Source organism: Roseibium porphyridii (assembly GCF_026191725.2).
Classification (GTDB): Bacteria; Pseudomonadota; Alphaproteobacteria; order Rhizobiales; family Stappiaceae; genus Roseibium; species Roseibium porphyridii.
In genome coordinates this window covers 5,681,065-5,738,564 of record NZ_CP120863.1, presented here as the reverse complement: position 1 = coordinate 5,738,564, position 57,500 = coordinate 5,681,065, and the positions used below count along the sequence as shown (strand labels likewise).

Here is a 57,500-nt window from a genome sequence, read left to right as displayed (position 1 = left end):
CAGGTGAGAGCATAACGCCGACAACCGACGATCTCGACAGCCTGGACTTTCCGATCAATCCCGAGCGGGTTGGACCGGTATTGCGCCGTCTGATTTCGCCGACAAAAACGCGGGCGAGGATCTATGACCCTGAAGGCATCTTGATCCTCGATTCCCGGCATCTTTATTCCAGTGCCCAGATCCTGCGCTTTGATCTGCCGCCGCCTACGGCAGAAGAAGAGGGATTTTGGAATTCGCTCTGGCAATGGACCAAGCGCTGGCTTCAGCAGGGTGACTTGCCACTTTATCAGGAAGTCGGTGGAGGCGATGGCCGGGCTTATCCGGAAGTCGAAGCTGCGCTTGCCGGGTCCCCGGCGAGCGTGACGCGAATTTCCCAAAGGGGTGAATTGATTGTCTCGGTTTCCGTTCCGATCCAGCGGTTCCGGGCGGTTTTGGGAGCGCTGCTACTCTCCACGCAGGGTGGGGATATTGATGCCATCGTCCGCGCGGAGCGAATAGCGATCATCAGGGTCTTTCTATTTGCTGCGACCGTCACGATCCTTTTGTCAATCCTGTTGGCGGGAACGATCGCAGGACCGGTGCGCCGTCTTGCTGCCGCTGCCGACCGGGTAAGGCGTGGATCTTCGGCCTCGCGTGAGGAGATCCCGGATTTTTCAGATCGTCAGGATGAAATCGGCCATCTGGCCCGCTCCTTCCGCGAGATGACAAATGCGCTCTACGACAAGATCGATGCGATTGAGCGGTTCGCGGCGGATGTTGCGCATGAACTGAAGAACCCGCTGACCTCTTTGCGGAGTGCCGTTGAGACGTTGCCGCTGGCCAAGTCGAAGAACTCGCAGGATCGATTGATGGAAGTCATCCAGCACGATGTGCGCCGTCTCGATCGGTTGATCAGCGATATTTCCGATGCTTCGCGTCTCGATGCGGAGCTTGCCAGGATCCAGGCTGAAACCATCGATATTGCGGAATTGCTGCGCAACATGGCGGACGCGGCCAATCAGACGGCCGGTGCTGACGATGCCAGCGTCAAGTTGGCAGTCGCTGATGCTCAAGGCGCCAAGCCCTACGAAATGCAAGGTCATGACATTCGCCTGGGTCAGGTCATGAGCAACCTTCTCGACAATGCCCGTTCCTTTTCTCCGTCAAGCGGAACTGTTCGGGTTGATCTCAGCCGGGAGGGGCGTGGGTTCAAGATCATGGTCGATGATGATGGCCCGGGCATCCGTGCGGAAAACACCGACCGGATCTTTGAGCGCTTTTATACCGACCGGCCAGACGGCGAAGGGTTCGGAAACAATTCAGGTCTCGGCCTGTCGATTTCACGGCAGATCATCGAGGCGCATGGCGGCACGCTGACGGCGACGAACCGTATTGAGCAGGGCGCGGATGGCAGCCAGAAAATCGCCGGGGCAAGGTTTGTAATCTATCTGCCGCTTGGACCGGGTAAGTGACAGCTGAAGCCGTCCATGCGAATTGTGCCATTGTCGGCACGATCGGATTGTTGATCCGGGGAAGCGCCGGAAGCGGCAAGACCTCACTGTGTGACCTTCTGATAGAAGCGGCCTCGTCTCGAGGAAACTTCGGGCGGCTCGTTTCGGACGACTATGTTTATTTGAGTGGCAAGGGGACACGGCTTCTCGCTGAAGCGCCGGAGGCGATCCGTGGACGAATGGAAGTGCGTGGTTTCGGTCTGGTTGAACAGGCAGTTGACCACCGGGCGCAGGTGCATCTTGTCATTGACCTTCAGCCGTTGAGTGATTTGGAACGGCTACCTGAAAACCGATTGGATCATGTGATGCTCGAGGGCATTCAGGTCCCGGCTCTGAAGTGTCCTGAAGACCGGCCAGTCAATAGCATGCGTATGATCCGTTGGGCGCTTCGCGCGCTGTTTCCAGGGAACCTGGATTATATTTAAGGGATCGAGGATCTTTTTTGCTTGCATGTCTGCAAACGGTTGAAGAGAGTGCATCAGACTGATAAACGCCCGGCGCGTTCCGGGTTCTGACCGGAACCCTGAGCAGATAACACACGATAGTCAGGCCGAACGACACATGATTGGACTAGTACTTGTGACCCACGGGCGTCTCGCCGAGGAATTCAAGGCGGCGCTGGAGCATGTTGTCGGGCCTCAGGAACAGGTCGAAACCATTTCCATAGGTCCGGATGACGATATGGAGCAGCGTCGGCAGGACATTCTAACGGCCGTCGAAGCAGCCAATTCCGGCAAGGGTGTGGTTTTGCTGACCGATATGTTCGGTGGAACACCGTCGAACCTGGCAATCTCGGTTATGGACAGCAAGTCCGTCGAGGTGGTTGCCGGCGTCAATCTGCCCATGCTCATCAAACTGGCCAGTGTCAGGGCAGATCGCGAATTGGCAGAAGCTGTCGACGAGGCTCGCCAGGCTGGGCAAAAATACATTTCCGTTGCTAGTCAGGTGCTGTCGGGACAGAACTAATAAAAAACATGACAGCAGACACACCGTTGGAAAGAGATCTCACCATTGTGAACCGGCGCGGCCTTCATGCGCGGGCATCGGCTAAACTTGTGAAACTGGTCGAAACCTTCGAGGCAGAAGTCAACGTGTCCAAAGACGGTCAGACAGTTGGTGGCACGTCGATCATGGGATTGATGATGTTGGCTGCCAGCCCGGGGTGCTGCATCAAGGTCTGTGTTGCAGGTGTTGACGCTGAAGAGGCTTTGACAGCGATTTCAGAACTGGTTGAAAGCGGTTTCGGCGAGACTGACTGACTCTTATTGCCCGTTCCGCAACCTTCGGGCCATTCCCGTCAGCTTTATTGAGGAGAACGATGGCAGGAAACTCCGAAGACCGGTTGATTTCATCCGCAACAGCCGTTTTGACCCATATTCATGAAGCGCTCGAGCTTGAGTTCGGATTTGAACTCTGGGACGGAAGCCGGGTGCCTCCCGAATTGCCGGAAAATGGAATGCGGATCGCGCTCGGTCAAACGGCGCTGACGCAATTGTTGCGCCGTCCGGGCATCAAGACGGTCGTCGACCTTTACTCCGAAGGCAGGATCGACCCACGCGGCGGCACAATTTTTGATTTTGCGGACAAAAGACCCAAGGTCAAAGGCCGCGAAATTCGGAAGCGCTTGAAAAAGACTTTGCTTCTGAAAAACGCATTGCCGCTTCTGTTGGGCAGCAATGCCGTTAAAGGGCAGACCGACGGGCTGGACGCCGGACGTGCAGCAGACCGCAGCTCTGGCAGTCGAAAGGACGACATTGCCTTTCATTATGATGTCTCCAATGACTTCTATCGTCTCTTTCTGGATCCGGAGATGGTCTACACCTGTGCCTATTTCACGGACTGGTCGAACGATCTGGCGACAGCTCAAAAAGACAAGCTGGACATGATTTGCCGGAAACTGCGACTGAAGCCCGGCGAGCGCATGCTCGATATCGGTTGCGGCTGGGGCGCGCTCATCTGTCACGCTGCCGAACACTATGGCGTAAACGCTGTCGGTGTCACGCTGGCCGAAGAGCAGCTGAAACTCGCTGAAGAACGGATCAAAGAGCGTGGACTGGAAGACAAGGTCTCGGTCAAGCTGATCGATTATCGCGAGATGGATGGCAAGTTCGACAAGATCTCTTCCATCGGAATGTTCGAAGCTGTCGGTCTCGACAACTATGACAATTATTTCCAGAGCGTGCACCGCCTGTTAAAGCCGCGCGGGCTTTACCTCCACCATGCGATCACCCGGCGCGGCAAGAAGGATTTGAAAGCCTTCCGCCGTAAGAAGCCGGAATATCAGGCACTTGTGCGCTATATCTTTCCCGGTGGAGAGGTCGACCATATCGGTTGGACATTGACCAATCTCGAAGCTCATGGCTTCGAAGTGCACGACGTGGAAGCCTGGCGCGAGCATTACGCCAGAACCACACGGTTGTGGGCCGAGAACCTGATGGCGGTCAAGGATGCGGCCATCGCCGAAATCGGCGAAGAGAAATACCGTCTTTGGTTGGCCTATCTGATCGGCGTCTCGCTGGGTTTTGAACGTGGTTCGATTGGTATTTTTCAGACGGTGACCTCTCGGCGGACCAAGGGCCTGTCCGGCATGCCGCCAACACGTGAAGACCTCTACAGAAAGTAAGGTCAGTTCGTGATGCGCAGCCTGTCTTGCCTCGCATGTCTTTTCTCGATCCTAATTGTTGCAATTGTGCTGCCGCTGCATGCGCAAACAACTAACGATCTGGAAGAGCTCCTTCAGGACATTCATGGGTCGGATTGCTCGCCGCACGGACCGGCTCGGGTTCTCTATGTCCAGGCACCTGACGCGAAGGCTTGGCTGACCTGTGGCGTGGAACGGCCATCTGGTCATCCAACTGCGCGTAACAGTCGTTTTCTGACTGCTTCGCTCGGCAAGCTGTTTTTGTCCGTTGCCTTGCTGCAGCTTCATGAAAAGAGCGTGCTGAACATTGATGACAAGGTGTCAAAGTGGTTGCCGAGTAACGTCATTGACGGGCTCGGCGGCGCGGATCATCTGACCATTGCTCATCTGCTTACCATGACAAGCGGGCTGCCGGACTATCTGGACGAAGCGTATTATCTGGAAAGCCTGTCCAGGGTCGCGGCGGGCGAGACCGCTAGGGAAATTCTTCACTGGGCTGTTGGGACGATTGCGGATGAGGGCCGTCTCTTTGCTCCTGGAAACGCTTATGACTATTCCAACAGCAACTACCTGCTGGCACAGATCATTCTTGAAGAGGCAACCGGCTCTTCGATGAACAGGATGTTCTCGGAAAATATTTTCCTACCGACCGGTATCAAAGAGGTGCAGGTCCTCGGGTTTGGTGTGGGGCCGGATGACTTCGTGCAGGGAAATGAGGACTTTGGCAGCGGCCTCCAGCCTGTTGACGCCTTTCTCATCGGTTTCGGGTTTGGCGATGGTGGACTGGTGGCAAACGCCGAAGACATCGCGTCGTTCTATCGTGCTCTCTTCAACGAGGGCGACGTCTTGAGCCGGAACAGCATCGTGCGTCTGCTGCAAGACCCGATTGGTGAGGGCTACGGTATGGGAGTTGAAATCGAAACCGATCCGGATCTGGGACAAGTGGTTGGTCACTCAGGTGGCGATGTCGGATTTTCCGCTGATGTGCGACATGTCCCGGAGCATGGCGTGACAGTCGTGTATCTTTCTGCGGAAGCCAATGACGATGTTTCCGTCACTTTCGACGTTCTTGTTGAACTGCTGAATTGAGGCCTGGCAAGGAATTTTAAATGATATAAAGAATTCTTTATATCTTTATTGCGTCATGTTCGTTGGGCAGGTATAAACCGCCGCAGGATTTCCGGGAAGCATTTCGGAAATCAGCCTGGGGCTGCCGCCATACTTGTCTCGTTTCAAGTCACCGGCTGGCTCAATGCCCTTCTCAAGGCCTGGCCTTTAACGCTGGCTCAAACAGCAGGACACATTAATGACCGACTACATTGTCAAGGACATCGGGCTCGCCGACTGGGGCCGTACCGAGATTGAAATTGCCGAACACGAAATGCCGGGCCTGATGGCTTGCCGTGCTGAATTCGGTGAAAGCAAACCGCTTAAGGGCGCTCGCATCGCCGGGTCATTGCATATGACCATCCAGACCGCGGTATTGATTGAAACGCTAGTTGCACTCGGTGCTGAAGTTCGCTGGGCGTCCTGCAACATCTATTCGACACAGGATCAGGCAGCAGCAGCCATCGCCGCATCGGGCGTTCCGGTTTTCGCCATCAAGGGTGAAACGCTGGAAGAATACTGGGATTATGCCGACAAGATCTTCGACTTCCCCGAAGGTGCGAACATGATCCTCGATGATGGCGGCGACGCAACGCTGTACATCCTGCTTGGCGCACGGGTCGAGGCCGGAGAAACCGGTCTCATTGAAAATCCGACGTCTGAAGAAGAGGAATGTCTCTTTGCGCAGATCAAAAAGCGCATGGCTGCAAACCCGGGCTGGTTCACGAAACAGAAGAGCCTGATCCAGGGTGTTTCGGAAGAAACCACAACGGGCGTTCTGCGTCTTTACGAGATGCAGAAAAACGGCTCGTTGCCGTTCCCGGCAATCAACGTCAATGACAGTGTCACCAAGTCCAAGTTCGACAACCGCTACGGTTGCCGCGAATCTCTGGTCGACGGTATCCGTCGCGGCACCGATGTCATGATGTCTGGTAAGGTTGCGGTGGTTTGCGGTTACGGCGATGTCGGCAAGGGTTCTGCACAGTCACTCGCCGGAGCAGGTGCCCGCGTGATCGTCACTGAAATCGATCCGATTTGTGCCTTGCAGGCGTCCATGGACGGCTTTGAAGTCAAGACCATGGAGCAGGCACTGCCGGAGGGCGACATTTATGTCACCGCAACCGGTAACAAGGACATCATCACCTTTGACCACATGCGTGGCATGAAGGACATGGCGATCGTCTGTAACATTGGCCACTTCGACAACGAGATCCAGGTTGCCGCTTTGAAGAACACAAAGCTGCGCCCGGTCAAGGATCAGGTGGACATGTATGAATTTCCGGATGGAAAGCGCATGATCCTGCTGTCGCAGGGACGTCTGGTGAACCTCGGCAACGCAACAGGCCATCCGAGCTTCGTGATGTCTGCAAGCTTTACCAACCAGGTTCTGGCGCAGATCGAACTCTACACCAAAGGCAACGAGTACAAGAACGAAGTTTATGTGCTGCCAAAGCACCTGGACGAGAAGGTCGCTCGTCTGCACCTGGAAAAACTCGGTGTCACGTTAACTGAATTGTCCGACGAGCAATCCCAATATCTGGGGATTAATAAGGCTGGTCCGTTCAAGTCGGAACACTACAAGTACTGATTTGCGATTGGTGATCCACTAGATGTAGTGATCGCCTCGATTCGGTGCTGTGAACAAAAAAATGCAGGACCCTTCAATTTGACGGGTCCTGTTAACTTTTCAGCAACGGACTCTTCTGCGTGATTCTCAAAAAGGTTATGGTTTAAGCGAATCAAAGGCCAGGAGGCAGATGTCTTTGATTTGCTCCCAGAATCCGGGAGCTGCAGCCCGCAAAAAACGGGTCAAGGCGGCACTAAGGGGATCATAAGATGCCGAAAGGCAGCAGGGACGGCGCGCGATCACGCGCGACGTGGCGAGATTGGAGTCCGAAAACGGTTGCGCTTGGTGGTACGGCGTTGACGGCCTTTGGCTTGTCCAGCGTTCCGGCCTATGCCGACATGCTCGCCGACACCGCTGCAGCAATCAATCCCGGTGCGATGATCTTGTTTGGTGCTTTTGGCGGCATTTGCGCGTTTGCTGTAACTGCTGCCGTCGCACTTGTCCGTCATCGCAAGCAGTCCGCCCAGCTAACCAGCGCGTTGGAAAAGGAAAAGAGTGACCTCAAGTTCCGGGTGGACCGGCTTGAAGCCATGCTTAACACCGACGAGCAGCGGGTGATTGTCTGGACTGGCAATGGCGCAATGCCCCAGATCTGGGGCGTCCTTCCCGAAACATCCGGTGTTCCGCGTCCTCCGGCACAATTGCTTGCCTTCGGCAGCTGGCTGACCGCCAAATGCGCGGGAGATCTGGAACGGCATCTGGACCTGTTGTTCCGGACGGGTGAGGCCTTCACCACAACACTGAAGACCCGAACCGGCAGCTATGTCGAGGCACTTGGCCGCACGACGGGCGGAGCCGTCGTGCTTCGGCTGCGCGACCTGACGGGCGAGCGTCAGATGCAAGCCGAGCTTGCCGCACGCAACGCCAAGATATCAGGCGAGCTGCATATGCTGCACGCATTGCTTGACGCCATGCCCGCACCTGCCTGGCAAAGAGATGCCGAAGGCAATCTGATCTGGGCGAACGCGGCCTATGCGGAGGCGGTCGAAATGCCGACGGCAGATGCCGCCGTGAAGGAAGGGGCCACTTTCCTCGACGCAGCAGCTCGCACGGCCATGGCCGTGAAGCGAACTGAAGATGGTTGCTTCTCAGCCCGAATTCCAATTGTGGCTTCAGGTGAACGCCGCGTCTTTGAAGTCACTGATGTCAATGCGAATGTCGGCGGAGCCGGTATTGCCGTGGACATCAGTGAGCTGGAACAGTCCCGCAAGGAAATGGGACGCGCTGAGGAATTTCACGGCCGGACGCTGGACCAGCTGGCTGCCGCCGTCGCGATCTTCAGCAGCGACCGCAAACTGCAATTCTACAATGCCGCCTTCCGTCAGCTATGGGATCTGGACCCGTCCTTCCTGGAAGGCCAGCCTGAAGACGGCGCCGTGCTCGACGCACTCCGGGCTGCACGCAAGTTGCCTGAACAGGCAGACTATCGGGTCTGGCGCAACAAGATGCTGGAGAGCTACCAGTCTCTTGAAGCCCGGGAAAGCTGGTGGCACCTGCCCGATGGGCGCACCTTGCGCGTGATCGCCAATCCGCATCCGCAAGGCGGCGTTACTTATATCTATGAAAACGTGACTGAGCAGTTGGATCTGGAAAGTCGGTACAATGCCCTCACAAGGGTCCAGGGCGAAACGCTCGACAATCTGTCGGAAGCTGTTGCCGTGTTTGGCTCTGACGGGCGCCTTCGTCTTTGGAACCCTGCATTCGGCCGCATCTGGAGCCTCGGAGAAGATCGGCTGGCAGAACTTCCGCACGTAAAGGAAGTTGTGTCAGCCTGTGTTCTGAGCGACACGGAGCAAGAGGCTTGGGATCTGCTTGCCAGCAACGTTACCGGCCTTCTGGACAACCGTACTCAAAATGTCAGTCGCCTTGAGCGGCACAACGGCGACGTTTTGGACTATGCCACGGTTCCTCTGCCGGACGGCGGCACGCTTGTCACATTCGTTGACGTGACCGACAGCGTGAATGTCGAGCGGGCGCTGCTTGAAAAGAACGAGGCTCTGCAGCAGGCTGATCAGATCAAGAACGCCTTCATCCAGCATGTGTCTTATGAGCTGCGTTCGCCGTTGACGAACATCATTGGATTTGCCCAACTTCTGGCCGATCCGAAATTTGGCGAACTCTCAGAAAAGCAGGGCGAATACGCCGAATACATCCAATCGTCGTCCTCGGCGCTGCTCGCCATCATCAACGACATTCTCGATCTGGCAACGCTCGATGCCGGCATCATGGAATTGGACCTCGGCGAGGTTGACGTCGCCTCCACGGTCTCTGCGGCGGTTGAAGGGTTGAAGGACCGGATTGCCGAAGCAAAGATTAATTTGCGGACGCAGGTACCTGCCGATATCGGCATGATGATTGCCGACGAAAAACGGTTGCGTCAGGTCCTGTTCAATCTGATTGCCAATGCGGTGCGCTACTCCGAAGAAAACGGTGTCGTCGATGTCAGCTGTAGCCGTGAAGACGATACGGTAAAATTCATCGTCAAGGATCATGGTTACGGCATTCCGGCAGAGATCCTGACGCAGGTCTTCAACCGGTTTGTCGGTCACGACACGGGTGCACGGCGACAGGGCGCTGGCTTGGGTCTTGCCATCGTCAAGAGCTTCGTTGAGCTCCATGGTGGTTCGGTTGAGATCGATTCCGATGAGGGCAATGGCACAACGGTCACATGCGCTTTCCCGGCTCGGCCTGAACAGGCGGACCAGGCCGCTGCCGAATAGACCGCTGGCCAGAGAGCAAACATGGCAGATCACCAGCTGCGGTCCATACCCGACTTTTTCCTCGAACTGACGATTGCCGACGAAGCTGATACGCGGCGCTTGGCAAATGATCTGGCCGTCATGTTGAGAGCCGGCGATGTTGTCTGCCTCTCGGGAGATCTGGGCGCTGGTAAATCCACCTTAACCCGTGCACTTGTGCGGTCCCTCGCCAAGGACCCTGAGCTGGAAGTACCAAGTCCGACCTTTACGCTCGTTCAGACATACGAGTTCGATCGGTTCGATCTGTCACATCTTGATCTTTACCGCCTTGAGGACCCCGAAGAACTGGAAGAGTTGGGTCTTGAAGATCTTTTGGAAACCGGGGCGGCATTGATTGAGTGGCCGGAGAAGGCAGAGGAGCTGCTGCCCGAAAAGGCCCTTTGGATCCAGATCACGCAGCCCGATGAAGCCGAGGACAAGCGTCTGTTTCGATTTCATGCAGCGGACATATCCTGGCAAGCTCGAACTTTGGAAACGCACGAGATCAGAACCTTTCTGGAACGTTCTTCGTTTCCGGATGCTGAACGGCGGTTTCTGGCCGGTGACGCCTCGCTGCGGACCTTCGAAACGGTTACCGCGAATGACAGGTCGGCCGTGCTGATGCGCTGGCCGTTTCACCAGAACACGCTCGCTCAAGGCGTCTCCGACTATATGTCCAGTGTGCACTTGGCGCAGGATTGCCGCTCGGTTCTGGCGATCGGGGCGGAACTCCGGCAACGTGGATTTCGAGCGCCGAAAGTCTATGAAGCCGAGCCTGACAAGGGGCTTGTTCTGGCCGAAGATCTGGGCCGCGAAACCATCGTCAAGAACGGTGCTCCAGTCTCGGAACGGTATTTCGCCGCCGTTGAAGTGCTGGCAAATATGCATGGTCAAACCTGGCCAAGATCACTTCCAGTTGACGGATACCGAACTTACGAGGTGCCCGGTTATTCGTCGGATGCATTGATAACCGAAGCCTCGCTCTTTCTGGATTGGTATGTGCCTGAAAAAACCGGGCGAGCGGTTGATGTCGCCGCGCGGGTGTCGTTTGAAAACCTGTGGCGCAAGACGTTGCAATCCATAGCCTCTGCGCAATACGGATGGGTTTTACGCGATTTTCATTCACCCAATTTGCTTTGGCAGTACGACGCAACAGGAACCGATCGGATCGGGTTGATCGATTTCCAGGATACGGTCTACGGTCCGGTGGCGTATGATGTTGCATCGCTGTTGCTCGACGCTCGAACGGATATCAGTCAGGATCTGGAATCAGCCCTTTTTGATGCTTATGTCTCTTTAAGGGAAAATCAGTCGCAGGGTTTTGACAAGGTTGGGTTCTCCGCTGCCTATTCGGTGATGGCAGCGCAGCGGATTTCCAAAATCATCGGCATCTTCGTCAGGCTCGCCAGACGGGACGGCAAGCCGGCATATTTGAGCCATTTGCCCCGTATGCTAGGCTATCTCGACCGGGTGCTTGACAGGCCGAATCTGTCGGAACTGAAAGACTGGTACAACGGTTTCCGGCATTGAGCCTGCAAGGGTGCGATGCCGGTCTACTATCAATTGAGCATGATCCATGACCAACACACGGTTCCGTCCATCGAAAGCCATGATCCTGGCAGCAGGTCTCGGCAAACGCATGCGCCCTTTGACGGCGACGACGCCGAAACCACTCATTGAAGTGAATGGTCAGGCACTGATCGATCATGGCATGGATCGGCTATCGGCGGCCGGTGTTAAGACCTGCGTCGTCAACGTCCACTATCTGGCTGATCTTGTCGAGGTGCATGTGCGCCGGCGCCAGGATATGGAAATTCTCATTTCCGATGAACGCGAACAGCTTCTGGAAACGGGAGGCGGTATCACGAAAGCCTTGCCGTTGCTCGGTGACGAACCGTTTTTCCAGTTGAACGCCGACACCTGTTACTGGATTGAAGGGGTAAAACCCAATCTGGAACACATGATCGATGCCTGGGATGAATCCCGCATGGATGCACTTCTGCTTGTCGCTGAAACGGTGAAGTCAGTGGGATATGGCGGCCGCGGTGACTTTGACATGGCAAAGGATGGTGCACTGACCCGCCGTCTTGAAAAGGGTGTGACACCCTTTGCCTATGCTGGCGCCACCATTTTGCACCCGCGTCTCTTTGAAGGCGCGCCGGAAGGCCCTTTCTCCATGAATACGCTCTTTGACCGGGCTATTGAAAATGGTCGCCTGTTTGGTGTGCAGATGGAAGGGCTCTGGCTTCATATTGGAACACCGGAAGCCATCCATGCCGCGGAATATGCAGTGCGCGAAAGCGCGGCCTGACGAATGGGTGAAAGACCGAGCCTCTTCACCGTTCCACCCTCCGTTCCGTTTCTGAAAACGCTGGTAGATACGCTGGTCGACGGGTCACTTTTGCCGGGGTTTCGGCCGCTTGATGACCCATTGCTTTTGCCTAGGGTCACGCTCTATCTGCCGACGCGTCGTGCGGCCCGGCTCTTGCCGGAACTGTTTCAGCAGAAGTTTGGCGGCAAACCTGTTCTTTTGCCTGTCATCCGTCCGGTCGGGGACGCCGATGAGGACGTTCAGGGCCTCAGCGGTGATGCCGATCTGGAGCCGCTTCCGCCTGCCATACCTCTTCTGGAGCGGCATCTGGCTATGACACGGCTGGTGAAGGCGTGGAAGGGAATGCTGCGTCGGGAGGCCTTGAGCCTGCGTTCGGACGAACCGTTGGGTCTGCCGGCATCGACTGCTGATGCGGCTTGGCTCGCCGCAGACCTTCTGACATTGATGGATGAAGTGGAAACGGAAGAGGCGGACTGGTCCGGGCTGGGTGGGCTGGTGCCGGAGGATCATGCGCGTTACTGGCAGATCACGTTGGATTTCCTCCAGATTGTCCAGACGGCTTGGCCGGCTCATTTGGCAGAGCTCGGCAGAATGGACCCAAAAGCGCGCCGTTCGGCACTGATCAGGCGAGAAGCTGAACGCCTTAAGTCAACTGCGCAAAAGGGGCCTGTCATTGTTGCTGGGGTCACTGGCTCCGTACCTGCAACTGCAGAGCTTCTGAAAGTGGTTGCCGAACTGGACCAGGGCCTCATTGTGCTGCCCGGCCTCGATCATCATCTTGATGAAAGGTCATGGGCAGCGCTCGGTGAACGTCAGGCCCCAGCGCCTGGCCAGATCGCGGCTGCAAAGCCGGCATCGATATTACCGTCTCATCCGCAATATTCGCTCAAACAATTGCTGATCCGTCTGAAGGCGTCACGCGCTGATGTTGTTCCGTTGAGCAGCGCCGGAACACCTGAGTTGCAGCTGCGTGAAGAGCTGGTGTCCGAGGCTCTCCGGCCAGCGGATACTTCTGACGGTTGGACACAATATCTTCAGCAGCGCTCCGGGCAGGATCGGGCGAAAGCGTTGCAGGATGTCGCAATTCTGACCGCTCGCAACGAGGCGGACGAAGCCTTGAGCGTCGCCATTGCCTTGCGGGAGGCGATTGAACTTGGTCAGACATCGGCACTGATATCTGCGGACAGGATGCTGACCCGGCGTGTCGCAGCCGAGTTGGCGCGCTGGAACATTCAGGTCGATGACAGTGCGGGCCGCCCCCTGGACCAGACTGCGCCTGCAGTGTTGGCGATCCTTGCCGCAAAACTCGCGCTGGAGGGGTGCGAACCGATCGACCTTTTGGCTCTTCTCAAACACCCCCTTGCACGGCTCGGATTGCAGGCAAAGGATATTCGCTCTGCTGCACGCGCGCTTGAACGTGGTGTCCTGCGAGGACCGAGGGCGCGCCCCGGCACTGCCGGTTTGAAACAAGCCGTTGAGGCCAGTCGGGAAGCTGCCACCAGTGCATCTCATGTGCCGCGCTGGAAGAAGGTTCATGATGAAGACTGGGATGTGATTGCTGGTCTTGTGGACCGTCTCGCCTCAGCTCTTGAGCCGCTGGAGGAGATTGCAAACAGCTCCGAACCTCTGGATGTCACAGAACTTGCCAGAAGACATGTGGACATTTTGCAGTCAGTTGCGGTGGATGAAGCCGGGTCGGTTGACGAGCTGTTCGCCGGAGAAGCAGGGGAAGCGCTCGCCGGCTTCTTGTCGGGTTTGCTGGAAGCCGGCTCGAGCGGTCTGGAAATCGTGCCGCGCGAATGGTCATCCGTCCTGCCTGCGTTGATGTCTGGTGAAGCTGTCCGCCGGCGTGTGCCAGGCGATATGCGCGTTCAGATCTTGGGTCCCATGGAAGCCCGCCTGCAGTCATTCGATTTCGCTGTCCTTGGTGGTTTGAACGAAGGTGTCTGGCCGCAACGGACCAGAAACGATCCCTGGTTGAACCGACCGATGAAAAGAGACATGGGGTTGGAACCTCCCGAGCGCCGGCTCGGCGCTGCGGCCCATGATTTTTCCCAAGGACTTGGTGCCGGACGTGTTCTCCTGACCCGTGCCGCCAGGGCGGATGGAGCACCGACCGTTGCCTCACGGTGGCTCCAGCGGCTGACGACTTTGGCCGGACCCAATATCGCCCGTGTCATGGAGCAGCAAGGCGCTCGCTTTACGTCTCTGGCAGGCCGGCTTGACCGGGCACCGGGGCCAGTTACGCCCGCAACAAGGCCGAGGCCAAGTCCGCCGCTCGCAGCACGGCCAAAGACTCTTTCGATCACCGAGATTGAACGCCTGATCAGAGATCCCTATGCGGTCTATGCCCGTCATGTTTTGGATCTCCAACCTGTTGAGCCGATTGGCGGTGAACCGGGCGCGGCGGACAAGGGCAACCTTGTTCACGATGCCTTGGCAAATTTCCTGTCGAACTGGAAAGGCCCATTCGACAGCAGTGCTGTTGACGCTCTTTTGGAGATTGGGGAAGAGCTCTTTCGACCGTTGGATGCATTCCCGGCGATACGCGCACTGTGGTGGCCGCGGTTCCAGCGCATCGCCGCAGGATTTGTCGGCTACGAAGCAATCCGGTCTCAGACACTGGAAAGACGGTATCTGGAAATTGGCGGAGGTGTTGACCTCAAGCTTCCGGGATTTGAGTTCCGGTTGCGCGGCCGCGCGGACAGGATTGACCTCCTGGAGGGAGGAGGTCTGGCAGTTATCGATTATAAAACCGGTCAGGTGCCGTCTCAGAAACTGGTTGATGCGCTTCTGGCTCCGCAATTGCCACTAGAAGCCGCAATGATCAAACGTTCCGGGTTCAAGGACGTTCCGGCAGACGCGCCATTGACCGAGTTGCTGTACCTGCAGCTGAAGGGGGGTCTGGAACCGGTCATAGACGTCCTGCGCAATCCCAAGGACGTTGAACTGGCGGATCTGGCAGAAGATGCATGGACCCGTCTTGAACAGCTCATTGCACATTATGCTGATGAAAAGACAGGCTATCTGTCGCGCGCAAGGGTGATGCGTGGCCGGCAGATGGACGGCGATTTCGATCACCTGGCACGTTCGCAGGAATGGGCTCTTGGCGGAGACGATCCGGCATGAGCGGCGTTGACATCCCCCAGCTGACGAAAGAACGGCAGGATCGTGCTTCAAGACCCAGGGCCTCGGCTTGGGTGAGTGCCAATGCTGGTTCTGGAAAGACTTTCGTTCTGTCCCGCCGTGTCGTGCGATTGCTGTTGGACGGCACGGATCCAAGCCGCATTCTTGCGCTGACCTTCACCAAGGCGGCGGCTGCCGAAATGGCGACACGTGTCTTCAAGATCCTTGGTGAGTGGGTGACAGTCGAAGACGAAGCGCTTGCACGTGAACTTGAAGAGATCGAGGGCCGAAAGCCCAGTGCCGCGCGACTGGCGCTTGCACGCAGATTGTTTGCCAAAGCGCTGGAAACGCCGGGCGGTTTGAAAATCCAGACCATTCACGGCTTCTGCGAAGCTTTGCTGCATCAGTTTCCGCTTGAAGCCAATGTCGCCGGGCATTTTGCGGTTTTGGACGATCGGATTGCTGGCGAGTTGATGGCCGAAGCCCGCGCGGTTGTATTGCACAAGGCCGAGATGGAACCGGAAAGTGCGTTTGGGACCGCCCTGAATTCCGTTATTGACCTTATGAGCGACGGCGGCGCTCAGAAAGCTCTGGATGAACTCATTCAGAACCGGGACGCTTTTCGTCGTTGGACGGTTGATGCCGGGGACCTGGAAAGGGCGATCGCGGAACTCGCAGATTTGCTGGAGGTGGATCCTACTTCACGGCTTGATCTTTTTGATCTTCGGTTCCAGAACGAGTGCAGTCTCGATCTGGATAGCTGTCTTAGTTATGCCGAAGCTTTGAGAACCGGTGCAAAGACAGACCAGGCACGCGCTGATGAAATAGCAGCTGCAGCAAGGCTCGAAAATGCGTCCGCCTTTCGTGAAGCGTGGCTGCCTGTTTTCCTGACGGCCAAGTTTGAGCCGCGCAAGTCCCTCGCCACGAAGAAGGTCGCCGCTGAGTTCCCGGAGATGGTTGATGCTCTGGTCGCAGAGCAGGCGAGACTACTGTCGCTTCTGGCAGAGCGTCGCAAGGTGGCGACCTATGTCGGAACCATGTCTCTTTTGCGTCTTGCCGACGCGGTGATCCGCCACTACGAACTTGCAAAAACGGCCAGAGGGTATCTCGATTTCGAAGACCTTGTAGTCAAGACGGCAACGCTTTTGAGGAAGTCGGATGCTGCCCAGTGGGTGCAGTACAAGCTGGACCAGGGCCTTGATCACATTCTGGTCGATGAAGCACAGGATACCAGTCCGCGCCAGTGGGAAGTCGTCCAGGAACTCGCATCGGAGTTTTTTGCAGGCAGCGGCGCTCACGAAAGAACGCGGACGCTCTTTGCCGTCGGTGATGAAAAACAGTCCATCTATTCGTTCCAGGGTGCAGTTCCAGCCTATTTCGATGCCATGCGCCGGTCATTTTCGCAAAAGGCGGCTGCGGCAGAGCAAGAGTTTCATTCGGTTAATTTGCAGCTTTCCTTCCGTTCCACACCGGACGTCCTTGGTGCGGTCGACAAGGTGTTCGACGAGGAGACAGCTTACCGGGGCCTGTCACAGATCGCCGAGGCTCCGAAGCATGAGGCCATTCGAAAGGACCCGGGTATTGTCGATTTGTGGCCGCTGGAGGCGGAAACGGAGATTGCAGAACCCGATGATTGGCGACAGCCGATAGACCACGTCGGTTCCGACAACCCGATGCTGAAGGTTGCCAGGCGAATTGCCGGTGAAATTTCCCGATGGATGCGCGACGGGACCGCAGATCCCGGCGATGTCATGATCTTAGTGCGCAAGCGCGGCCCCTTCGTTGAAGCGCTCAACCGAGAACTGAAGCGATTGGGCATTCCGGCAGCCGGTAGCGATCGGTTGGTGCTGACGGATCATATCGCTGTAAAGGATCTTTCGGCTCTCGGGCGTTTCCTGCTTCTGCCGGAAGACGATCTTTCGCTTGCCGCCGTACTCAAAAGCCCACTCTTTGGTCTTGACGACGAGGACCTTCTGGAAATTGCCCGGAAAAGTGCGGCAGATATTCGTCCCGGCACACTTTGGCAGATGCTCGTCAAACGCTCCGACACATCAGAAAAATGGCAAAATGTGCGAGCCCGCCTGGAGGAGTGGCGCTCAAGGGCGGACTTCGTTCCTCCGTTTGAGTTCTATGCCAGGCTTTTGGGCGCAGACGGTGGGCGTCAGGCCTTTCGTGCGCGGCTTGGGGTCGAGGTTGATGACGTCCTTGACGAGTTCCTGGCCCTGACCGTTGCGTATGAACAGGCTGCGGCGCCCGGTCTGGAAGGGTTTTTGGCCTGGACGGCTGCCGCGCCGACCGAAATCAAGCGTGAGCTGACCAACACCAAGGGCATGGTGCGGATCATGACCGTGCACGGTTCAAAGGGACTGGAAGCCAGGATCGTCATTCTGGTCGACCCGGGCGCCGCACCGGTCAGCGCTATTCACGATCCTGCGTTTTTACCGCGCAAACGCCTTGGCAATGATCTGATGCCTCCTGCTCTGGTCTGGTTGCCTTCGAAAGCGGATCGAACTGTGTGGCATGACGAGGCAATCGAAGATCTCCGACTGGCGCAGGAAGAAGAATATCGGCGCCTCCTTTACGTTGCCCTGACACGCGCAGAAGACAGGCTGATCGTATGCGGCTGGGAGCCCAAACGAGGCGCTCACGAAAATTGCTGGTATTCGCTGGTCAGCAGGGCCCTGAAACCTGATGCACGTGAACTAATTGATGCAACGGGTGAGACAAACGGGTGGCGTTGGCAAAAGAGCAGTGCGGAGCCGACAGCCGATGCTAGAGCCGGACAGGAAGAAGCGGACGAGAATGCTGCGACAAGTGAAGCGCTTCCGGGCTGGCTGACGACACATGTTCGCGCGTTGCCAAAGAAGAAACGGCTTCAGCCATCTCGCGCCTTCGAAGCGATGGAAGAAAAGCAGGGAATTGAAGCGATCCCGGCCTTGGCGCGCCTTCAGGCGGGCCGGCAACCGCAGTCCTGGCCACTTGAGCGGGGGCGGCTTATTCACCGACTGCTGGAGTTGCTGCCAGATCTTGAACAGGAAGACCGGTTACCGGCTGCCGATAGCTACCTCAACCAGGCGCTCAAGCCTGAATTTGCGACGTATCGGAAACGGTTGCTCAACGAGATCGATGACATTCTCTCCAACAGGGATTTCGAACCTCTGTTTGCCGGCAATGCACTCGCTGAAGTTCCCCTCGTCGGAACGATTCGCGCAGCCAATGGAACGGAAGTGGAGATATCCGGACAGATCGACCGATTGCTGGTTGAGGATAACAGGGTCGTGATTGTGGATTACAAAACAAACTTCAATCCGCCGGATCGGGCAGAGGAAATTCCACTTGAATATCGCGCACAGCTTTGTGTTTACAGAGAAATGCTGAAACAGATTTACCCGGACACCGTCATTTCCGCGTGTCTGCTCTGGACGGCAAAACCCGAGTTGATGGAGATTCCGGCCCACATACTCGATGAGACATTTGCAGGTTTGCGTCCTGATGGCACATCCGCTTGACGGAGGCCGTGTCGCTTCCTACGTTCTTGCCAACTGATACACCTGCATCGTGTAGGTGTTTTCCTCCGAACCACGAGATCCTGTTATGGCTACCACTCAAGTTACCGATGCATCTTTTGAAACCGAAGTTCTGAATTCCGACGCACCGGTTGTTGTCGACTTTTGGGCCGAATGGTGTGGCCCATGCAAAATGATTGCCCCTGCCCTTGAAGAAATTTCCGAGGAAATGGGCGAACAGGTCAAGATCACCAAGCTCAATATCGACGAAAACCAGGACATGGCGATGAAATACGGTGTCCGTTCGATTCCGATGCTGATCCTGTTCAAAGGCGGTGAGCCGATGGCGACGCAAGTTGGTGCTGCTCCGAAGGGTAAGCTCTCCGATTGGATCAAGAGCGCTCTTTAAAACCACCACTTTGCGGACAGGCCCAGGCCCCTTGGGTGCATTTGGCGGATAAGCTGATGCTTGTCCGCCAATACGCTTTGAAATGGGCGGCAAGTGGCTCTATAAGCATCCGCAAACAGTCAGAGCAAACGGAACATCCATGAGCGACGAAAACAAAACCCCGGAAGAACAGCCGGAAGAGGCGACACCGGGCGCCGAAGCTGCAGAAAAGCAGTCTGAAGCGGTCGAAGAGACTGCCGCAGATCCGGTCGAAGTTCTGAACGCTGAAAATGCCGAGTTGAAAGACCGGGCTCTCAGGACGATGGCCGAGATGGAAAATCTTCGCCGCCGGACCGAAAAAGAGATCAAGGACGCCAGGCAGTATGCTGTATCCGGCTTTGCCCGCGACATGCTGACGGTATCTGATAATTTGCGCCGCGCACTCGAGGCCCTGCCGGAAGAAGATCGCCGCAATGCGGATGCCGGCGTTGCCTCCCTGATCGAGGGCGTTGAGATGATCGAACGGGATCTTCTCAATCAGCTTGAGAAGAACGGCGTCAAGAAGCTGACCCCTGAGGGGCAGAAATTCGATCCGAACTTTCACCAGGCCATGTTCGAGGTTCCAAATACGGAAGTGCCGAACAACACTGTCGTCCAGGTTGTTCAAGCCGGATACGTGATCGGCGAAAGGGTCTTGCGTCCAGCCATGGTCGGCGTTTCCAAAGGCGGTCCCAAGGATGTCGCTCAGGCGACCGGTGCCTCTGAAGAAGCAGGACAAACTGTCGACAAGAGCGCCTGAAGGCAGCATTGATGCAAAAATGATCGAGCCGTTCCTACACCAGGGAGCGGCTTTTTCAGTTCCTGGGCACTACGCGTCGCCTATAACCTCTCCAGCCTGACCGAACCAGGCATCAGGTCTTGACGCCGCAGCGCCAAACCCGGATGAAATGAAAACGAATGCCCGGGGGCGCAGATGCTATTTCAAATTCTTGATTATCTTGGCGTTGCCGTTTTCGCTGTAACCGGTGGAATTGTCGCTTCTCGCAAGCAGTTGGATTTCATTGCGTTTCTCTTTTTCGCGACGTTAACCGGCATCGGAGGCGGCACGCTGCGTGACTTGTTGCTCGGTGTCCCCGTCTTCTGGGTGGTCAACGAAACCTATGTATTGGTTTGCCTGATTGTCAGCGTTTTTGTCTGGTTTTTTGCGCACTGGCTTGAGCGGCTGAGCAAGCCCTTGCGATGGGCAGATGCTGTCGGTGTCGCCGCCTATTCTGTTATGGGTGCAGCAAAGGCCTTGTCCGTTGGCGACACGATCCTTGTCGCGATCCTGATGGGTGTTTCAACGGCAACTTTCGGCGGAATTCTGCGAGACACGATCGCCGGTGAACCACCGTCGATCGTCAAACCTGAGATCTATGTCAGTGCGGCTTTTGCAGGCGCGAGTTGCTTCGTGCTGTTGGTTCAGTTCGACATACCAAACGCTTTGGCTGCCGGTTTTGCGGCACTTCTCGCTCTCGGCCTGCGCGGCGGTGCGATCATTTATGGATGGAAACTGCCTGGATACGGCAGCAATGCCGGCAGACAAGACTGAGAGCGGCTGGCGAGGTCAGTATATTACGTTTGTTGTGTGAAGTATCAGCAACCGGAAAATGAGGGGTCAAAAAGGACAAAAGCCGGTTCCCACGAACCGGCTTTTCGCCTTGTGCCTAATAGACAAGCCCGAATGTCGCGGAAACGTAAAAGATCGTTCCGAGCGCGACGACTGGGAGGCTTGCCGAATATGCAAGTGTCGTCAACATGTCTTGCTCCTTTGCAAAACGACAAATCGAAAGCGTATCCGGTTGTGAGTTTTTTACTCGTTTGAGGACACACGCTCCCAAGGTCTCCCCCTGCTGCGACTAGATTTGGTGTTCAACGGTCGAAGTTCCAGAGGTCACGACCTCAAAAAAATGTGTGTTGCCAATGCATAGTCTGCAATCGCTGTTCGATTGCCATGAAGAAACAGGGTTCTCTGGCCATAATATCGCCGCCCAGCCTTGTTGCCCTGGGTGAGATCCTTCAAGTCCGCAGCCCACTCCAAATGCGTGAAGGGTGGCGATTTCAGGTCTGTCGTGAACAGCCTGCCTTCCTCTTGCAGATCAGTTGGAAGACTGGCATTTGCGTCGACAACGTCAATGTGGCAACCGGCCGGTGGATCCAGATAGGTCAGATGGTGATGGTTCCCCGTGTCCTTGTCGGGTCCCGCGATGCAGATCATGTCTGCGCCTTCCTGGGCGTCGTGGATCTCAGTTGTTGTTCCGATGTGAACTTTATTGAGCGCAGGCAGGCCGGACAGGCGTTTTTGCATCTCCTTCGACGATCCGGAGAGCAGGATCGAGGTAAAATTTCGAACAGCAGCATATGCGCATGCAAGCCGCGGGATGAGCGGACTGTCGCCAATGATCAGGAGGCGCGACGTGTCCTCGCGAGACAGGTAACTGGCTGCCAGGGCATGGAGCCCGGCCGTGCGCCAATCGGCAAGTCGCACACCATCGAGCAATGCGATTGGTTGCCCGGCAGAACCGGAAAAAAGAAGATACAGACCTGATGACTGGCCGTTTTGTTCGGGAAGAGCCAACTCGATCGAGCAACCGACATAGCCGCGACTGACGTCGCCCTGTGCCTCAAAGTCTGTCCAGGCCGGTTGCCAGGAGAAGCTGCCGCTTTGCTGGTTGAGGCGGCCAATCCGTGTGGCACCGATCTCAGGGGCAATTGTGTTGGAACGGAAAGCGCGTCTCAGAGATTCCAGAACCTGCCGGTCTTCAAGACAGGCGTCAATTTCACCGCTCGAGATGATCCTCATCTGAAAAGCCGGCGCTTAAGCCGCTGATCGGTTGCCTGGTCCTGGCAAACCCTTAACGCCGGATGCCGGTTGTGCAGCGGTATTCATTTCGCGCAGTTGGTCGGCTTCCTTGTGCCACTTGTCAGCCTCGCGGCGTTTAACACGCGCTTCCTTGCGCCAACGGCCCTGCTTTGCCCATGCCCCAAGCCCGCCGACAACAATGCCGACGGCGAGGCTGGCAAAAATGACCCAGAACAATGGAACGCCCTCAACGGTCATTGCTGGATCCTGGGGATCGAACGGGTTCAGGGACAGGGAAACCGTGTGCCGGTTTGCAACTGAAAGCGGCACCAGAACCACTGCAATCGCAAACAAAATCACATTCCTGATGAAGCGGGTCACTGGGGTCTCCCGGAATTTTCCAAATCAGAACTTGATGTTAGATGGTCCGGTACCGGCAGCGCAATCAGTCGTCGCCGTGATCCACACCATCGTTCAATCGTATACGCATTTCTTTGCCGGTTTTGAAGAAGGGAACAAATTTCTCGTCAACTTCCACCTTCTGGCCGGTGCGCGGATTGCGGCCGATACGGGCAGGGCGGTTCTTGACGGAGAACGCTCCGAAGCCACGCAGCTCCACACGGTCACCACGCATCAAAGCTTCCGTGACCTCGTCCAAGATGGCATTGACGATGTTTTCGACATCGCGCTGATACAGATGCGGGTTCTGCTCGGCGATATGCTGTACAAGCTCAGATTTGATCATGGAGAGCCCCCTCGCTTAATGATTATTGTCTGCCGCGTCTGAAGCCTGCCAAACGGATACGAGCCCGTCAAGCGTAAGACCTCGAGGAATCAGCCCCTTAGCGTCATTAATGGGATTTAGAAGGGCGGATCCGATGCCTTTTCCGAATTCGCGAGAGATCCGGGACGAGAATGGCAACTCTTCAAGGTTTTCGTTTGCCTTCCAGGTGACAACCGGCAAATCCTTGGCAACACCCTTCTCGTCGACCAGCCAGGAGATGGCCTTGTCCTCGCCACCAATGGCGTCGACCAGCTTCTCTTCCACCGCTGTGTGACCCGTCAGGATGCGGCCGTCGGCAAGTTCCCGTGCTTTGGCAGGAGACAGGTCGCGGCGTTCGGCGACGAGGCCGACAAACCAGTCATAGGAGTCCTTGACCAGGCTCTGCAGCATGGCACGAGCTTCGGGTGTTGTCGGTGAATAGAAATCCGGTTCAGCCTTGAGAGGTGCGCTTTTGACAGCCTCCATCTCGACGCCGACCGTTTCCATCAGCTTTTGAATATTGCCGAACTGAAACAAAACACCGATCGAACCCGTGATCGTGTTGTAACGGGCAACAATATGGTCCGAGGCAAGCGCAACCATATAGCCAGCGGATGTGCCGACCGTTCGAATTTCAGCAACGACAGGTTTCTTTTCCGACAATTCGCGCAGCGCTTGATAAAGCGCTTCGCCACCTGTGGTGCTGCCGCCGGGTGAATTGATTGATATGACAACGCCCTTGACCGCTTCCGCCTTGGCGATCCGCTCGATCATTTTCAGCGTCTTGCGATCTTCAATGATGACACCTTCGATCGGTATGCGGGCGATGTGAGCACTTCGCTTGGACAGTCCAGATATTCCGGACACATAAACCAGCCCGCTGATCAGGGCTACGGCAATTACAACAAAGGTCGCCACCCGCCAGAACGTCACTTTGCGCCGCAAACGACGTCTATCTACCAGCGCGTCAACATCAACTGACATGGAATTGGGGTCTCCGGATAAGATCGTATGAAACCAATAACCTAAATAGAGTGAGCGAACGAGCAATTGCAATTGCTTATCGCGACTTTCGCATCAGATTGCGGCGGTTTCGCGTAACGTGGGCGAATTTTGCAGGGCCTGGAAGCGGTATCGGTTTTAACCGGCAGCGTTTCGCACGAATGCAACCCAAGCATAACAGACGATGAGAGAGAAGGCCGTCACCGGCAGAACGTAGACCGTGAATTGCCAGAACTGAAAGGGCGTCACGCCATGCTTTTCAGCTTGCTGCACAATGATCACGTTGCTGGCCGCGCTGAGGATAAAGAGATTGCCGGCGAGCGTGGATATGCCGGAGAGAAGCATCAAAGTCGCCGTCTCATGACCTTCCAGAAGATTAAGGTAGATTTCCACCAGCGGAACATTTGAAAACACCTGGCTGCCGAAAAACGAAATGGAGGTGACCAGCAAAGGATCGCCCAGTTGGTCGTGCCAGGGGCTCAGCCATTCCTGCAAGGCGCCCGATTTTAGAACAGCGCCGGTCACTATGAACATGGACACGAAGAAAATCAGCGTGTGCCAGTCAACTTCCTTGATCAGTTGCACCCGATGCGAAGAAAATACAAACAACGGAACGGCGGCGATAAGGCTGAGGGCTCCAAGAGGAAGATCGGGCAACCAGTCAGTCTCATGTGCCAGACTGTCGGTAATGACCAGGGCGCACAACAGACCGGTTGCCAGAAGGGCAGGCCATTGACGCATGTTCTGTTCGTCCGGTGTGACGTTGGAAGGGGCGTCTCCCGTTGGAGCTTTGCGAAAGCAATACCAGAACCATAAGAGCGTAAATCCGAGCGATAGCAGTGCCGGCACCGCCAGCCACTCCAGAAACGTGCCGACCGCATTGTTGAAATGCCCATCGGCCACAATCAGCAGGTTCTGGGGATTGCCCACAGGAGAAAACATGCTACCCACCGTGACGGAGACACACAGGGCGATGAGAGGCAACGACGCGGCGATATTGAGGCTCGCAGCGATTGCTATTGCGATCGGTGTTCCAATAGCAGCGGCCGCATCGTTGGTGAGCACTGCAGACACAGCGGTGACGAACAAAATGAAAAAGAGCAGGATCTGGGGAATTGAACGGCTATCTGCACAAATCCAATTGCTGACTTTCTCCGAAATACCCGACGCAAACAAAGCATGAGAAATGGCAAACACGCCGAAAAGATACGCAATCACGTTCCAGTCGATGGCCTTCAAGGCTTCTGAGGGGGAAATAGTCCCGGTAATCAATAGAAATATTGCGCCAAAGGTCATGATCATCCAGATCTTCAGCCAGTCTGGAAGCCATTGTCGTACTGCAATCAAGAAAAATACAAATATAGATACAATTAAACTCAAAGGCATCTAATCCATCCGAATTTGTCGAACTGCCTACACTATTATGCTATTTCGAGATGTATTCAATTGCTTTACTAATTTCTGCTTGTGATGAATCCTGACTACGTTAGGCTCCTCTCATTTCAAAGGCTGGTAGCATGCAGTTGAACAGACCGTTGCTTGGAGTGAATTTTTTTGCGGGCGACGTTGTCGGCGGGATTGGGCCTTATTTGGCGATCTATCTGCTTTCCTTGCAGCACTGGTCTCCCGGTTCAATCGGGTTTGCCCTGGCAGCCGGCAGCATTGCGACTGTCGTGATGCAGTCCCCGGCCGGTGCGATCGTCGACAGCGTAACGTGGAAGCGAACGCTTTTGATCGGCTGCGCGATTGCCATTGCAATCAGCACTCTTGGAATCCTGGCTTTCAATGATGCTTTCGCGGTCTACACCGCACAGATCCTGATCGGATCGGCGTCGGCATTCCTGGGGCCACTGATTGCTGCGGTCACTCTGGGTCTGGTCGGGCATGCCTATTTTACCAGGCAGACGAGTGCAAACCAGGCATGGAACCACGCCGGCAACATGCTCGCGGCGGTTCTGGCAGCCATACTCGCGCTGACATGGTCGCCGCTCGGCGTATTCTGGCTCGTGGCAGCCATGGCCTGCGGCATGATCATTTGTGCCCTGCTGATCAATAGAAACGCAATCGATCACGAATTGGCCCGCGGCGGAGTGGCGGAAGAAAACACCGGTTCGGGCAATCCGGAAGGCATTCTGAGCCTGTTCGAAGACAGGCGGCTGCTTGTTTTTGCCATCTGCATTTTTCTGTTCCATTCGGCCAATGCTTCCATGCTGCCGCTCGTCAGCCAGAAACTGTCGTCCAACAGCGACGCACAACACGGCATCGCCTTCACGGCGGCCTGTGTGATCGCGGCCCAGCTCGTGATGATCGTCATGGCGATCTTTTGTGGTAAAAAAGCAGATGTCTGGGGGCGTAAACCCTTGCTGCTGATCGCATTTCTGGTGCTGCCTGTTCGGGGTATTTTGTTCAGTCAGTTCGACAACACCTACGCTCTTGTTGCCATTCAGGCGCTCGATGGTGTTGCCAACGGTATCTTCGCGATGGTTTTTCTGCTGGTTCTTGCGGACATCACCGCGGGGACAGGCCGTTTCAATTTCGCGCAAGGGGTGCTTGCGATGTTGATCGGGATCGGAGCATCGCTCAGCAACATTGCAGCTGAATATATCGTTCAGTTTACCAGCTATACCGTCGGTTTTTTGAGCCTTGCCGCAACCGCGACCGTCGGCCTCGTCATCTACGTTGTGTTCATGGAAGAGACGCTGGTGAAAGAAAAACGGGTCGAACCGGATCCCAAGCCTACCCAGTAGGATGAACGATTGACTTCCCCCAATGAAAAAAGCCCGCTTGATCGCGGGCTTTTGAACTTCGGGCCTGAATGGGTCAGGCCTAATTGATGCCGGTGATCTCGATTTCGAAGGTCAGGTCTTTTCCTGCCAGGGGATGATTGGCATCCAGGATCACTTCAGCTTCGCCAACCTCCACCACGGTTACTGTCATCATCTGCCCGTTCTCGGTCTGCGCCTGTAGCTGGAGACCGACTTCCAACGGCACATTTTCAGGAATGTTTGAACGCGGCACAGCCTGCCGGGCATCCGGATTGACCGGGCCGTATGCATCTGCAGCTGCAATATTGACGGTCTTTTCGTCCCCCACTTTCATGCCCGGTATCGCGCGGTCGAGACCCGGAATGATCTGGCCGGAGCCGACCGTAAATTCCAAGGGCTCTCTGCCTTCGGAGCTGTCGAACACGGAACCGTCGTCAAGTGTGCCCTTGTAGTGAAGACGAACCGTGTCGCCGCTTTTGGCTTCGGTCATGATGCGTTTCGCAATTCTGTCTGAGGGGTGAGTTTTGAGGCCGCAGCTTGTCGGCGGGTGCTCGTCGTAGAACGCAGCCTAAAGCACAGCTATCAAATGTAAAGGGCGGCAGATACCACAGCAAAAGCCGGGATATGTGTGGAGGCCTCCCAAACGATTTTGCCGGCGTCTTTCAGTTTGAATTTCCGTATTTCGCAACCACACATGACATTGCGCAGCAAGTTGTCTTGGAAGATCACCAACAACGCCAGCCTCTCGATTGTGGAAGGTTGTACCCTTTTCAAACCGAAACAGCGACCTCTTGATCTCCGGGAAGCCGGTGCTGTCGCGTGCGGCGAACTGCCAATCAAAGCAAAAAGCCCGGCATCGCTGCCGGGCTTTTCCGTTTCTGGTCTTGAAAGAGACCGGAAGGCTTAGTCGTCTGTTTGCTGCTTCAGAGCAGCACCCAGGATATCGCCGAGAGAAGCGCCGCTGTCGGACGAACCGTACTGAGCAACAGCTTCCTTCTCTTCTGCGATTTCCAGCGCTTTGATCGACGCTGCAACCTTGCGGGTCTTCTTGTCGAACTGCGTGATGCGCGCATCGAACTTGTCGCCGACAGAGAATTTCTCCGGACGCTGGTCTTCGCGGTCACGGCTGAGATCAGCGCGACGTACGAAGGCTGTCAGGTCGCTGTCAGCGATCTTGACTTCCAGGCCACCGTCTTTGATTTCGATGACTTCACAAGTGACGACAGAGTTCTTGCGGATCTCGCCGGCAGCACCGGATTCCATCGGGTCGCCGGTGAGCTGCTTGATGCCGAGAGAGATGCGCTCTTTCTCAACGTCAACATCCAGAACGACGGCCTTGACCATGTCGCCCTTCTTGTACTCTTCGATGACCTGCTCGCCCGGACGGTTCCAGTCGAGATCGGACAGGTGCACCATGCCGTCCACGTCGCCGTCGAGGCCGATGAACAGACCGAATTCAGTCTTGTTCTTGACTTCGCCTTCGACATTCGTGCCGACCGGGAACTGTTCAGCAAATGCATCCCAAGGGTTCTGAAGCGTCTGCTTGAGGCCCAGGGAGATACGGCGCTTGACCGGATCGACTTCCAGGATCATCACTTCGACTTCCTGAGAAGTGGAAACGATCTTGCCCGGATGGACGTTCTTCTTGGTCCAGGACATTTCGGAAACGTGGATCAGGCCTTCGATGCCCGGCTCCAGTTCGACGAATGCACCATAGTCGGTGATGTTGGTCACGCGGCCGGTGAACTTGGCTTCGATCGGATATTTGGCTTCAATGCCATCCCACGGATCGGTTTCAAGCTGCTTCATGCCGAGGCTGATGCGGTGCGTTTCCTGGTTGACGCGGATGATCTGCACCTTGACGGTCTGGCCGATGGTGAGAACTTCCGACGGATGGTTGATGCGGCGCCACGCGATGTCGGTGACGTGCAGCAGGCCATCGATGCCGCCGAGGTCGACGAATGCACCGTAATCGGTGATGTTCTTGACCACACCTTCCACGGTATGACCTTCTTCCAGGCTCTGGACCAGTTCGGAGCGCTGCTCCGCACGGGTTTCTTCCAGAACGACACGGCGTGATACGACGATGTTGCCGCGACGCTTGTCCATTTTCAGGATCTGGAACGGCTGAGGCGTGTGCATCAGCGGGGTCACGTCGCGAACCGGGCGGATGTCCACCTGGGAACGCGGCAGGAAGGCAACAGCACCATCCAGATCGACGGTGAAACCGCCTTTGACCTGGTTGAAGATCTGGCCGTTGACTTTTTCGTTGGCTTCGAAGGCGACTTCGAGGCGAACCCAGCTTTCTTCGCGGCGGGCTTTTTCGCGCGACAGAACGGCTTCGCCAAGAGCGTTTTCGACACGCTCCAGGTAAACTTCAACTTCGGTCCCGACGCCCATTTCGCCGTCGCGGCCCTTGGCGCCGAATTCCTTCAGCGGCACACGGCCTTCAACTTTCAGGCCGACGTCGATGACGGCCAGGTCTTTTTCGATGGCAACGACGGTGCCTTTAACAACAGCACCTTCGTAAAGGTCGTTCTGGACGAAGGACTCTTCGAGAAGAGCCGCAAAATCCTCGGTGGAGGGATTAAAATCAGTCAAGTCTTTCTCCTGGCGCCAGTTGGCGCACCGCCGGCGGGTTGGTGTTGCGTTCCGGATCGGCCTTCTCCCGGGATCGCGTTCTCGCTGATCCTTCCGCTTACAAGAAGCGGGCCGGCGGGGCGGGAGCCGGAAAATCCGGTTTCGTCACAGGGCGCGGTTTTGGTTGCGTCCTGCCGAAATCTCATTGTCGTTCTTTTAAAGAACCTTTGGCCTTTCAGCCTGTCCGTTCCGGATGCACAAACAGGGGCGCACCAAAGGTGAACCCCACATTGCTATCTAGCAATCCTTGGCCCGGGACACGATATCCACAGCTGCCTGGAACGCGGTCTCTATATCCATTTCTGTCGTATCAAGCAAGACCGCATCGTCCGCTTGTTTCATTGGCGCGACAGTTCTTTGGCTGTCACGTTCGTCGCGGCGCTTCAAATCGTCCAGAACGGAGGCGTAATTGGCGTCCTGGCCTTTGGAAATCATTTCGTCGGTGCGTCGGCGTGCGCGCGCTTCTGCCGAGGCAGTCACAAAGAGCTTCACCGACGCATTGGGGCAAACGACCGTGCCGATGTCGCGCCCGTCGAGAACGGCGCCTGGAGGCGTTTCGGCAAAGCGGCGCTGCAGATTGACGAGTTCTTCGCGCAGCCCACCCAAAACAGCTATGCGAGATGCAGCTTCACCGATTTCATGCGCCGACAGGACGCTCTTGTCCATTTGCGCAAGATCCAGATTTTGGGCGATCTCGATTGCAATTGCTTCATCACCAAGTGGCAGGCCCTTGGCCAGCAGGGCGGCTGCAACAGCCCGATAGGTCAGGCCGGTATCCAGGTGTCTCAGGCCGAGGTGATCTGCAAGCCTCCGGGAAAGAGTGCCCTTGCCGGACGCTGCCGGCCCGTCGATAGCGATGATCATGCGGCCTCGCTGGCATTATCGGACAGCGAAGCGCCCAAATCTTCGAACAAGGTCGTGAAAGTGGGAAAGCTGGTCGCGATCACGGCACCGTCGTCGACAGTTACCGGTTTGTGCGCCGCCATGCCGAGAACCAGGAATGCCATGGCAATTCGATGGTCCAGATGCGTCGTGACCGTGCCGCCGCCAATCGCATTGGCACCACCCGTGACAGTCAGCGTGTCTTCCGTTTCGGTGCAGGGGATGCCATTGGCTTCCAGCCCGCGTGCAACAGCCGCCAGCCGGTCGGACTCCTTGACCCGCAGTTCTTCCAGCCCGGGCATGAAGGTATCGCCTTCGGCAAAAGCCGCGGCAATCGCAAGAACAGGATATTCGTCGATCATTGAGGGTGCCCGGTCGGCGGGCACGGTGATGCCCTTCAGTGAGCTGGATTTCACGCGAAGGTCCCCGACTTCTTCGCCTCCGGTTTCGCGCTTGTTGACGATCTCGATATCACCGCCCATCTCGATCAGCGTTGTGATCAGACCGGTGCGATGTTCGTTCAAAAGAACGTTCTCAATGGTGACGTCAGAGCCTGGGACAATCAGGGCAGCGACAAGCGGGAAGCCCGCAGAAGACGGATCACCTGGCACGTCAATGTCCTGGGGCTTCAACTCAGGCTGTCCCTGAAGCTTGATCACCCGTTCACCGTCGTCATTCAGAGATAAGCTGATCTGGGCGCCGAAACCCTTCAGCATCTTTTCCGTGTGATCGCGCGTTGCGATCGGTTCGATAACCGTTGTCTCACCCGGCGCATTAAGCCCGGCCAGCAAGACGGCGGATTTCACCTGGGCGGATGGCATCGGTACACGATAGGTGATTGGCATCGCCAGCTCTGCGCCCCGGATCGACGCAGGCAAACGGTCGCCATCGCGGGCAATCACACTTGTGCCCATGTCGCGCAATGGATTGAGAACGCGGCCCATCGGTCGCTTCGACAAGGATGCATCACCGACAAAGGTGGCGGCGATGTTGTGACTGCCAAAGATGCCCATGGTCAGGCGGACGCCCGTGCCTGCATTCCCGAAGTCGATAACGCTTTCCGGCTCAAGCAAACTGCCAAGGCCGATGCCGTCGACCGTGAAACGGCCATCGTCATGTTTTTCGATTGTCGCGCCAACGGCGCGCATGGCGTCGGCGGTTGCCAGAACATCTTCTGATTCCAGAAGTCCTGTCACCGTCGTCCGGCCGACAGCAAGCGCTCCGAACATCAGCGATCTGTGCGAGATGGATTTGTCGCCCGGCACCCGGATAGTGCCGGTCAGGGGGCTGCCTGAGCTGGTGGTGAGGGGCGCAGGCGCGTTGTTATGTGACATTTTCAATGTCCGCGGATTGGATCGGTTGTCAAAAGGTGCCACGTCCTATCACGCGAATGCGGCTTCGTCATCTTTTCCCATGCAATTCTCAGCTAACGGCATTCTGTGCGCCGGATCACTGTTGCCAGGCAGTTGTGTATGACAAAAAAGCGAGTGGGGAAAACCGGGCTGACGCTTGAAATTTTTTCGACAACATGCAGAACAATGGGTCAACGAACATTTTTCTATCGATTTGCCTTTGACAGCGAAACGGCTTGCAGCTATGGGGCTGCCCACCAATTCAAGTCGGCTAGATAAAACGAAGGGTAAGCACAGTGGCAAAACCTGAACTTGGCACAAAGCGACTGTGCCCGAGCTGCGGCGCAAAATACTACGATCTCAATCGGGAACCGGTTACGTGCCCGAAATGCGGTACCGTTTTCGAAGCGGTGATGACCTCTCGTGCGGCCAAGGCGGCCAAGGTTGAGGAAAAACCGGAAGACGATGAAGAAGAGGAAGACACCGCCGCACCGGAAATCGTGACCCTGGAAGAAGCGGATGCGGAAGCGGAAGGTTCTGACGGCGACGATGTGCCGGATATCGACGATACCGACGTGGATCTCGAGGAAGACGACGACGATAGCAGCGACGATGTTTTCATCGACGATGAAGATGAAGACGACGAAGCCGTACCGGGTATCCGCGTCGAGATTGACGAAGATACCGACCGGTAACTGGTTGACTTAAAAAAGATTTCGGCTTGTGTGTACAAATCTCTACAAGCCGAAGACTGAACGGCGATTTTCTGCTTGATCTTGTGGGGCGGTGTGACTATGTTCCGCCCCCATCAGCGCCGGGATCCCAACCCGGACGCATATGGAACATGGGGCCATAGCTCAGCTGGGAGAGCGCTTCGCTGGCAGCGAAGAGGTCAGGGGTTCGATTCCCCTTGGCTCCACCATTCCTTCACAACTCCCTTTCATGAATATCCTAAATGCAATCACTGGCAGTTTTGCATTTGCCTTTGCTGCTTGATCGGTGTTGTCGCAAAGCAGGCGAACTCGGAATATCTATTCTGAGCGGAGGCTTGAGGGCCTTGCTGGGCGATGCCGATACCGTTGCCTGCTTCTGATATTCTTTGCCGCCGCTCGGACCGCACAACACGGCTCTTTGTCGCCGATTGTATCAGCCTGGTTGCCAGCGCGATGTTGTAAACATATGTGAGATTGCCAGAGAGGTTTTCAGAACCGGGTCGGCATCCGGTTGCACATCGCACTTAAGGCATCGAATGAACGCGCGCAGAAAACGCCAGTTGTTGATTTCACAGGAGCTTCAGCGCATTGACGGTGCTGCGCCGGATGCGCGTCCTGTGCTGGCAAAACATATCAAAATGGCTGCGTCACCGTTTCAGTTTCTGCGGGGTGCTTCTCAGCTCTTTTATGCCGATCTTTCCGTTGGAACCTTCAGTCTGCCAAGCGTACTCCTCGAGGTGCCGCTGACACGCATTGTGGGCGACTGTCATTTGGCGAATTTCGGCTTCCTTACCGAAAACGGCAGCTACGGAGATACGGTGATCTGGGCACCCAACGACTATGACGATGCAGCTGCGGGCCACGCTGCTTTCGATCTAATGCGGTTTTGTGTGTCGTTGTTTTTGGTTGCGGATTTTCTGGAAGGTCTCGTTGCCGGGCGGTATCGCAATGAGAAGAAATTCAAAAACACTACTCACCCGACCCGGAAGGATGCCGAAGGAGCGTCAAAACGCTTCCTCAAGTCCTATCGCAAGACATTGGGTCAGATCGTGAAGGATACTGACAAGCGCGACGAGGCATTGAAGCGTTTTACCAGCGGGCACTTCCTGAGAAAGCCTATCCAAAAGGCGCAAGCCAGGTCTGCAGGTGGCAAACATTTTAAGAAAAAGTCGTCTGTCGCCAAACTGACGAGGCGGACAGCAGCCGGGTTTCGTTTCGATCCATCCTCCGACAAACTTGCCAAGGTCAGCCCTGATCTTGCGGGCGAGCTGAGGCAGGTGTTCGGGCCGCATTTCGATGATGACGTGCTGGATGTCGCAAGGCGCATCGGGGCGGGCACCGGGTCGCTCAGCGTCGAACGGTACTACTTTCTGGTTGGGCCGGACGCAGCTCCTGACGCCGAGACTTTCAGGGAAACCCATGTCGTTGAGGTGAAGCAACAACGCGAAGCAGCAGTCATCCATCATTTTCCGGACCTTTCACCGGTCAATCGGATGAATCCGGCGCATCTGACTGTGGATTGTCAGCGTCGTATGATGCGCCGTCCTGATCTTGTGCTGGATGAGGTCGTTTGGAGCGGTTTGCACTGGCTTGTGCGCTCGCGCCATCACGCAAGACTGACGGTGGATACTGAGGACCTGTTGCGCACCGGGAAACCGGCGAAGGCGCTCAAGGATTATGCAGAAGCTTGTGGTGTCACTCTTGCACGAACACATTCTCGTGGTGATCGTCGCTCGGTGCGCTTTGAGCGGGCCATGGCGTCGGCCCTGAAAGCCACACGGAAAGACCTGATTGCAATTGCACGACGTTACGCTGCCCAGACCAGGCGCGATCATGCGTTGTTGTTGAAAATGATAGGGGCAGACGGAGACGCACATGCAGCCTGAGATGGGCCTTCCCGCAGTTTTGGCAGGCCCGATCCTGCGTAAGGTGACGCCTGACAGCGTGGCCATCTGGCTGGCCGTGCGCGCACCCGCCCGTGTGAAACTGGAGCTGCAGGCGGAAGCCTCAGAGGTAATGGAATTTGTTCTGACGCCCGGCACCGAAAAACTATCCTGCATTAGTGCGGGCGAAAGGCTGCACTATCTCCTGATCGATGTGCCGATTGACGCACCGCTCCCCGCTGAAACCTGGATCAGCTATCGGATCAGCCTGGAACTTGAAGACGATCAGGCGAGCGGCTGGCAGGATCACACGATCTGGGCACCCGATCTTACCTATCCGGGCGTCGGTCGCCCCGGGTTCATGGTGCCCCAAAGGATCAAGTCCCTGCTGCACGGCTCCTGCCGCAAACCGCACAGCGAAGCCGGCGACGGTCTGGTCGCCGCCGATGCCCATTTGAAAGCGCGCCTTCCAACCAGCGAGACCCCTGGCACGAATGAGGAAGGCTGGCCATCGCTTCTGGTCATGAGCGGCGATCAGGTCTATGTGGATGACGTGGCCGGTCCGATGGTGCAGGCGATCGGGGCACTTTCTCAGAAGCTTGGTCTGCATGACGAAACCCTGAGCGGTCTGGATACCGGCCTTCCCGAGTCTGGCCATGCCTTGCATGCGGCTGGTGGCTATCTCTATCGCCGCGACGGGTTGCTGCCGAAAATCGATCAGAACGCAAGGGTGTTTGACGTTCTCTTCGGCGGTACGAGCAAACCGATCTTCACCTCCCTGCATGCCCGTAATCATCTCTTCACCTTGGCGGAAATGCTGGCCATGTATCTTTTGGTCTGGTCGCCGTCCGTCTGGCAGGACATGCCGGACTTCCAGGCACCTGATGGCCTGACCGACAAGGAAATGAAGATGTATGCGGAAGAAACGGAGACCTTGAAGGCCTTCGTTTCGGACCTCCCGGCCGTAAGGCGGCTGATGGCCCACCTTCCGACGGCAATGATTTTCGACGATCACGATGTGACGGACGACTGGAACCTGTCGCTTGCCTGGGAGCAGGCCGCCTATGGGCACCCTTTGGCCCGGCGGGTGATCGGCAACGCGATTATCGCCTATGCGCTGAACCAGGGTTGGGGCAATTGCCCGCAAACCTTCCGCAAGACCCAGGAAGCGTTCGTGCGCGATGCGTTGTCTGACCCTGGGTCAGATAGCCACGAAGCAGCGATCACAGGCCTTCTGGCTCTGGAGGACTGGGACTATCAATGGCAAACCGATCCGCCGTTGATCGTTCTGGACACGCGCACCCGCCGGTGGCGTTCGGAACGCAACTCACATTATCCGTCCGGCTTGCTGGACTGGGAAGCGGCAACGGATCTTCAGTCTCACCTGCGCGGCAAGAACTCTGTCCTCCTGGTGTCCGCTGCGCCGATCTTTGGTGTCAAACTCATTGAGACTGTCCAGAAATTCTTCACCGTCATCGGCAAACCACTGATGGTTGATGCCGAGTATTGGATGGCGCATGCGGGAACAGCAGGCGCAATCTTGAATGTTTTCCGCCACCGCAATACGCCCAGGCATTTTGTGATCCTGTCAGGTGACGTCCACTATTCCTTTGTCTATGACGTTGAGCTGCGCCAGGTGACACCGAGCCTGAATGGCGAAGAACCGGACAGCCCGCAGATTTGGCAGATCTGCAGTTCCGGCATCAAGAATACCTGGCCGGAAAAACTGATCCGTGTTTTCGACTTCTGCAACAGGTGGGCCTTTGCCCCGCGGTCGCCGCTGAATTGGTTCACCAAGCGCAGGGGCATGCGAGTCATTCCGCGCAAGCCGGTAGGAACACCGCATGGGCAACGGATCTTGAACGCGTCCGGTATCGGATTGGTCGAACTCGACGAAGACGGTGCGCCAACCTCCATTTGTCAGCTGACGGCAGATGGTAGAACAGTGCCGTTTGAACGCCGTGAAAAGGAAGCGCGGCTGGACTAGAGACACACCAAAGAGGTGGCCGGACAGAACACCAATCCGGCCAGTGTCCTAAAGATGTGGAAACGGCCTAGCCGCCGCGGGACCCGGAACTGGATCGGCTGCCGAAACCGCCACGCGAGGCAACGGATGTTCTGGTCTGAACTCTCGCGGGCTTGGGCGCCGTCTTGACAGCATCGTTGTATGTTCGCCAGCTGCCACCGCTGTAGCTGCCGACATAATATCCGCCGGATGTATAGTAGCGCCTACTGCCACGCTCCGGATAAACCGGCCTGATGTTGTTCATCAGAGCCTGGCTGGCGACAGCACCTGTCAGTCCGGCAAGAGCCCCGGTCACGAAATAGCCGGACGGTTGCGGCGAATAAAAATCGCGTCCGCTTTCCGTTTCGAAAAGGCAGGAATTGTTGCCGTGTTGTTCGTCGCACAGATTGACTGTGTTGTAGCGTGGCCCCGAGGTCTGGTGAATCTGCTTGCCGGCCGAAATGACCTGTGCGCAGACTTCATCTGGAACAAAGCTGTCGGTAACGCACTCTTCTTCGGTCTTGTAGACCCGGCCTTCGAGGTCCGGTTCATCGGAGCAGCTGGCAAGCGTGACTGATGTCGTTGCCATGACCACCAGCTTGATCGACTTCGAGCGTTTCATGAATTTTCTCCCGACCGTCAAATCGGTCTGATGCAATTTGGACAATTGTCTCGGATACGTTCGTCCAGGATTGTCAGTAGGTGATGCAGGCTGCGTTCAGGAGGCCGACAGTGATCGAAATGGCCGCGAGCTTGATGCTGATCGCAATTTCACCTCGTTCAATGCGGTCGGTGATCTTTGGGTAGAAGCGGCGAAAAATCTGATAGACGACGAGTTGCGCGAAACAGGCGATAATGCCCCAGATAATGAAATCGACAATGTTCAGCGAGTTGGCCGCCGCGCTGGCGAGCGGCAAAGAGAAACCTAGAAAAGCCGCGCTGAAGACGACCGATGCCGAAACATTGTTTTCCTTGATCAAGGCCATTTCGTCATGCGGTGTCATGACGGTGTAGATTTTCATGAAAATCAGCAGCATTGCGATTGCTGCGGCGAAATAGGCGATAAAGGGAAGAATGCCTGTGAGGGACGCCTGAAGGTCGGCCATTTTGGTCTCCACTGAAGTCAGAAGTGAATTAAACTGAAAAATTATGTCGTTCGAGGGGAAAGCCGATCATGAACGCAATGCTGCGTTCCGCATTGTCCGGCTCTTCCATATTTATAAGAAGCATTTCATCGCGACCGTCTTTCAGGCCGCGCGCATACAACATGGCGGTTTGGAAGATTCGCCTGCGACCGCTGCCAGACCGGTCGTCGCAAACCTCCTCCCAATAAGTCATCGGATCCTCCGGGCCGGTTGAAGTATCGAACCAGGCGCGCTCATACCGATGGTTGCCGTCTTCGCCTTCCAGCGTGTAGCTGTTCTGGCGAATGGACTGTTTCAGGCGGTTCCATTCCTGATCGCCTGACGGATACTGCACGTCATAAAAATACCAGAGCATTATTTCATCGACACGCTCGTCGCTCTGGCCGTCACCTCCCTGAAACTGGATCAGAAACCGATCGTCATCGGGATAAAAGCGGTGCATGTGGGATTGTTCGCCAAGGTCACAATGGCCTTGTGCGGTGATCATGAGCGTTGAATCGGGTCGTTCGATCAGGCTGTCTTCCGGCAGCAGGCGAAGCGCGATCGGGTCGAATGTGATGCCACGCCCGATTGTCAGTCCGAGAACTTCGGGAGGCTGCCATTCCTTGTTGCGCTTAAACAGTGATCCGAACATCGGCTCCCTCCAGCCCCGAGGTGATCTCACTCGCACTGAGCCGTTTGTTGGCAAGGTAATAGACCGATCCGCCGGACTTCAAACTGTCCGGGAAGGGCCGGAAGACAAAGCTTTTGTCCTCAGGCTGAGAGACGGCAATCAACGTTCCTTCTGATCCTGCGAGCGCCTTTTCCAGAATACCGGTCGCCGTCGGGTTGTCTGCCTCGACAACGGCTGAATAAATCGTTGCGCCGAGGCCAGCTGTGGAAAGAGCCATCAGAATTTCACCGGCCCCCGGGTCTTGCGCGGCACGCACCAGTGCTTCGCAGGCATTGGAGACCACCGGTTCGATATTGGCCAGTTTTCCCGCCCGTTTTGCAGTGTCTCTGTCTTCGAAATAAGCCGCGATATGAACAACTTCATTCAGCTCTCGAATCGCCAGACAGGTGTTGAAGGTTTCCGCATCCGTTGCCGCATAGACGAGCACTTTCTGCGAACCGGCAATGGCAGCGCGGCGCAGTGATTGCAGTGCGTCCAGTCGTTCAGCCCTGACAAAGCGGACACCCTCCGGCACTTCGACGTTCTTTTCGCTTGCAAGAATGATGATCTTTTCGTCACCGTCCTGACCCGCGACCAGGTTCTCAACCATGAGGGGGGTCTTGTCCCGGTGATATCCAACGATGACCGTGGCGTTCTGAATACGTTCGTAGTTACCGTTTCCGTCAGCCATACGTCTCACTCCTTCCACAAGCATGCCTGTCAGCCGGCCGAGAACTGCAGAGAATATCAAAAGGGCCCCCGGAAAAAACCAGAAGGCGGCAACCATGCGCCCGGCCTCGGTCTCCGGTGAAAGGTCGCCATACCCGACTGTTGAAGCGGTCGTGGCGGCGAAATAGATAAAAGTCAGCGGGTTGCTGGTCAGTCCCGCTTCGCCCGCAAGAAAAAACAGGAGCCAGGAGATCAGCAGATATCCGCAAATTAATGTCGACAGCAGCCAGAGCTTGAGCTCCAGTATGTGCTGATAAAGTCGTGATATGACGAGTTGCAGTAGTGGCACAGCGCGCTAATGGCCCCCGCTTGTGTTCGGCCCATAATGTGACGAGAGGGACGCTGGTTGTCAAACGCGCAGGCCGATGACAAAAACCGCTTGAAACGGTCTGGTTTCACTTCTACTTGTTCGATGCTGGGAGTGGACCCGGCGAAAAATCTGGAGGCGATTGGATGAACGCACGGCAGACCCCCTGGACATTGCAGGAACTCAAGGACGCGCTCGAAGCGTCGGAGTCATTCGCAGAAGGTGAGATCAGCTGCAAGATCAACGAAGCACAATCGGATGTTCTTGAGGTTCAACTCCGCTCCGCAGGCGAAATCACGCTTTTCATGGCTCTTGGTGAGACCCAGATCCTGACGTCGACTGTGCTTTGGCCGCGCGACGCACAGGACAATCCGGGCGCGTTCGAGGCAATGATGCTGCGCAACCACAAGAAGCTTCTGCCGCTATGTGCGCTCTCCATCGATATGATCGACGGTCGCGAGTATTACGAACTGTTTGGCGCAATGTCGGTACGTTCGACACTGGATTCCGTCGAAACGGAGCTGCGCACTATTTCCAACAGTGCGCTTGAACTCGCCGCCGACGTTGGCCCCAAGGTCAGCGCTGCAATTTAAAGCCGTTTCATCAAGCAAGGAAATCTGGAACATGAGTGTTTGGGGCAAATTGATCACAGCGTTCAAGGGCCATGCCAATGACGCGGCCGAATCCATTCAAGATGCGAACCTGATGACAATCCTGGAGCAGGAAGTTCGCGAGGCGAGGCAGGCGATATCTGCGGCCAAGGACGAAAAGGCCCGCATGGTGGCCAACCGCAAACTGAAGGAAAAATCGGTCGCTGAATTGATGAGCGAGATTGAGCGTCGCACCGAGGCTGCACGCACCGCGAAGGCGCAGGGTGACGAGCCATTGGCGGTTCAGATCATCGAAAGCATTCTGAAATTGCGAGACAAGGCCGAGGCCGATCAGGCCCTCTTCGATCAGTACAAGTCCACCGAAGAGCGCATGGACAGCACCATCCGCCAGTCGGAAAACAAGATCGAAACGCTTCAGCGCAAGATGGAAAGCGCCAAGGCAAACGAAGCCTTGATCAAGGCGCAGAAAGCTGCGTCCACCAACACCACTGCCTCGGATGGAAAACTGGCGAGTGCCGTCGACAGCCTTTCCAGGCTTGAGCAACGCCAGGCCGAGCAGCAGGCCATCTTGGAAGCAGCTGACGAGGAAGCCCGACTTGAAAGCGGCGCTGATCTGGAAGCAAAGATCAAGGCTCTGGAAAACCCCCAGCGCAATGATGTTCAGGCGCTGTTGGAAAAACTCTGATCCGCCCTCTGCAATGAAACGGTTAGAGCTTCCCGGAAGACCCGGCTGGAAAGAAGAGGCTGAGAAGCTCGGCTTCGGCTTTCACACCATGTATGGCGCGCCGTACTGGGACGAAAGCAGGGCCTATTCGTTCTCTCTCAAGGAGATCGAGGACGATATCGAGGATCCATCGCAAGAACTATATGGCATGTGCCTGGAGCTTGTGGATCGGATCGTTCGGGACGACGCGCTTTTACAGAAGATCGCAATACCGCAGGATTACCGGTCCTGGATCCGGCAATCCTGGGAAGCCGAAACGCCTTCGCTCTACGGTCGTTTCGACTTCTTCTACAATGGCACAGGGCCAGCAAAACTGCTGGAATTCAATGCCGACACACCTACGGCTCTTTACGAGACCGGCTTCTTCCAATGGATGTGGCTGGAAGAACAGATCAAGGCCGGTGTGCTGCCGGAAGACACTGATCAGTTCAATTCGGTGCAGGACCGCTTGATTGAACGGTTCGCGGCCATGTTTGCTCCGGGTTTCCACATTCATTTTGCATCCTCGAAGGATCATGACGAAGACCGTGCGACAGTTCGCTACCTGGAAGACTGTTCAAAGCAGGCGGGACTAATCCCGCATTTTGTCGCGGTTGAGGACATCGGCGTTGACGAGCAGGGCCGGTTTGCAGACGGCGATGCATTTGTCATCGATGCGCTGTTCAAGTTGTATCCCTACGAAGACATGTTCCGGGAGGATTATGGACCGTATCTGCCCGGCGCTCCGGTGCAGCTGATAGAGCCTCCGTGGAAGGCGATACTCTCAAACAAGGCAATTCTGCCGCTGCTTTGGGAAATGTTTCCGGAGCATCCAAATTTACTGCCCTCTTTCTTCGAAGGGGAAGCCGACGAGGCGTTTCTCGCGGGTGCGCATGTTCGCAAGCCCTTTTTCAGCCGAGAAGGCGCCAACATAACCTTGCGCGGGATCGGCAATGAGGAGTTGACGACACCGGGAAGCTATGGTGCTGAGGGGCATATTCTGCAGGCCTATACGGAGCCCCCGAAATTCGGAGACGACTACGCGATGATCGGTTCCTGGATCATTGGTGGTCAGGCTTCCGGCATCTGTATCCGTGAAGACCGTCATCCGATCACACAGGATCTTTCACGCTTTGTGCCTCATGTGATCCAGGAAAACTGACGCGCGGGAGCGGACCTTGAAAAGCATTGTTGCAACGCTTGATATCGCAACCGGCAGGGAAACCATCATTTATGAGACAGAGCGCCACCTGGAAGCACCAAACTGGACGCCCGATGGTGATACCCTGGTGGTAAATGGTAACGGCCGTCTCTTCCGACTGCCAATTGCCGCACCTTCCCTGATTGAAATTGACACCGGTTTTGCAACGGCACTTAACAACGATCACGGTTTGTCGCCGGACGGACGGTGGCTCGTCATCAGTGATGCGTCCCGAACACCGGAAAGCTGCATCTATACGCTTCCGGTCGATGGCGGCGTGCCGGTGCGTGTGACATCAAAAACGCCATCTTATTGGCATGGATGGGCTCCAGACGGCCAGACGCTGGCTTATGTCGGCAAACGCGAAGAGACGCGCGGTTCGTTCCAGGTATTTACTTGCTCTGTCACGGGCGGTGCAGAAACGCAGCTGACAACAGACTTCGACCATTGCGATGGTCCGGATTATTCGCCGGACGGCAACTGGATCTGGTTCAATGGCGAAAAGGACGGCGATGTTCAGCTTTGGCGAATGCGGCCGGACGGATCGGATCTTCAACGCATAACTGCGGATGAACGTGTCAACTGGTTTCCGCACCCTTCACCTGATGGCCGACATATCGTCTATCTTGCCTATCAGGCAGGTACGTCAGGCCATCCTGCCAACAAGGATGTGGAATTGCGTCTTTTACCGGCGGAGGGCGGAAAACCCAATGCACTGCTCAGCCTTTTTGGCGGTCAGGGCACGTTGAATGTTCCCTCCTGGGCGCCGGACAGCCGCCGGTTCGCCTATGTCAGGTATGAACCTTGAGGGTCAACGCGTGCTCAGGTAACTTGAATTTCATAGTCATATTTACTATTCGAGCAGCATCACCGAAATCGAACCCGGAGAGATAATATGTTCATCGCCATGAACCGTTTCGCTATCAAGAACGGTCAGGAAGATGCTTTTGAAACGGTCTGGCGTGAGCGGGATTCCAGGCTGAATGACGTCCCCGGATTTCAGAAATTCCATTTGTTGAAGGGGCCTGAAGACGAAGAAAATGGCACGACGCTTTACGCGACCCACACGGTCTGGAACAGCCGCGAGGATTTTGTCAACTGGACGAAATCGGAGCATTTTCGTGCAGCCCACAAAAACGCCGGTAACAACAAGGGCCTATATGTCGGCCATCCCCAGTTTGAAGGCTTTGAGCCGATCCTGAGTGAATGAGGCCAATGCTCTTTGGCAGCCGCTTCAGACAAGGGAGGTGCACAGTCACGAACGCCTCCCAAGCCGTCGTGCAAACAAGGCCTTCAGCTGCCTTCGCCAAGGCCGTCAAATGCGGCCAGCGCTTCAGCCCCATAAATCATTGAGGGGCCACCACCCATATAGACGGACACGCCGATCACCTCGAGGATCTCGTCCCGGGTTGCGCCAAGACGAGCCGCCGCACGGGCGTGATATGCCAGGCAGCCGTCGCATCGCGCAGTGATGCCGATGGCCAGCGCAATAAGCTCCTTTGTCTTTGCGTCGAGAGCACCGGGTGCCGTGGCGGCCTTGGCGAGTGCACCAAATCCTTTAGCGACGTCCGGCACGCCTTTGCGAACTGCCGCCATGCGCTCATCCGTTTGTGTGACGAAAGCTTCCCAATCGGATACGGCCATCTCGTTTCTCCTGAAGTTTGGACTTCCTGGTGGAGAAACCTAGGCGCGGGTCAGTGAGGCGGCGTTGATGTGGCGCAATCCGAAGGGCTGAGTGTGCCTGTTTCAGCCTCTTGCCGCACCGGGCAGCACACGTTCAATCTCTGAGATCAGTTTTCTGGACGTTGGCGAGGTCGGCGTCGCAAACCAGGCAATCAGTTGCCCGTTTGGATCAATCAGGTACTTGTGAAAGTTCCAGTATGGCCTGGCAGTGACACCCAGCTCTTGCGCAGCCCATCGGTAGAACGGATGAGCGTGCTCACCTTTCACAACCGTTTTGGCCGTCATAGTGAAAGTCGCGCCATATTCAGCTTTGCAATGCCTTGCAATTTCATCGTCCGAACGCGGTTCCTGACCGCCAAAATCGTTGGATGGCACTCCCAGCACAACAAGTCCCTGACCTTCGTAGCGCTCGTGAAGCTCTTGCAGGCCGGAAAGCTGACCGCTGAACCCGCACTCGGTTGCGGTGTTGACAACCAAAACGGCCTTTCCAGCAAATTCCTTCATGGAAAGCGGGTCGCCGAATGCCATTTCGAATGTGAAGTCATGCGCCGAGGTGACTGGCTTTCCGGAAGCCGCGTGACTTTCAGGCGATGGTGCGAAAACCGTTCCGATCGACACAAGCGCAGCCGAAGTCGTTTTCAGAGCTTTGGTCTTTAGAACAGCAAGACTGGGACGACGAGTCATTCTTGACAGGTCCTTGTAAAAGCGGACGGGCTGGCCAGCCGTAGGTTCACCTTCAGATGCCTGATGTACGCAGTTTCTTTCGACTTGGTTCACGGTCGGTTTCAGTCACCCGGCAGGCGGCAGAACCCAAGGAGATCAGCATGGTTCATATATTCTGGCATGAAATCCGATCACATGTGACATGCGTAGGTTTTTTGAACGCAGAGAATGGCGAACAGGAACTGACATATGGCGAACAGGAGTTTGAAAGGCATTCAAGCAGTCTTTGCCGTCATTGCCGCAGCATTTCTGCCATCTCAGACCAGCGCTGCAGAGGTTCCAGAAGCCTGGGCCTGGAAGCACCGTTTGATTGTTGTTTTCGCACCGCATGTTGAGGACACGGACCTGATCGCGCAGCGCAGCGAATTTGCGCGGTATCAAAAGGGGTTTGAGGAGAGGCACCTGATCCTGTTGGAAGTTGTTTCCGAAGCAGTGAATACCTCGATCGGACCTGACCTCAACGTTTCCGGTCCGGACTTGAGGGACTATGCGCGCAAGACTGGCGAACATTTTGAAATCATGCTTTTCGGAAAGGACACCGGTATCAAATTACGCTCTGCCAAGCCTGTGTCAGCGAACGAAGTCTTTGCCCTGATCGACCAGATGCCGATGCGCCGCGATGAAATGCGCCGTCAGGAAAATTGAAACACTGCGCTTCGGAAACAGAGCGCCAGGGAACAGGAGAACCTTTGTGATGACCTCAGCTCAAGGCGCTACCGGTTTTGGAGATCCGGAAAATCCGGCGACCGTACCGGTGGCAGCGCGCTGGCTAGGTGGAACGGGAGCAATACCGTTTGCGGGCCTGGCGTTTCTATGTGTGTTCGCACCTGAAAGCTGGTCGAATTGGGCCGCACAGGCGATTGCTTTTTACGGCGCAGTCATTCTCTCGTTTCTCGGAGGCATTCAGTGGGGTCTCGCCATCAGCAACACAGGCGCGACAGACAATCAGGTCACGCGTCTCACGCTTAGCGTCGTTCCGTCCCTGATAGCCTGGGCCGGGTTGCTGCTGCCCTTGTCTGCCGGTTTGCTGGTGATGGTCGCAGCCTTCGCTCTTGTGCTTTACCAGGACGTTGCAGCTTCAAGGTCAGGTGACGCACCCTCCTGGTACCCGAAGCTCCGAATGCCTTTGAGCCTGGTGGTCATGGCCTCGCTGCTGGTTGGTCTGATGGGCACATTGATCTGAGGGTCGATTGCCCCACGATGTCTGGCATGTGCTTTGGGCCGCACGCTGTCTAAGCTATGCCCGGGTCTGAAAGGTTGACTGGTCGTGGGCAACGCCGCGCCAGACCAATGAAAATATTCGATCCACTTCTTCTTTGTCGATGCCCTGGCGACCCATCGCAACGCGGCGCGCAAGCGTAATTGCCGGCGAAGCCAGGACTGTTTCGATGGTCCGTACATTCGCTTTCACAAGCGTCCCATCGTCGATTCCTTGTTGAATTTCAGCCAGAACTTCGGACATGAGCCGCTTGAGTTCCTCATTGTCGCTGGCTTGAATTCGCGTCTCGGTGCTCATCAGCTCAACCATCTGAAAGTCCCGAGGTGCGCGAAAGCCATAGTCGACAAGGGCGAACCACATGGCCCGCAAGCGATCGGCTGTTTCCTGGTGTTGTGCAGCAGCCGACATCATCGCGTCATGTATGTCGCGTTTGACGTCGAGGAAAACCGCAAACAGAAGCTCGTCCTTGCTTCGGTGATACCTGTAAATCGTCCCGACGCTCAGACCGGCCCGAGCGGCAACCTTGTTGACGGAAACGGCTGTGGAGCCGATTGCCGCCACCTCGTCAACGGTTGCCTTTCGCAATTCCTGCGGTTTGTCGCCTGTCTTTGGTCGCGCCAAATGTGTCTCCTGAAGCTCGCTATCCCCCTACTTACCAATCCGGATCGAATTGCACCATGGATTGATTTGGCCGATCCGTATTGACAATGAGCAATTGCTCATTAATTAAGAGTGCTACTGGTGCACACGCGGCAAGCCCTGCATCCGCAGCGGACCAATGGATGCCGCCACTCGCGGCTCTCGCGACCCGATCTGAAGATGGTTTGTGCCTGTGCGTCGAATACCCGTCATTTTTCAGGAAAACCTGCCATGTCTAAAGTCATTCTCATCACCGGCACATCCACGGGTCTGGGTGTCGAAATCGCTGTGCAGGCTGCCAAGGCGGGTCACACGGTCTATGCCACGATGCGCAACCTTTCCAAGCGGTCTCACCTCGATGCCGCAGCTGAAGATGCCGCCGTATCGCTGAAAGTGTTGCAACTGGATGTTCAGGACAGTGCAAGCGTCAACGCCGCCGTCGAACATGTGATTGCTACCACGGGGCGGATAGACACACTGATCAACAATGCCGGTGCCGGATATGTGCGCACAACGGAACAGGCGAGCGAAGAAGAAATCAACTGGGTCATGGACGTCAATTTCATGGGCGTTGTCCGATGCACCAAAGCGGTCATTCCACATATGCGCAAAGCGCGCAAAGGACACGTCGTCACTGTTTCCTCGGTTGGCGGCCTGGTCGGTCAGCCGTTCAATGAGATCTATTGCGCTGCCAAATTTGCGGTCGAAGGATATACAGAAGCTTTGGCCAGTTACGTATCGCCGAATTTCGGCATCGATTTCACAACAATAGAGCCTGGCGGAATCCAGTCCGAATTCGCAGCCAATGTCATGAAACAGGTCGAGGAGACCGGTGGCCTGCTGGAGGATGAATATCTACCCATCCTTCAGAAATACATCGGTGGCGCACAGGGCAGGGCCGCAGGCAGCGACATCTACCAGACAGCGGAAAAGGTCGCCTCAGTGGTCCTTGAGTGTGTCGAGGCGAATGAGCCGCCCATTCGAAAGCGTACCTCCAAATGGGGTGAGGAGTTCACCCGTTTCAAGACGGCAGCAGATCCCGACGGCCGCAAGCAGCAGGCCCATGTGATTCAGGAACTGTTGTCCTGAACTTTGTTCCCTGAAAACGGCGAACTTTTGAACTGAGCACCGGAGAGAGGGCAGGACTGCCGACTGACTTGGCACTTCAACCTTTCAGGTCGCCAATCAAAAGGACCGGTAAAGGCTTACATTATTTAACGGGCGGATTTGACCAACCGGGAGCCTTGAAAGGCGTATGAAGTGCACGCTTCACCAGCTCAAGGTGGTCTTGCCCGTAAAAAGGGTCGCCATCAACGATGTAGGTCGGTGAACCGAAAACGTTTTTCTCTTGCGCCCAACGCGTGTTGGCTTGCAGCCTGGATTGCATTTCCTCTGAGCCTGCCTTTGCAAGAAGCGCATCAGCATCGTGCCCTAGCGAGGTGGCAAGCGCTTTCAGGCCAGACAGGTCTGAAAGATCCATGTCGTCACGCCAATGGGCTTCCAACAGCCCATGCGCCATGGCATCCGTCTGCGGACCGGTTTCGCCAAGAGCAAGGATCATTCCCGAGGCAAGACTGTAGTCGGCATCATGCTGGCTGGGTCGATAATTGATGATGGGTACGTTTCGAAACTCGGCCCATCGTTCAATTTCCCGACCGAAAAAATAGTCCACGTGCTGTTGCGTCCGGCCTCGAAACGAGGGAGCCCGCTGGGCATCTATCACGGGAGACAGCAGGATTGGTTTGTGGATCAGTGTGACGGTATTGTCGGCGCAAATCCGCATGAATTCCGCTGAACCGAGATAGGCATAGCCGGAATGAGCGGAATAGACATATTCGATCGTTGCCATGGGCTGAAAGAAGCTCGCTGAGTGTGCGTTGTCTGGAACTGTAGTGAGTCAACACTCTGGTCGATCTCCCGAAAATGCAAGTCAGGCGAGATGGAATTCCGCTCACAGTTGCGCCATCGCGCAGCTGAAGCATCGCTGTCCCACACGTAAATCTCTCGATTGGTTGCCGGCATAAGCACATTCTGCATATCCGCATTGCACCCGAACAACTGGAATTCCGGTAAAGGCATGCCGACATAAGGCTCTTCTGATGTCCCGGAAACAAATGCACGAATCTGTCGCGTCGAATGCACCGATGATGGTCTGCCTGATAAGGCGTTTTTACGGGAACTACAGGATGGAGAAAGGAGAAGACGATGACACCGACGTTCAATTTACGCACAAACGACATGCCCGCAGAAATGCGTCTTCTGCTGGATGACTATCCAAGGGACAGCTGGGAGGCGCATCCCGGTTTCAAGGACAAAACCAGGCATTGGCTGGGTGCACATCAGATGTTCCGCCAACTTGGGGAGCTGGTTCGGACTGAAACCGAGCTGTATCTGGCCAAGGGGCGCGCTTCCGATGACTATGCAGGACGGCTGTCATATTATGGAAATGCCTTGGTCGCGAACCTTCACGGTCATCATACCTGGGAAGACAGAAACTATTTCCCGGAACTCTCTGCCGCCGATCCCAGGTTTGATGCAGGTCTTGAAATCCTGGAAAAGGATCATCAGGAACTCGACCGTGTCCTGGACGAGTTCACTGAGACCGCAAACCGGGCCATCAAGTTGACCCGGCTGGATGAACCGCAGGCACGTGAAGAAGCCGGTCTGTTGCACGGCCTTGCCGAAACAATAGAAGCCTTTCTCGACCGGCATCTGGCGGATGAGGAAGAACTGGCCGTGCCGATCATCTTGCATCATCGGCTACGCGGATAAGCGTCTATCTGAAAAAGTCGCTTGGCTTTCAGGAGACCGGCGCGGCAATTGCCGCGCCGGTCTTTCGTTCGATCAACTGTGACGTCAGCCGAGCTGGCCACCGTCATCCCGAGTTACCGCGATAACGGCAGAACGTGGGACACTGTCGCCGCCTTCAGGCCAATGCGAATCACCACGCTCGCCAGGGTGCTGAATGCCAACGAAAAGTGTTTTGCCGTCGCTGGACATTGCCGCACCGGTCACTTCGCATTCTTTCGGGCCAACCAGGAACCGCTTGATTTCGCCGGTCGCAGGGTCACCCACCAGCATCTGGTTGTTTCCGTGTCCGGCAAAATCCTCCTCATTGGAGTAATTGCCATCGGTCTGAATCCACAACAGGCCCTTGGTGTCAAAGAACAACCCATCCGGCGAATTGAACATGTTGCCCTCATTGATGTTCACCGATCCGCCGTAGGCGTCCTGATGAACAGTTGGGTTGCCAGCCAGAGCAAAAAGGTCCCAGGTGAAGCTGTCGCTGGTGTGGTTGCCGCCTGAAGGCCACCAGCGCACGATCTGTCCATAGTGGTTTTCCGCGCGCGGGTTAGGACCCATAGCCGGAGTTGGGTCTCCGCCTGCATTGGGCTTGATTGCGCGGTTCTTGTTGTTGGTCAGAGCGCAATAGATCTCAGCTTTTTTCGGGTTGGCAGCAACCCATTCCGGCCGGTCCATTGTTGTCGCGCCAACTTTGGAGCCAGCGGTGCGGGCATTGATCACGACCTCGGCAGCCGACGCCATGCCTGTCGTTTCTGGCGTTAACGCCAGCCACTGACCGGTACCGTCTGGATGGAACTTCGCGGCATAAAGCGTTCCTTCAGCCAACAGATCGGAATTGTCCGCGCCTTCGGCATAAACACCGTCGGAGATAAACCGGTAAAGGAACTCGCCGCGTTCATCATCACCCATATAGACAACGATACGTCCGTCTCCATTGACCACGACTTCGGCGTTCTCGTGCTTGAACCGGCCCAGTGCGGTCCGCTTTTTGGGTGTCGATGTCGGGTCTGACGGATCGATTTCGACCACCCAGCCCGCACGATTGGATTCGTTCGGGTGTTTGGCAATGTCGAACCGGTCATCGATCTGGGCCCAGCCATAGCCCCAGTCTTCAACGTTAACCCCATAGCGCTTCTGCGCATCGGTTCGCTCGATATCCGGATTTGATGACGAGAAGTAGCCGTTGAAATTTTCCTCGCAGGCAAGATAGGTGCCCCAGGGCGTGCGTCCATTGCCGCAGTTGTTCCAGGTTCCCTTTGTCAATTTTCCGGCCGGATCGGCTTCCGTCTGCATCAAGGCATGACCGGCTGCGGGCCCCGTAATTTCCATTTCGGTTTGAGGCGTGATGCGCCGATTGTATTTGCTGTCCTTGACCAGCGCCCAGCCATTGTCGCCCTTGGCAATTTCGATCACCGAGACGCCATGCGCCATCATGCCCTTCAGGACATCGTCATCCGTCTCCGACTTTCCTTCCGGCCGATTGCCCCAAATGATCTTCCGGTTGGTATATTCGTTGTTGTTGACCAGAACCGACGCGTCACCAAGTTCAAAGAGGGCCATACCATCGATGTTGTCGCCATAAGCACCGGCCTGGCTTTCGCCGTTTCCGCGGGTCGCATGGTCGAATTCAGCAACGCCGGAAAACATCGGGTCGCCCCAGCGAATAACCACATGGCTGGAATAGCCATCGGGCAAGGTAATGTCGTCGAGCGTGTTGGCTGCCACCTGTTTGAAGCCCAGGCGAGAATTCTGCGCTGCGGCCTCTCCGGCACCGAAGACAGAAGTGCCGAGCACGAACGATCCGGCACCAAATGCCATGACGCCCCCAAGGAACCCGCGCCTGGAAAGGGCCTCATCGACCACATGGTCGAATTCGGTCACTTCCGGTGGCGGATTGATGGCTTCGTCAAATTCGTCGAATGACTGTTCTTGTTCTTTAAATTTTGTCACGATTTTCTCTCCCTCAGTTTGACTGCACTGATCCGTCATGCAACTGCCTATCAATCGAATTGCAATCACAGGTAGTGAAGTCGACGGCCGAAGCCGATGATGGAAGACTAGGCGATGAATTGTTGCTCAGCAATCAGGAAACCGAAGAAAATTAGTCGGCTCAGCTTCTCTGCCCGATCATCAGGCAAATAGTGAGGAGTGAGCCCAATCCAGCGTCCAAATAAGGAAGCTGCGACGTATATCGATGAGAAATGTGTGATGTAGAAGACAGACAGGACCCCGCTGTCCTTGCAATTTAGCCACGCCGGTACTCAGGGATCTGATGCTGGTCACGACACCGAAAAGGGGCCAAATGCGGGGGCCAATTTAGGGAGAGTGAATGTGGCTGAGTCCTTTTTCCTGCCATACCATTACGTAGACCATCTCACCAGTCCGGGTCTCCAGACCAGTGCAGGTCCTGTCAAGCTGAGTCAGTATCTTTGTAAGGACCGTGGCAACGGCGGCAATGACAGCGCGACCAGTTTTTATAAGAATTTCAGATGGATCAAGGATGCCAGTGGCATCAACCTCAATCAGCATGTCGGCGGCAAGGCGATTGATCTGGCGCTGAAGGGTCAGGGAAATGACAAGGCCTTTGTGAAGATCTGGAATTTCATGCTCAAGAACAAGGAGCTGATGGACAAATACAAGGTCGATGTCTGTGGACGCGCAAAAAAGGACGGTTCCAAGGATGTCGAGCAGACCGGCAAGATCAAGAAAATGTATTTTGACAAGATGTCGGACCGTGCAGCGTTGCAGCAGATGGTTCAGGACCGTTTCTTCGGCATGGATTGCATCGGTTTCATAGCCAATTTCCTGATCTATACCGGCGAGTGGGACAAGTACTACGGCGTTTCACCTAAGAACTATCCAAAGCACGTTGCCAAGATCAACATCGATGACGTCCATGAAGTGAAACCGCTCGACTTCATGGTCTGGAATGGTCATGTCGCAATTGTCGACTGGGTCTGGAACAAGATCGATGAGAAGAGCGTGCGCATCGATATGTGTCAGAGCTCAAGCGGCGGCCCGCAATGCAATGAATGGGTCACCTTGAAGCAAACTGGTGGCAAGGGCATCAACGGTGGAATGGAATTCACCATTCTAGGCGGAACTCCGTCACCTCCCGTTCGCGGCAATCTGACGATCTGGCGCCGGGAAGGATTCTGGTTCTAGGGTTCGTTCCCAAAGGTCAGGTTCTGTCCGCAGTATCGCCGGCTTTTATCAGTTCGCCGAGCAATTTCAGGTGACCGGATTCCAGTTGACTGACGTTGAAGCGCATGAAGGAAGACATGCTCTGAGATGCGCTGAAGACGTTGCCCGGGGCGAAAACAGCTCCTCGTGTCAGAGACCGACGTGCAACGGAAGCCGCGTCGATCTGGTTGGGAAACTCGCACCAGAGATAGAAGCCACCTCGGGGCTTTACCCACGGCTTCAGTCCCAATGCACCTAGTTCTCTGGTCATTTGGGAACGCCGACGGTCGAGCCTGGAAATCAGGGCCTCCATGTGTTTGCGGTAGCCTCCATCGGTCAAGGCCGTATGCAGCACTTCGCTCACCATCGGGCTGGGTCCACCAAAATTGGTCGCAACCTGTAAATCCGTCAGCGCTTCGATCCAGTCCCGTCGGGCCACGATGTGGCCGCAACGCAAGGAGGCCGACAGTGTCTTGGAGTAACTGCCAATTGTCAGGACCCGGTTGTGCCCGTCCAGCGCAGCAAGGCGTGGAGAAAGCGTCGGTTCAAATTCGGCAAAGATTGCATCTTCCACGATTATGAGATCATGCGTTTCGGCAAGCGACAGGACACGGTGGGCCGTTGTGGCTGAGAGCGTCGCTCCGGTCGGGTTGTGCAGCGCAGAATTGGTAAGATAAAGCCGCGGGCGTTGATCTTTCAGAATGTCTTCCAGAGCCGCCAGGTTTGGGCCTTTTGGCGTGAAGGGCACGCTGACGATTTTGATCTGGTGGGCTCTGAGGAGGGCGTGGAAATTGAAGTAACACGGGTCGTCAACCAGAACGGTGTCCCCTGGACTGAGCAAAAGTCTGCAGACCAGATCCAGGGCCTGTGAGCCCGAGTTCGTCAAAAGAATACAGTCCGGGCCCGCCTCGATGGCCTGATCATGAAGCTTGCGGGCAATCAGGTGCCGCAACTCCAGGTGTCCTTGAGCGTTGCCGTAGTCGGTCAATACGGCACTGCTGGCGCGCGCAACCTGACGCATGGCCCGGCGCAGTGCATCAACCGGCATCCAATCGCTTGGCAGCCAACCACAGCCAGGCTTGGTCACGTCGTTTTCCGCATCTATCGATTGTCTTGCGACCCAAAGGGAGTCAACCTCACGCTCCAGCTGTGGCCCGGTTTGAGACACTGCAAAGGGTTGAGCCCTGTCGGCGACAAAAAATCCGGAACCGCGCCGTGCCCAAATGATGCCTTCAGCCACCAGAACGTCATAAGCCTCTACGACTGTCGACGCAGACACCTGCAAGGTGGCAGCAAGTCCGCGAACCGAAGGCAGCTTGTCTCCCGGGCCAAGTGTTCTGGACTGGATCCTGCGGTTGATATGTTCCACGACAAGGTTTCGGCGTGTTGCTTCTGTCACCTTCGGCTCCGTTGTATGGTCAGGAAAACCAATACAGTTTTTAAATATTGTATTGATCTGTATCTGCCTTTGCTGGCCCAATCCACCTACAAATCCAAAAAAGGATTTGTCGCGATGAACTCTTCATTTTCCGGTTGGGGCAGCGGATTGCTTGGTGTGCTGATCTTCAGTGGTTCACTGCCGGCCACGCGGGTGGCTGTAAGCGGTTTTGACCCGTATTTTTTGACGGCTGCCCGGGCAGTGCTTGCTGCGGTTCTGGCATGTCTTCTGCTTGGTCTGATGAAGCAACGGCGACCATCTGTTTCCGACCTGAAATCGCTTGCGATTGTTGCGTTAGGCGTGGTCATCGGCTTTCCGCTTTTGACAGCCCTTGCGCTGGAGCACATCACCGCGGCGCATTCCATCGTGTTTATTGGCTTGTTGCCTTTGATGACGGCGGCATTCGGCGTGGTGCGGGGCGGAGAACGACCCGCACCCCTGTTCTGGCTTTTTTCGATCCTGGGCAGTGCGGCGGTCGTCGGGTTTGCATTGTCCCAGAGTGCGGATGCATCTTTGACCGGTGATGCGTTCATGCTGGCCGCGATTGTCGCCTGCGGTCTGGGCTATGCGGAAGGCGCTCAGCTTTCGCGTCGGCTGGGTGGTTGGCAGGTGATATCCTGGGCGCTGATCCTGTCACTCCCCTTCATGGCAGGTCTGGCAGCGGTCACATATCCGCAGTCCTTCTCTGATCTGGAGTTGCCAGTTTGGCTGAGCCTTGCCTACGTATCCGTCTTTTCAATGCTTGTCGGTTTCGTTTTCTGGTATCGGGGCCTGGCCATCGGCGGCACCGCGGGCGTAGGACAACTGCAGCTGTTACAGCCTTTCTTCGGTCTTATCCTTGCTGCTTTCTTGCTGGCTGAACCGATCGCGCCCTCCATGATCGGTGTCACGATCCTGGTCGTCATCTGCGTTGCAGGTGCGAAACGGTTTGCATGATAGAGTCGACAGAACTGTCAGACCGCTCAACCTGAAAACGTGTAGCCCGGGCAGCTCAACGCATATTGAACATGCGCGGGGCACTATCTCTTGCGGTCTTTGCTATCTTGCAGCGGCGAATCGGTTTTGGCGCACGCTGTTTCCGCTGCCTCTCGGCTATCGCGAAGTTTCAAGTCAATAATCAAACGAAGGACACCAAATGTCTTCTCCAAAACCACGCGTGGGCGAACGTCTCGAGGAAATGCGTTTTCCGGTACTCGGACGTGAAGGTACGGTCGCCGTCGGTCAACCCAAAGACCGTTGGACCATGATGTTTGTCTATCGTGGCAAGCATTGTCCGCGCTGCAAGCGGTTCTTGAACAAGCTGAATGCAGCATTGGACAATTGGACCGATGTCTTGGACGTCGTGGTTGTTTCAGCCGACAGCGAAGAAAAGGCGCGGGCTGACCAGCAGGAGTTCGGCTGGAAATTCGAGCTTGGCTACGGAATGAGCGAGGCGCAGATGCGCTCGCTTGGGCTTTATGTTTCAGAGCCTCTCTCGGACGCTGAAACTGACAAGATTTTTGCTGAACCGGGCAGTTTCGGGATACGGCCGGATGGCACGTTGATGCTCGTGGACATTTCCAATGGACCGGCGGCGCGGCCGGATCTGGAAGAACTTCTCGACGGAATGAAGTTCAACATCGAAAACAACCGCCCGGTTCGCGGAACGGCCTAACCTCCGAAAAAACCCTCAAGGTTTGATCTGTCTATCGACGGCCCGGCCTTTTTACCGTGTTTGTTCAACGGGTCTGGCCGGGTCCTGTTTCCATGCCGAAAAGGATCCGTCAAACAGACGTGCTTCGTTGCCGAGTTCGGTTAAGGCGAGCAAAGTGACCGTTGCGGCGTAGCCAGAACCACAAGTCGCGATGATCGGTCGTTCCCTCCATTGAGGAGTCTTTTCGTCTAACACGTCTGACAAGGCGTCGCGGTTCAAAAACAGGCCGGTTTCACGGTCCAAGAGTTCTGAAAACGGGATGTTCAAGGAACCTGGTATATGTCCGGTGCGTGGGTCGTCTGCGTTACCGGCATATCCGGCGGACCCGCGCGCATCGATGACACATGATTTCTGGTGATTTTCGATGAAGCCCTCAAGGCTGGTGCGCCAATCGCCTCTTTGCACAGGTTCAAAGTCACCTTGTGACACTTCTGCTGTGCCGGATGTCACAGGTTTTTGCAGCTTGGTCCAACGCACCCAGCCTCCGTTGAGCACACGGACATTGTCAAAACCCCAATACCGCATTGCCCACCAGACGCGACCTGCCAGCATGTGATGGTAGTTGTCGTAGAGAACGACGAGATCAGTCGCATTGATGCCAAGAGCCTTGAATGCGCTTCGGGCTGCATCCCGATCCGCGACAGATGCAAGCGGAAGTGCTTTGCTCTGATCGATGAACCGGCGGGTCCAATCGAGGAAAGCCGCACCGGGAATGTGGCTCATTTCGTAGTCGTCAGGCAACGCTCTGGCTGGGCTGCTCCAGGTTCCGCGTACATCGAACAGTTTGAGGCCTGGCTGCTTCAAGAGAAGTTCAAGTTCTTCAGCCGAGACAAGTGGTGAACTGCGGGCAAGAATATCTCTTCTAAGGTCCGATGGCGACATGGCAGGGCTCCTCAATCTGGTAGAGCTGTTTGGCATTTACTCAATCGGCGAGCATGTTCATATCGAAGGCATGAACGTCATGCAGCAGCTCAACGAAACCGCGGGCGGCATGATCCAGAGATTGGCGGCCCTTGTCGGCGGTCGCGATGGATGCATCGCCGACGGTGCCGGCGGAATTGAGGTCTTGCGCCTTCCAGCCGAAGGCATGTGGCCCATGAGCACGAAGGTGCGTGAAGTCTGAAACGAATCGCTCCTGAGCGGAGCGGAAGTTCTGAGCCCTGTCCATTTTTACCAGATCGGGATGCAGGTGCAGCATGATGGAAGTTTCCACGTCGCCGCCATGTATTCCAAAGGTGAGTTCATGGTCTGAGAAAACGCCTTCCGGCTGTCCAAAATGCGCCCAGGCGGTGCCAACGGCGAGCATCTTGTGCCGAATCCTGAGCTCGCGCGTGAGGATGCCTACCAACGGCACATTTCCTCCGTGTGAATTCACAACCACCAATTTTCTGACCCCGGCACGGGCGAGGCTGTCACCGAGTTCCGTCCAGGCTTTGAGCGCGGTTTCCCAACCAAGGGTCAGCGTCCCCGGCGAGGATATGTGTTCGTTTGACTTGCCAACCGCCTGCACGGGCAAGAAGGTTGCCGGTATGGTCTCCGGAACCAGCTCCATCACCCTTTGAACCTGACCCTGCGCAATCGCCGTATCGGTATAGACCGGCAAATGCGGCCCGTGCTGTTCGATTGCAGCCACCGGCAGGATTGCAATCCACTCCTTGATTGACGGTACGTCGAAATCCGTGGTGGTCATGTCTTGCCAGTTGAGTTTGGGCAGCATGTAGGGTCTTCTCCTCAGTTCTTTCTGAAGGTTTCGCGCGCTCGTTCAGCGACAAGGCGTTTCAAGGTGCCGCGGCAACAACCTCGACTTCGACAAGAAAGTCTTCTCGGGCAAAACCCGAAACAATCATCAATGTTGATGCTGGTGCGGGCTCGGAAATGAAACCATCCCTGACGCGCATATAGCCCGGCAAGTGGACACGGTCGGTTACATAGGAATTGATCCGTACCACATCCTGCATCGTCATTCCGGCAGATGCGAGGATCGCCTTTACATTTTCGAAACAGAGCGTCGTCTGTCCCTCAATGTCGGTTGGGATTCGGTCATCGGCTGCAATACCCAGCTGGCCCGAAGCGAACAGAAGACGATGCCCTGCGGGGATCTCCACTGCATGGCTATACCGAGCAAAAGGCGCTCGAATGTCTGGCGGTATGTGCGCGCGTTTCAAGTGGCTTGTCCTCATGTCAAAAACGGAAAGCTATCGCGACTGCCGCTTGCACGCAATTTCCGTGGTTGCGTAATTTAGATGCCATTGCTCAAATTGAGGGCACGATTAACTTTTGCGCTGACAATGGTGCGGCAATGTGCAAGTCTTTGCGGGCTGCTCATGTAACCAACGGGCAGCACGACAAGCGGGCCAATGTTTTTACACGAGGGCTCTCTTCCTGCCTGTTCCGCTCTCAGGGCTTTCGAGCACAGCGGCAGAGCATTCGGCCCGTCGTGGGCAGTTTGACCTGCTTGGTGTAACGAAAACGGGGAACGCGGAAATGGGATTGTCTCGGAACTTAGGACTTGCGACGCTCGCCGTCATGGCGTCGACAAGCGCGCATGCGCTTGAAAAAGTGACCTTCGGTACAAACTGGGTCGCTCAAGCAGAACATGGTGGTTACTATCAGGCGGTCGCCGATGGCACATATGAAGCCTGCGGCATTGAAGTTGAAATCAAGCCCGGTGGACCGCAAGCCAACAATCGCATCCTGTTGCCGGTCGGAAAAATCGACTTCCTTATGGGCGGCAACATGCTTCAGGCTTTTTCTGCGATTGAACAGGGCATCCCAACCACTGTTGTGGCAGCTCATTTCCAGAAAGAACCGCAGATCCTGATGACGCATCCGGATCAGGGTCTGGATACCTGGGAAAGCCTCAAGGACATCAATCTCCTGATCGGGAAGGGCGGTCTCAATTCTTTCTATCAATGGATGAAATCAGAGTTTGGTTTCAAGGACGAACAGGTGCGTCCTTACACCTAT

The 57,500-nt window shown here is 55.9% G+C and carries 54 protein-coding genes and 1 tRNA gene (2 of these 55 only partly in view); 33 read left to right on the top strand and 22 right to left on the bottom strand.

All coding sequences use genetic code 11. The features are described from left to right. The 15 genes from K1718_RS26475 to K1718_RS26405 form a co-directional block, all read left to right on the top strand. Window positions 1-1,451: the 3' portion of a sensor histidine kinase gene (locus K1718_RS26475; RefSeq protein ID WP_265680258.1), read on the top strand. 370 nt of this gene lie to the left of the window's left edge; only the last 1,451 of its 1,821 coding nucleotides appear in the window; the start codon falls outside the window, past its left edge; its stop codon occupies window positions 1,449-1,451. Next, window positions 1,448-1,915 carry an HPr kinase/phosphorylase gene (locus K1718_RS26470; RefSeq protein ID WP_152503921.1) on the top strand — a complete coding sequence of 156 codons (468 nt, stop codon included), beginning with the start codon at window positions 1,448-1,450 and terminating at the stop codon, window positions 1,913-1,915. The genes K1718_RS26475 and K1718_RS26470 overlap by 4 nt, the downstream gene beginning before the upstream one ends. Window positions 1,916-2,051: 136 nt before the next feature. Next, window positions 2,052-2,456 carry a PTS sugar transporter subunit IIA gene (locus tag K1718_RS26465; RefSeq protein ID WP_152503920.1) on the top strand — a complete coding sequence of 135 codons (405 nt, stop codon included), beginning with the start codon at window positions 2,052-2,054 and terminating at the stop codon, window positions 2,454-2,456. Window positions 2,457-2,464: 8 nt separating this feature from the next. Next, window positions 2,465-2,749 carry an HPr family phosphocarrier protein gene (locus K1718_RS26460; protein WP_265680259.1) on the top strand — a complete coding sequence of 95 codons (285 nt, stop codon included), beginning with the start codon at window positions 2,465-2,467 and terminating at the stop codon, window positions 2,747-2,749. Window positions 2,750-2,808: 59 nt separating this feature from the next. Further along, window positions 2,809-4,113, top strand: a complete 1,305-nt coding sequence (locus K1718_RS26455; protein WP_265680260.1) for a class I SAM-dependent methyltransferase — start codon at window positions 2,809-2,811, stop codon at window positions 4,111-4,113. Between the two features lie 12 nt (window positions 4,114-4,125). Continuing rightward, the gene (locus K1718_RS26450) at window positions 4,126-5,220 is read left to right on the top strand and encodes a serine hydrolase domain-containing protein (protein ID WP_265680261.1); all 1,095 of its coding nucleotides are present in this window, start codon (window positions 4,126-4,128) and stop codon (window positions 5,218-5,220) included. A gap of 217 nt (window positions 5,221-5,437) precedes the next feature. Continuing rightward, on the top strand, window positions 5,438-6,826 hold the full coding sequence (ahcY, locus tag K1718_RS26445) for an adenosylhomocysteinase (RefSeq protein ID WP_152503916.1): 1,389 nt from the start codon (window positions 5,438-5,440) through the stop codon (window positions 6,824-6,826). A 248-nt stretch (window positions 6,827-7,074) separates the two neighbouring features. After that, complete coding sequence (locus K1718_RS26440) at window positions 7,075-9,585, top strand: PAS domain-containing sensor histidine kinase (protein ID WP_265680262.1); 2,511 nt, start codon at window positions 7,075-7,077, stop codon at window positions 9,583-9,585. Between the two features lie 21 nt (window positions 9,586-9,606). Then, complete coding sequence (tsaE, locus tag K1718_RS26435) at window positions 9,607-11,133, top strand: tRNA (adenosine(37)-N6)-threonylcarbamoyltransferase complex ATPase subunit type 1 TsaE (protein WP_265680263.1); 1,527 nt, start codon at window positions 9,607-9,609, stop codon at window positions 11,131-11,133. 46 nt (window positions 11,134-11,179) lie between these two features. Further along, window positions 11,180-11,914 carry a nucleotidyltransferase family protein gene (locus K1718_RS26430; RefSeq protein ID WP_265680264.1) on the top strand — a complete coding sequence of 245 codons (735 nt, stop codon included), beginning with the start codon at window positions 11,180-11,182 and terminating at the stop codon, window positions 11,912-11,914. A gap of 3 nt (window positions 11,915-11,917) precedes the next feature. After that, entirely contained in the window at window positions 11,918-15,064 is a 3,147-nt protein-coding gene (gene addB / locus K1718_RS26425) for a double-strand break repair protein AddB (RefSeq protein ID WP_265680265.1), read from the top strand. Continuing rightward, window positions 15,061-18,570 carry a double-strand break repair helicase AddA gene (gene addA, locus K1718_RS26420; protein WP_265680266.1) on the top strand — a complete coding sequence of 1,170 codons (3,510 nt, stop codon included), beginning with the start codon at window positions 15,061-15,063 and terminating at the stop codon, window positions 18,568-18,570. The genes addB and addA overlap by 4 nt, the downstream gene beginning before the upstream one ends. A gap of 85 nt (window positions 18,571-18,655) precedes the next feature. Beyond that, entirely contained in the window at window positions 18,656-18,976 is a 321-nt protein-coding gene (gene trxA / locus K1718_RS26415) for a thioredoxin (RefSeq protein WP_152503911.1), read from the top strand. Between the two features lie 139 nt (window positions 18,977-19,115). Then, the gene (gene grpE, locus K1718_RS26410; RefSeq protein ID WP_152503910.1) at window positions 19,116-19,754 is read left to right on the top strand and encodes a nucleotide exchange factor GrpE; all 639 of its coding nucleotides are present in this window, start codon (window positions 19,116-19,118) and stop codon (window positions 19,752-19,754) included. 174 nt (window positions 19,755-19,928) lie between these two features. Next, window positions 19,929-20,546: a trimeric intracellular cation channel family protein gene (locus tag K1718_RS26405; RefSeq protein WP_152503909.1), complete on the top strand. Its 618-nt coding sequence runs from the start codon at window positions 19,929-19,931 to the stop codon at window positions 20,544-20,546. 342 nt (window positions 20,547-20,888) lie between these two features. Here K1718_RS26405 and K1718_RS26400 read toward each other — a convergent pair whose 3' ends face one another. The 5 genes from K1718_RS26400 to K1718_RS26380 all read right to left on the bottom strand — a co-directional run bounded on the left by K1718_RS26400 (window position 20,889) and on the right by K1718_RS26380 (window position 24,864). Next, window positions 20,889-21,797: an ornithine cyclodeaminase gene (locus K1718_RS26400; protein ID WP_265680267.1), complete on the bottom strand. Its 909-nt coding sequence runs from the start codon at window positions 21,795-21,797 to the stop codon at window positions 20,889-20,891. Between the two features lie 15 nt (window positions 21,798-21,812). Continuing rightward, window positions 21,813-22,178, bottom strand: coding sequence for a LapA family protein (locus K1718_RS26395; RefSeq protein ID WP_152503907.1), 366 nt, complete (start codon window positions 22,176-22,178; stop codon window positions 21,813-21,815). Window positions 22,179-22,242: 64 nt separating this feature from the next. Then, window positions 22,243-22,542: an integration host factor subunit beta gene (gene ihfB, locus K1718_RS26390; RefSeq protein WP_152503906.1), complete on the bottom strand. Its 300-nt coding sequence runs from the start codon at window positions 22,540-22,542 to the stop codon at window positions 22,243-22,245. Between the two features lie 15 nt (window positions 22,543-22,557). Then, window positions 22,558-23,544 (bottom strand): signal peptide peptidase SppA, encoded by a 987-nt coding sequence (gene sppA / locus K1718_RS26385; RefSeq protein ID WP_152503905.1) that lies wholly within the window; start codon window positions 23,542-23,544, stop codon window positions 22,558-22,560. A gap of 156 nt (window positions 23,545-23,700) precedes the next feature. Beyond that, entirely contained in the window at window positions 23,701-24,864 is a 1,164-nt protein-coding gene (locus tag K1718_RS26380) for an SLC13 family permease (protein ID WP_285806046.1), read from the bottom strand. A 215-nt stretch (window positions 24,865-25,079) separates the two neighbouring features. On the opposite strand from K1718_RS26380, the gene K1718_RS26375 reads away from it, so the two are divergent. After that, window positions 25,080-26,309, top strand: coding sequence for an MFS transporter (locus K1718_RS26375; RefSeq protein ID WP_152503903.1), 1,230 nt, complete (start codon window positions 25,080-25,082; stop codon window positions 26,307-26,309). A 79-nt stretch (window positions 26,310-26,388) separates the two neighbouring features. Here the strand turns inward: K1718_RS26375 and K1718_RS26370 are convergent, their stop codons facing one another. The 4 genes from K1718_RS26370 to aroA all read right to left on the bottom strand — a co-directional run bounded on the left by K1718_RS26370 (window position 26,389) and on the right by aroA (window position 31,183). Then, window positions 26,389-26,817 (bottom strand): FKBP-type peptidyl-prolyl cis-trans isomerase, encoded by a 429-nt coding sequence (locus K1718_RS26370; RefSeq protein WP_152503902.1) that lies wholly within the window; start codon window positions 26,815-26,817, stop codon window positions 26,389-26,391. A gap of 413 nt (window positions 26,818-27,230) precedes the next feature. Next, window positions 27,231-28,928, bottom strand: a complete 1,698-nt coding sequence (rpsA, locus tag K1718_RS26365; protein ID WP_152503900.1) for a 30S ribosomal protein S1 — start codon at window positions 28,926-28,928, stop codon at window positions 27,231-27,233. Window positions 28,929-29,204: 276 nt separating this feature from the next. Continuing rightward, a complete protein-coding gene (cmk, locus tag K1718_RS26360) occupies window positions 29,205-29,831 on the bottom strand; it encodes a (d)CMP kinase (protein WP_152503899.1) in 627 nt (208 codons plus the stop codon). Further along, window positions 29,828-31,183 (bottom strand): 3-phosphoshikimate 1-carboxyvinyltransferase, encoded by a 1,356-nt coding sequence (gene aroA, locus K1718_RS26355; RefSeq protein WP_265680269.1) that lies wholly within the window; start codon window positions 31,181-31,183, stop codon window positions 29,828-29,830. The genes cmk and aroA overlap by 4 nt, the downstream gene beginning before the upstream one ends. A 314-nt stretch (window positions 31,184-31,497) precedes the next feature. On the opposite strand from aroA, the gene K1718_RS26350 reads away from it, so the two are divergent. The 4 genes from K1718_RS26350 (at window position 31,498) to K1718_RS26335 (ending at window position 35,784) form a co-directional block, all read left to right on the top strand. Beyond that, window positions 31,498-31,896, top strand: a complete 399-nt coding sequence (locus K1718_RS26350) for a TIGR02300 family protein (RefSeq protein ID WP_152503897.1) — start codon at window positions 31,498-31,500, stop codon at window positions 31,894-31,896. Between the two features lie 151 nt (window positions 31,897-32,047). Then, a tRNA-Ala gene (locus tag K1718_RS26345) sits at window positions 32,048-32,123 on the top strand. Window positions 32,124-32,450: 327 nt separating this feature from the next. After that, complete coding sequence (locus K1718_RS26340; RefSeq protein WP_265680270.1) at window positions 32,451-33,800, top strand: DUF2252 family protein; 1,350 nt, start codon at window positions 32,451-32,453, stop codon at window positions 33,798-33,800. After that, window positions 33,790-35,784, top strand: coding sequence for a metallophosphoesterase family protein (locus K1718_RS26335; RefSeq protein WP_265680271.1), 1,995 nt, complete (start codon window positions 33,790-33,792; stop codon window positions 35,782-35,784). The genes K1718_RS26340 and K1718_RS26335 overlap by 11 nt, the downstream gene beginning before the upstream one ends. A gap of 67 nt (window positions 35,785-35,851) precedes the next feature. Here the strand turns inward: K1718_RS26335 and K1718_RS26330 are convergent, their stop codons facing one another. From K1718_RS26330 to K1718_RS26315, 4 genes are all read right to left on the bottom strand, one after another. Then, on the bottom strand, window positions 35,852-36,424 hold the full coding sequence (locus K1718_RS26330) for a DUF1190 domain-containing protein (protein ID WP_152503894.1): 573 nt from the start codon (window positions 36,422-36,424) through the stop codon (window positions 35,852-35,854). 73 nt (window positions 36,425-36,497) lie between these two features. Further along, the gene (locus K1718_RS26325) at window positions 36,498-36,908 is read right to left on the bottom strand and encodes a DUF350 domain-containing protein (RefSeq protein ID WP_265680272.1); all 411 of its coding nucleotides are present in this window, start codon (window positions 36,906-36,908) and stop codon (window positions 36,498-36,500) included. A 28-nt stretch (window positions 36,909-36,936) separates the two neighbouring features. After that, entirely contained in the window at window positions 36,937-37,581 is a 645-nt protein-coding gene (locus tag K1718_RS26320; RefSeq protein ID WP_152503892.1) for a DUF2491 family protein, read from the bottom strand. Further along, the gene (locus K1718_RS26315) at window positions 37,562-38,617 is read right to left on the bottom strand and encodes an ion channel (RefSeq protein ID WP_265680273.1); all 1,056 of its coding nucleotides are present in this window, start codon (window positions 38,615-38,617) and stop codon (window positions 37,562-37,564) included. The genes K1718_RS26320 and K1718_RS26315 overlap by 20 nt, the downstream gene beginning before the upstream one ends. 164 nt (window positions 38,618-38,781) lie before the next feature. Here K1718_RS26315 and K1718_RS26310 point away from each other — a divergent pair, with 164 nt between their 5' ends. The 5 genes from K1718_RS26310 (at window position 38,782) to hmuQ (ending at window position 42,360) form a co-directional block, all read left to right on the top strand. Then, the gene (locus tag K1718_RS26310) at window positions 38,782-39,228 is read left to right on the top strand and encodes a YjfI family protein (protein WP_152503890.1); all 447 of its coding nucleotides are present in this window, start codon (window positions 38,782-38,784) and stop codon (window positions 39,226-39,228) included. A gap of 31 nt (window positions 39,229-39,259) precedes the next feature. After that, window positions 39,260-39,931: a PspA/IM30 family protein gene (locus K1718_RS26305; RefSeq protein ID WP_152503889.1), complete on the top strand. Its 672-nt coding sequence runs from the start codon at window positions 39,260-39,262 to the stop codon at window positions 39,929-39,931. A gap of 13 nt (window positions 39,932-39,944) precedes the next feature. Continuing rightward, window positions 39,945-41,111, top strand: coding sequence for a glutathionylspermidine synthase family protein (locus K1718_RS26300; RefSeq protein WP_265680274.1), 1,167 nt, complete (start codon window positions 39,945-39,947; stop codon window positions 41,109-41,111). A 16-nt stretch (window positions 41,112-41,127) separates the two neighbouring features. Further along, a complete protein-coding gene (locus tag K1718_RS26295) occupies window positions 41,128-41,958 on the top strand; it encodes a TolB family protein (protein WP_265680275.1) in 831 nt (276 codons plus the stop codon). Between the two features lie 87 nt (window positions 41,959-42,045). Continuing rightward, complete coding sequence (hmuQ, locus tag K1718_RS26290) at window positions 42,046-42,360, top strand: heme-degrading protein HmuQ (RefSeq protein WP_152503886.1); 315 nt, start codon at window positions 42,046-42,048, stop codon at window positions 42,358-42,360. Window positions 42,361-42,443: 83 nt separating this feature from the next. On the opposite strand, the gene K1718_RS26285 is transcribed toward hmuQ, so the two are convergent. Further along, a complete protein-coding gene (locus K1718_RS26285; protein WP_152503885.1) occupies window positions 42,444-42,794 on the bottom strand; it encodes a carboxymuconolactone decarboxylase family protein in 351 nt (116 codons plus the stop codon). Between the two features lie 102 nt (window positions 42,795-42,896). Then, window positions 42,897-43,517: a glutathione peroxidase gene (locus K1718_RS26280; RefSeq protein WP_265680276.1), complete on the bottom strand. Its 621-nt coding sequence runs from the start codon at window positions 43,515-43,517 to the stop codon at window positions 42,897-42,899. Window positions 43,518-43,745: 228 nt separating this feature from the next. Between K1718_RS26280 and K1718_RS26275 the strand changes: the two genes are divergently transcribed. Next, window positions 43,746-44,201 (top strand): DUF4174 domain-containing protein, encoded by a 456-nt coding sequence (locus K1718_RS26275; protein ID WP_265680277.1) that lies wholly within the window; start codon window positions 43,746-43,748, stop codon window positions 44,199-44,201. A gap of 49 nt (window positions 44,202-44,250) precedes the next feature. Further along, window positions 44,251-44,739, top strand: coding sequence for a DUF3429 domain-containing protein (locus tag K1718_RS26270; RefSeq protein WP_265680278.1), 489 nt, complete (start codon window positions 44,251-44,253; stop codon window positions 44,737-44,739). A 54-nt stretch (window positions 44,740-44,793) separates the two neighbouring features. On the opposite strand, the gene K1718_RS26265 is transcribed toward K1718_RS26270, so the two are convergent. Next, window positions 44,794-45,396, bottom strand: a complete 603-nt coding sequence (locus K1718_RS26265; RefSeq protein WP_265680279.1) for a TetR/AcrR family transcriptional regulator — start codon at window positions 45,394-45,396, stop codon at window positions 44,794-44,796. A gap of 249 nt (window positions 45,397-45,645) precedes the next feature. On the opposite strand from K1718_RS26265, the gene K1718_RS26260 reads away from it, so the two are divergent. Next, entirely contained in the window at window positions 45,646-46,503 is an 858-nt protein-coding gene (locus K1718_RS26260; RefSeq protein WP_152503880.1) for an SDR family oxidoreductase, read from the top strand. Between the two features lie 121 nt (window positions 46,504-46,624). Here K1718_RS26260 and K1718_RS26255 read toward each other — a convergent pair whose 3' ends face one another. Next, window positions 46,625-47,263 carry a 2-hydroxychromene-2-carboxylate isomerase gene (locus K1718_RS26255; RefSeq protein WP_265680280.1) on the bottom strand — a complete coding sequence of 213 codons (639 nt, stop codon included), beginning with the start codon at window positions 47,261-47,263 and terminating at the stop codon, window positions 46,625-46,627. Window positions 47,264-47,619: 356 nt separating this feature from the next. Between K1718_RS26255 and K1718_RS26250 the strand changes: the two genes are divergently transcribed. Next, a complete protein-coding gene (locus K1718_RS26250) occupies window positions 47,620-48,186 on the top strand; it encodes a hemerythrin domain-containing protein (protein WP_152503878.1) in 567 nt (188 codons plus the stop codon). A gap of 84 nt (window positions 48,187-48,270) precedes the next feature. Here K1718_RS26250 and K1718_RS26245 read toward each other — a convergent pair whose 3' ends face one another. Then, on the bottom strand, window positions 48,271-50,169 hold the full coding sequence (locus K1718_RS26245) for a PhoX family protein (RefSeq protein WP_265680281.1): 1,899 nt from the start codon (window positions 50,167-50,169) through the stop codon (window positions 48,271-48,273). 381 nt (window positions 50,170-50,550) lie between these two features. On the opposite strand from K1718_RS26245, the gene K1718_RS26240 reads away from it, so the two are divergent. Further along, window positions 50,551-51,384 (top strand): hypothetical protein, encoded by an 834-nt coding sequence (locus tag K1718_RS26240; RefSeq protein ID WP_152503876.1) that lies wholly within the window; start codon window positions 50,551-50,553, stop codon window positions 51,382-51,384. 16 nt (window positions 51,385-51,400) lie between these two features. Here K1718_RS26240 and K1718_RS26235 read toward each other — a convergent pair whose 3' ends face one another. Further along, complete coding sequence (locus K1718_RS26235) at window positions 51,401-52,801, bottom strand: aminotransferase-like domain-containing protein (protein WP_265680282.1); 1,401 nt, start codon at window positions 52,799-52,801, stop codon at window positions 51,401-51,403. Between the two features lie 114 nt (window positions 52,802-52,915). Here K1718_RS26235 and K1718_RS26230 point away from each other — a divergent pair, with 114 nt between their 5' ends. Both K1718_RS26230 and K1718_RS26225 read left to right on the top strand, forming a co-directional pair. Beyond that, window positions 52,916-53,776: a DMT family transporter gene (locus tag K1718_RS26230; protein ID WP_265680283.1), complete on the top strand. Its 861-nt coding sequence runs from the start codon at window positions 52,916-52,918 to the stop codon at window positions 53,774-53,776. Between the two features lie 199 nt (window positions 53,777-53,975). After that, the gene (locus K1718_RS26225) at window positions 53,976-54,494 is read left to right on the top strand and encodes a redoxin domain-containing protein (RefSeq protein ID WP_265680284.1); all 519 of its coding nucleotides are present in this window, start codon (window positions 53,976-53,978) and stop codon (window positions 54,492-54,494) included. A gap of 51 nt (window positions 54,495-54,545) precedes the next feature. Here the strand turns inward: K1718_RS26225 and K1718_RS26220 are convergent, their stop codons facing one another. From K1718_RS26220 to K1718_RS26210, 3 genes are all read right to left on the bottom strand, one after another. Next, window positions 54,546-55,415, bottom strand: coding sequence for a sulfurtransferase (locus K1718_RS26220; RefSeq protein WP_265680285.1), 870 nt, complete (start codon window positions 55,413-55,415; stop codon window positions 54,546-54,548). Window positions 55,416-55,455: 40 nt separating this feature from the next. Beyond that, complete coding sequence (locus K1718_RS26215) at window positions 55,456-56,250, bottom strand: creatininase family protein (RefSeq protein ID WP_265680286.1); 795 nt, start codon at window positions 56,248-56,250, stop codon at window positions 55,456-55,458. Between the two features lie 61 nt (window positions 56,251-56,311). Then, entirely contained in the window at window positions 56,312-56,698 is a 387-nt protein-coding gene (locus K1718_RS26210) for a RidA family protein (RefSeq protein WP_247649310.1), read from the bottom strand. A 319-nt stretch (window positions 56,699-57,017) separates the two neighbouring features. On the opposite strand from K1718_RS26210, the gene K1718_RS26205 reads away from it, so the two are divergent. Beyond that, window positions 57,018-57,500, top strand: partial view of an ABC transporter substrate-binding protein gene (locus K1718_RS26205; RefSeq protein WP_265680287.1) — the 5' end (the start) only. It continues 528 nt past the right edge of the window; 483 of the gene's 1,011 nt are visible here — the first part of the coding sequence; the start codon lies at window positions 57,018-57,020; its stop codon lies off the right edge, out of view.

What these genes read in the sequence shown, in the direction of transcription:
- K1718_RS26465 (WP_152503920.1), top strand. Translation starts at nt 2,052, where the DNA reads ATGATTGGACTAGTACTTGTGACCCACGGGCGTCTCGCCGAGGAATTC.
- K1718_RS26460 (WP_265680259.1), top strand. Translation starts at nt 2,465, where the DNA reads ATGACAGCAGACACACCGTTGGAAAGAGATCTCACCATTGTGAACCGG.
- K1718_RS26455 (WP_265680260.1), top strand. Translation starts at nt 2,809, where the DNA reads ATGGCAGGAAACTCCGAAGACCGGTTGATTTCATCCGCAACAGCCGTT.
- K1718_RS26450 (WP_265680261.1), top strand. Translation starts at nt 4,126, where the DNA reads ATGCGCAGCCTGTCTTGCCTCGCATGTCTTTTCTCGATCCTAATTGTT.
- ahcY (WP_152503916.1), top strand. Translation starts at nt 5,438, where the DNA reads ATGACCGACTACATTGTCAAGGACATCGGGCTCGCCGACTGGGGCCGT.
- K1718_RS26440 (WP_265680262.1), top strand. Translation starts at nt 7,075, where the DNA reads ATGCCGAAAGGCAGCAGGGACGGCGCGCGATCACGCGCGACGTGGCGA.
- tsaE (WP_265680263.1), top strand. Translation starts at nt 9,607, where the DNA reads ATGGCAGATCACCAGCTGCGGTCCATACCCGACTTTTTCCTCGAACTG.
- K1718_RS26430 (WP_265680264.1), top strand. Translation starts at nt 11,180, where the DNA reads ATGACCAACACACGGTTCCGTCCATCGAAAGCCATGATCCTGGCAGCA.
- addB (WP_265680265.1), top strand. Translation starts at nt 11,918, where the DNA reads ATGGGTGAAAGACCGAGCCTCTTCACCGTTCCACCCTCCGTTCCGTTT.
- addA (WP_265680266.1), top strand. Translation starts at nt 15,061, where the DNA reads ATGAGCGGCGTTGACATCCCCCAGCTGACGAAAGAACGGCAGGATCGT.
- trxA (WP_152503911.1), top strand. Translation starts at nt 18,656, where the DNA reads ATGGCTACCACTCAAGTTACCGATGCATCTTTTGAAACCGAAGTTCTG.
- grpE (WP_152503910.1), top strand. Translation starts at nt 19,116, where the DNA reads ATGAGCGACGAAAACAAAACCCCGGAAGAACAGCCGGAAGAGGCGACA.
- K1718_RS26405 (WP_152503909.1), top strand. Translation starts at nt 19,929, where the DNA reads ATGCTATTTCAAATTCTTGATTATCTTGGCGTTGCCGTTTTCGCTGTA.
- K1718_RS26400 (WP_265680267.1), bottom strand. Translation starts at nt 21,797, where the DNA reads ATGAGGATCATCTCGAGCGGTGAAATTGACGCCTGTCTTGAAGACCGG.
- ihfB (WP_152503906.1), bottom strand. Translation starts at nt 22,542, where the DNA reads ATGATCAAATCTGAGCTTGTACAGCATATCGCCGAGCAGAACCCGCAT.
- sppA (WP_152503905.1), bottom strand. Translation starts at nt 23,544, where the DNA reads ATGTCAGTTGATGTTGACGCGCTGGTAGATAGACGTCGTTTGCGGCGC.
- K1718_RS26380 (WP_285806046.1), bottom strand. Translation starts at nt 24,864, where the DNA reads ATGATCATGACCTTTGGCGCAATATTTCTATTGATTACCGGGACTATT.
- K1718_RS26375 (WP_152503903.1), top strand. Translation starts at nt 25,080, where the DNA reads ATGCAGTTGAACAGACCGTTGCTTGGAGTGAATTTTTTTGCGGGCGAC.
- K1718_RS26370 (WP_152503902.1), bottom strand. Translation starts at nt 26,817, where the DNA reads ATGACCGAAGCCAAAAGCGGCGACACGGTTCGTCTTCACTACAAGGGC.
- cmk (WP_152503899.1), bottom strand. Translation starts at nt 29,831, where the DNA reads ATGATCATCGCTATCGACGGGCCGGCAGCGTCCGGCAAGGGCACTCTT.
- aroA (WP_265680269.1), bottom strand. Translation starts at nt 31,183, where the DNA reads ATGTCACATAACAACGCGCCTGCGCCCCTCACCACCAGCTCAGGCAGC.
- K1718_RS26340 (WP_265680270.1), top strand. Translation starts at nt 32,451, where the DNA reads ATGAACGCGCGCAGAAAACGCCAGTTGTTGATTTCACAGGAGCTTCAG.
- K1718_RS26335 (WP_265680271.1), top strand. Translation starts at nt 33,790, where the DNA reads ATGCAGCCTGAGATGGGCCTTCCCGCAGTTTTGGCAGGCCCGATCCTG.
- K1718_RS26330 (WP_152503894.1), bottom strand. Translation starts at nt 36,424, where the DNA reads ATGAAACGCTCGAAGTCGATCAAGCTGGTGGTCATGGCAACGACATCA.
- K1718_RS26325 (WP_265680272.1), bottom strand. Translation starts at nt 36,908, where the DNA reads ATGGCCGACCTTCAGGCGTCCCTCACAGGCATTCTTCCCTTTATCGCC.
- K1718_RS26320 (WP_152503892.1), bottom strand. Translation starts at nt 37,581, where the DNA reads ATGTTCGGATCACTGTTTAAGCGCAACAAGGAATGGCAGCCTCCCGAA.
- K1718_RS26310 (WP_152503890.1), top strand. Translation starts at nt 38,782, where the DNA reads ATGAACGCACGGCAGACCCCCTGGACATTGCAGGAACTCAAGGACGCG.
- K1718_RS26305 (WP_152503889.1), top strand. Translation starts at nt 39,260, where the DNA reads ATGAGTGTTTGGGGCAAATTGATCACAGCGTTCAAGGGCCATGCCAAT.
- K1718_RS26300 (WP_265680274.1), top strand. Translation starts at nt 39,945, where the DNA reads ATGAAACGGTTAGAGCTTCCCGGAAGACCCGGCTGGAAAGAAGAGGCT.
- hmuQ (WP_152503886.1), top strand. Translation starts at nt 42,046, where the DNA reads ATGTTCATCGCCATGAACCGTTTCGCTATCAAGAACGGTCAGGAAGAT.
- K1718_RS26285 (WP_152503885.1), bottom strand. Translation starts at nt 42,794, where the DNA reads ATGGCCGTATCCGATTGGGAAGCTTTCGTCACACAAACGGATGAGCGC.
- K1718_RS26280 (WP_265680276.1), bottom strand. Translation starts at nt 43,517, where the DNA reads ATGACTCGTCGTCCCAGTCTTGCTGTTCTAAAGACCAAAGCTCTGAAA.
- K1718_RS26275 (WP_265680277.1), top strand. Translation starts at nt 43,746, where the DNA reads ATGGCGAACAGGAGTTTGAAAGGCATTCAAGCAGTCTTTGCCGTCATT.
- K1718_RS26270 (WP_265680278.1), top strand. Translation starts at nt 44,251, where the DNA reads ATGACCTCAGCTCAAGGCGCTACCGGTTTTGGAGATCCGGAAAATCCG.
- K1718_RS26260 (WP_152503880.1), top strand. Translation starts at nt 45,646, where the DNA reads ATGTCTAAAGTCATTCTCATCACCGGCACATCCACGGGTCTGGGTGTC.
- K1718_RS26255 (WP_265680280.1), bottom strand. Translation starts at nt 47,263, where the DNA reads ATGGCAACGATCGAATATGTCTATTCCGCTCATTCCGGCTATGCCTAT.
- K1718_RS26250 (WP_152503878.1), top strand. Translation starts at nt 47,620, where the DNA reads ATGACACCGACGTTCAATTTACGCACAAACGACATGCCCGCAGAAATG.
- K1718_RS26230 (WP_265680283.1), top strand. Translation starts at nt 52,916, where the DNA reads ATGAACTCTTCATTTTCCGGTTGGGGCAGCGGATTGCTTGGTGTGCTG.
- K1718_RS26225 (WP_265680284.1), top strand. Translation starts at nt 53,976, where the DNA reads ATGTCTTCTCCAAAACCACGCGTGGGCGAACGTCTCGAGGAAATGCGT.
- K1718_RS26220 (WP_265680285.1), bottom strand. Translation starts at nt 55,415, where the DNA reads ATGTCGCCATCGGACCTTAGAAGAGATATTCTTGCCCGCAGTTCACCA.
- K1718_RS26215 (WP_265680286.1), bottom strand. Translation starts at nt 56,250, where the DNA reads ATGCTGCCCAAACTCAACTGGCAAGACATGACCACCACGGATTTCGAC.